Source organism: Opitutus sp. ER46, assembly GCF_003054705.1.
Taxonomy (GTDB): domain Bacteria; phylum Verrucomicrobiota; class Verrucomicrobiia; order Opitutales; family Opitutaceae; genus ER46.
This window is the reverse complement of sequence record NZ_QAYX01000023.1, coordinates 459,056-516,726: the sequence shown is the minus strand read 5'-3', so window position 1 is coordinate 516,726 and position 57,671 is coordinate 459,056. Positions and strand designations below refer to the sequence as shown.

The 57,671-nt window shown below is 66.1% G+C and carries 38 protein-coding genes (2 of these 38 running past the window's edge); 24 read left to right on the top strand and 14 right to left on the bottom strand.

Translation table 11 applies throughout. From position 1 onward, the window contains the following. The 10 genes from DB354_RS14965 to DB354_RS14920 form a co-directional block, all read right to left on the bottom strand. A protein-coding gene (locus DB354_RS14965; protein WP_107836436.1) for a hypothetical protein crosses the window boundary here: on the bottom strand, nucleotides 1-515 show its 5' end (the start). 766 nt of this gene lie to the left of the window's left edge; only the first 515 of its 1,281 coding nucleotides appear in the window; its start codon is at nucleotides 513-515; its stop codon lies beyond the left edge, outside the window. Then, nucleotides 512-1,165, bottom strand: a complete 654-nt coding sequence (locus DB354_RS14960) for a c-type cytochrome (RefSeq protein WP_107836435.1) — start codon at nucleotides 1,163-1,165, stop codon at nucleotides 512-514. The genes DB354_RS14965 and DB354_RS14960 overlap by 4 nt, the downstream gene beginning before the upstream one ends. A 27-nt stretch (nucleotides 1,166-1,192) precedes the next feature. Further along, nucleotides 1,193-1,726, bottom strand: a complete 534-nt coding sequence (locus DB354_RS14955) for a DUF3341 domain-containing protein (protein ID WP_107836434.1) — start codon at nucleotides 1,724-1,726, stop codon at nucleotides 1,193-1,195. 17 nt (nucleotides 1,727-1,743) lie between these two features. Further along, complete coding sequence (gene nrfD, locus DB354_RS14950) at nucleotides 1,744-3,225, bottom strand: NrfD/PsrC family molybdoenzyme membrane anchor subunit (protein ID WP_107836433.1); 1,482 nt, start codon at nucleotides 3,223-3,225, stop codon at nucleotides 1,744-1,746. Between the two features lie 18 nt (nucleotides 3,226-3,243). Further along, nucleotides 3,244-6,627, bottom strand: a complete 3,384-nt coding sequence (locus DB354_RS14945) for a TAT-variant-translocated molybdopterin oxidoreductase (RefSeq protein WP_107836432.1) — start codon at nucleotides 6,625-6,627, stop codon at nucleotides 3,244-3,246. Further along, nucleotides 6,624-7,283 carry a cytochrome c3 family protein gene (locus DB354_RS14940; protein ID WP_107836431.1) on the bottom strand — a complete coding sequence of 220 codons (660 nt, stop codon included), beginning with the start codon at nucleotides 7,281-7,283 and terminating at the stop codon, nucleotides 6,624-6,626. The genes DB354_RS14945 and DB354_RS14940 overlap by 4 nt, the downstream gene beginning before the upstream one ends. Before the next feature lie 576 nt (nucleotides 7,284-7,859). Then, nucleotides 7,860-8,558, bottom strand: a complete 699-nt coding sequence (locus DB354_RS14935; RefSeq protein ID WP_107836430.1) for an ABC transporter ATP-binding protein — start codon at nucleotides 8,556-8,558, stop codon at nucleotides 7,860-7,862. Nucleotides 8,559-8,584: 26 nt separating this feature from the next. Next, nucleotides 8,585-9,826: an FtsX-like permease family protein gene (locus tag DB354_RS14930; RefSeq protein ID WP_107836429.1), complete on the bottom strand. Its 1,242-nt coding sequence runs from the start codon at nucleotides 9,824-9,826 to the stop codon at nucleotides 8,585-8,587. 81 nt (nucleotides 9,827-9,907) lie between these two features. Then, on the bottom strand, nucleotides 9,908-11,053 hold the full coding sequence (locus DB354_RS14925; protein WP_107836428.1) for an efflux RND transporter periplasmic adaptor subunit: 1,146 nt from the start codon (nucleotides 11,051-11,053) through the stop codon (nucleotides 9,908-9,910). Then, a complete protein-coding gene (locus tag DB354_RS14920) occupies nucleotides 11,043-12,443 on the bottom strand; it encodes a TolC family protein (protein WP_107836427.1) in 1,401 nt (466 codons plus the stop codon). The genes DB354_RS14925 and DB354_RS14920 overlap by 11 nt, the downstream gene beginning before the upstream one ends. A gap of 151 nt (nucleotides 12,444-12,594) precedes the next feature. Between DB354_RS14920 and DB354_RS14915 the strand changes: the two genes are divergently transcribed. From DB354_RS14915 to DB354_RS14900, 4 genes are read left to right on the top strand one after another with little or no spacing between them, the layout of a single operon-like run. Beyond that, nucleotides 12,595-14,079, top strand: coding sequence for a bifunctional class I SAM-dependent methyltransferase/glycosyltransferase family 2 protein (locus tag DB354_RS14915; RefSeq protein ID WP_107836426.1), 1,485 nt, complete (start codon nucleotides 12,595-12,597; stop codon nucleotides 14,077-14,079). 5 nt (nucleotides 14,080-14,084) lie between these two features. After that, on the top strand, nucleotides 14,085-15,212 hold the full coding sequence (locus tag DB354_RS14910; RefSeq protein WP_107836425.1) for a DegT/DnrJ/EryC1/StrS family aminotransferase: 1,128 nt from the start codon (nucleotides 14,085-14,087) through the stop codon (nucleotides 15,210-15,212). Continuing rightward, the gene (locus DB354_RS14905; protein ID WP_107836424.1) at nucleotides 15,209-16,192 is read left to right on the top strand and encodes a hypothetical protein; all 984 of its coding nucleotides are present in this window, start codon (nucleotides 15,209-15,211) and stop codon (nucleotides 16,190-16,192) included. The genes DB354_RS14910 and DB354_RS14905 overlap by 4 nt, the downstream gene beginning before the upstream one ends. Nucleotides 16,193-16,222: 30 nt before the next feature. Continuing rightward, complete coding sequence (locus tag DB354_RS14900) at nucleotides 16,223-17,071, top strand: ABC transporter permease (RefSeq protein WP_107836423.1); 849 nt, start codon at nucleotides 16,223-16,225, stop codon at nucleotides 17,069-17,071. Between the two features lie 41 nt (nucleotides 17,072-17,112). On the opposite strand, the gene DB354_RS22375 is transcribed toward DB354_RS14900, so the two are convergent. Further along, the gene (locus DB354_RS22375) at nucleotides 17,113-18,450 is read right to left on the bottom strand and encodes an ABC transporter ATP-binding protein (RefSeq protein ID WP_158277551.1); all 1,338 of its coding nucleotides are present in this window, start codon (nucleotides 18,448-18,450) and stop codon (nucleotides 17,113-17,115) included. 104 nt (nucleotides 18,451-18,554) lie between these two features. Continuing rightward, the gene (locus DB354_RS14890) at nucleotides 18,555-23,150 is read right to left on the bottom strand and encodes a filamentous hemagglutinin N-terminal domain-containing protein (protein ID WP_107836422.1); all 4,596 of its coding nucleotides are present in this window, start codon (nucleotides 23,148-23,150) and stop codon (nucleotides 18,555-18,557) included. A gap of 503 nt (nucleotides 23,151-23,653) precedes the next feature. Between DB354_RS14890 and DB354_RS14885 the strand changes: the two genes are divergently transcribed. From DB354_RS14885 to DB354_RS14840, 10 genes are all read left to right on the top strand, one after another. Then, the gene (locus DB354_RS14885; protein WP_107836421.1) at nucleotides 23,654-25,285 is read left to right on the top strand and encodes a ShlB/FhaC/HecB family hemolysin secretion/activation protein; all 1,632 of its coding nucleotides are present in this window, start codon (nucleotides 23,654-23,656) and stop codon (nucleotides 25,283-25,285) included. Nucleotides 25,286-25,390: 105 nt separating this feature from the next. Next, nucleotides 25,391-26,440: a hypothetical protein gene (locus DB354_RS14880; RefSeq protein WP_233256651.1), complete on the top strand. Its 1,050-nt coding sequence runs from the start codon at nucleotides 25,391-25,393 to the stop codon at nucleotides 26,438-26,440. A gap of 111 nt (nucleotides 26,441-26,551) precedes the next feature. Beyond that, nucleotides 26,552-29,764 (top strand): hypothetical protein, encoded by a 3,213-nt coding sequence (locus DB354_RS14875; RefSeq protein ID WP_107836419.1) that lies wholly within the window; start codon nucleotides 26,552-26,554, stop codon nucleotides 29,762-29,764. Then, complete coding sequence (locus DB354_RS14870; RefSeq protein WP_107836418.1) at nucleotides 29,761-32,607, top strand: glycosyltransferase family 9 protein; 2,847 nt, start codon at nucleotides 29,761-29,763, stop codon at nucleotides 32,605-32,607. The genes DB354_RS14875 and DB354_RS14870 overlap by 4 nt, the downstream gene beginning before the upstream one ends. Before the next feature lie 53 nt (nucleotides 32,608-32,660). Next, nucleotides 32,661-33,599, top strand: coding sequence for a glycosyltransferase family 2 protein (locus DB354_RS14865; RefSeq protein WP_107836417.1), 939 nt, complete (start codon nucleotides 32,661-32,663; stop codon nucleotides 33,597-33,599). Nucleotides 33,600-33,601: 2 nt separating this feature from the next. Continuing rightward, on the top strand, nucleotides 33,602-35,758 hold the full coding sequence (locus tag DB354_RS14860; RefSeq protein WP_107836416.1) for a hypothetical protein: 2,157 nt from the start codon (nucleotides 33,602-33,604) through the stop codon (nucleotides 35,756-35,758). Between the two features lie 162 nt (nucleotides 35,759-35,920). Further along, the gene (locus tag DB354_RS14855) at nucleotides 35,921-37,420 is read left to right on the top strand and encodes a hypothetical protein (RefSeq protein WP_146180272.1); all 1,500 of its coding nucleotides are present in this window, start codon (nucleotides 35,921-35,923) and stop codon (nucleotides 37,418-37,420) included. Between the two features lie 82 nt (nucleotides 37,421-37,502). Beyond that, nucleotides 37,503-38,489: an NAD-dependent epimerase/dehydratase family protein gene (locus tag DB354_RS14850; protein ID WP_107836414.1), complete on the top strand. Its 987-nt coding sequence runs from the start codon at nucleotides 37,503-37,505 to the stop codon at nucleotides 38,487-38,489. 102 nt (nucleotides 38,490-38,591) lie between these two features. Continuing rightward, on the top strand, nucleotides 38,592-40,271 hold the full coding sequence (locus tag DB354_RS14845; protein ID WP_107836413.1) for a hypothetical protein: 1,680 nt from the start codon (nucleotides 38,592-38,594) through the stop codon (nucleotides 40,269-40,271). An 88-nt stretch (nucleotides 40,272-40,359) separates the two neighbouring features. Then, the gene (locus DB354_RS14840) at nucleotides 40,360-41,184 is read left to right on the top strand and encodes an SDR family oxidoreductase (protein ID WP_107836412.1); all 825 of its coding nucleotides are present in this window, start codon (nucleotides 40,360-40,362) and stop codon (nucleotides 41,182-41,184) included. A 52-nt stretch (nucleotides 41,185-41,236) separates the two neighbouring features. Here the strand turns inward: DB354_RS14840 and DB354_RS14835 are convergent, their stop codons facing one another. Continuing rightward, entirely contained in the window at nucleotides 41,237-41,647 is a 411-nt protein-coding gene (locus DB354_RS14835) for a GtrA family protein (protein WP_107836411.1), read from the bottom strand. 52 nt (nucleotides 41,648-41,699) lie between these two features. Continuing rightward, nucleotides 41,700-44,558, bottom strand: coding sequence for a phospholipid carrier-dependent glycosyltransferase (locus tag DB354_RS14830; protein ID WP_107836410.1), 2,859 nt, complete (start codon nucleotides 44,556-44,558; stop codon nucleotides 41,700-41,702). A gap of 206 nt (nucleotides 44,559-44,764) precedes the next feature. Between DB354_RS14830 and DB354_RS14825 the strand changes: the two genes are divergently transcribed. The 10 genes from DB354_RS14825 to DB354_RS14780 form a co-directional block, all read left to right on the top strand. Beyond that, complete coding sequence (locus DB354_RS14825; protein WP_107836409.1) at nucleotides 44,765-45,814, top strand: Gfo/Idh/MocA family oxidoreductase; 1,050 nt, start codon at nucleotides 44,765-44,767, stop codon at nucleotides 45,812-45,814. Between the two features lie 52 nt (nucleotides 45,815-45,866). Continuing rightward, on the top strand, nucleotides 45,867-46,238 hold the full coding sequence (locus tag DB354_RS14820) for a four helix bundle protein (protein WP_158277550.1): 372 nt from the start codon (nucleotides 45,867-45,869) through the stop codon (nucleotides 46,236-46,238). A 72-nt stretch (nucleotides 46,239-46,310) separates the two neighbouring features. Continuing rightward, nucleotides 46,311-47,294: a galactokinase gene (locus DB354_RS14815; RefSeq protein ID WP_107836408.1), complete on the top strand. Its 984-nt coding sequence runs from the start codon at nucleotides 46,311-46,313 to the stop codon at nucleotides 47,292-47,294. 12 nt (nucleotides 47,295-47,306) lie between these two features. Then, the gene (locus tag DB354_RS14810) at nucleotides 47,307-48,020 is read left to right on the top strand and encodes a nucleotidyltransferase family protein (RefSeq protein WP_107836407.1); all 714 of its coding nucleotides are present in this window, start codon (nucleotides 47,307-47,309) and stop codon (nucleotides 48,018-48,020) included. Between the two features lie 158 nt (nucleotides 48,021-48,178). Then, nucleotides 48,179-48,787, top strand: a complete 609-nt coding sequence (locus tag DB354_RS14805) for an SIS domain-containing protein (protein ID WP_107836406.1) — start codon at nucleotides 48,179-48,181, stop codon at nucleotides 48,785-48,787. A gap of 49 nt (nucleotides 48,788-48,836) precedes the next feature. Continuing rightward, nucleotides 48,837-49,439 (top strand): HAD-IIIA family hydrolase, encoded by a 603-nt coding sequence (locus DB354_RS14800; RefSeq protein ID WP_107836405.1) that lies wholly within the window; start codon nucleotides 48,837-48,839, stop codon nucleotides 49,437-49,439. Nucleotides 49,440-49,528: 89 nt separating this feature from the next. After that, nucleotides 49,529-50,248, top strand: coding sequence for a transaldolase (locus DB354_RS14795; protein WP_107836404.1), 720 nt, complete (start codon nucleotides 49,529-49,531; stop codon nucleotides 50,246-50,248). 25 nt (nucleotides 50,249-50,273) lie between these two features. Beyond that, complete coding sequence (locus DB354_RS14790) at nucleotides 50,274-51,635, top strand: glycosyltransferase family 2 protein (protein WP_107836403.1); 1,362 nt, start codon at nucleotides 50,274-50,276, stop codon at nucleotides 51,633-51,635. Next, nucleotides 51,632-55,597, top strand: coding sequence for a glycosyltransferase (locus DB354_RS14785; protein WP_107836402.1), 3,966 nt, complete (start codon nucleotides 51,632-51,634; stop codon nucleotides 55,595-55,597). Before DB354_RS14790 ends, DB354_RS14785 begins: the two co-directional genes overlap by 4 nt. Then, nucleotides 55,594-57,671 carry the 5' portion of a hypothetical protein gene (locus DB354_RS14780; protein ID WP_146180271.1) on the top strand. Its footprint extends 1,774 nt past the window's final position, so only the first 2,078 of its 3,852 coding nucleotides appear in the window; it begins with the start codon at nucleotides 55,594-55,596; its stop codon lies beyond the right edge, outside the window. Before DB354_RS14785 ends, DB354_RS14780 begins: the two co-directional genes overlap by 4 nt.

The window sequence follows — 57,671 nt, the reverse complement described above, 5'->3', positions numbered from 1 at the left end:
CGCAGGCGCGCCGAAAGCCACATCCACGCCGCGAAGAAGACCACATAGCCGCCGACGAACATCGGCACGTTCAGGAGCGCGGACTTCTTCAGGTACAGCGGATCATGGCCGACCGTGTGCCCGCCGTGCAGCTCGTGCGCGGCATTCATCCAGGGCCAGATCAGGTCCGACTGGTAGAAGAGACTGGCCAGTACCAGCGGTAAGAACAGCAGCGCGAGCCACTTGAAGGCGGCGAGCGCGTGCTCGAACTGGCGGCGGATGACCACCGACCAGGACGCGTCGAAGATGTGATGGATCATCACCAGCATCAGCATGCCGATCGCGATGGCGGTCCAGAAGGTCACGCCCACGAGCCACGAGAGGGCGACGACGGCGGGGCCCGAACCGGGGACGAACAGCCCGACCGCGGTAAGGGCGATGCCACCGAGGCCGACCGCGAGCGCGGTCCCGGCCGCGGGGGCGGCCGACGGAGCGGCGGGAATTGCCGTGGAGGCAGTAGCGGCGTGGGAGCTCATTTGATTCCGAGGTTCCGTTTGGCCGTGGCGTCGACGACGTCGGACGGCGCACCGTGTTGGGCGCGCTGGAGCGCGCGGACGTAGGCCACGACCGCCCAGCGTTCATCCGGCGCAAGTTTGTCCCCGTAGGGGAACATCACCTTGCTGGCCGAACCGTTGGTGATCGTGTCGAAAATCTGCCCCTCGGGCATGGCCCGCAGGCGATCGGTGTGATAGTTGCCGTTGGTCCCGAGCGTACCCATGCCATACCGCGACAGGATGCCGTCACCCGCTCCAGTCTCGCCGTGGCAGGGCGCGCAGAACGTCGCGTACTTGGTCCGCCCGCGCTCGAGCAGCGGCATGTCCACGGTGAGTCCGGAGGGGAAACCGGCAACGAACTGCCCGTTGGCGTCCTTGCCGCGGTAAAAGTGATCATCCTCATCCAAGCGTCCGCGCATCACAGTGTGCGGCGGCGGCAGGCGGTCGGCGCGGCCATCGGCGAAGAAAGCGCTGGCGGACTGCGGCCGCAGCTTCGGCTGGTACTTCATGCCGGGGAACAGCCACTCGGGGAAGACGTCCGCCGGCGGCTTGGTGAACGTGGTGCCGCGGAACCCGAGGATCGAGACCAGCAGCACGACGCCGAGGAAAGTGACGAGGTAAACGTTACGCATCGGAGTTATCCGGGGAGGGGCGCGAGCTCAGGCCTCGAGTTCCTTGATTTCCTTGCCGCCCGCCTTCTCGAGGAGGGCGCGGGTGTTCGTGAGGTTGAAGCGCGGGTCGCGCGCCTCGATCACGATGAAGAAGGTGTCGTCCATGCCCCGCCCGATCTTCTCGTACTTGAGCACCGGGTGATAGTGCATCGGCAGGCCGTTGAGGACGAACATGCCGATGATCGTCGCGAAGGCGGTGAACAGGATGGTCAGCTCATAGCTGACCGGAAACGCGAATAGCGGGCTGAAGAAGGGCTTGCCGCCCACGACGAGACGGTTGGCGTACGCGTCGGCGAACCAGATCAGCGACATGCCCGTGCAGAAGCCGGTGATGCCGCCGATGAGCGACAGCCGCGGCACGATCGAGCGACGCAGGCCCATGGCCTTGTCGAGCCCGTGCACCGGAAACGGAGTGATGCAGTCCCAATGCCGATACCCGGCATCGCGGACCTTCTCCGCCGCGTGATAGAGGTCCGCGGGGCGGTCAAATGTGGCGATCAGGCCGTAGGGAGAGTCAGCCATGGTAGGAGGTTCCCAGGTTAATCGTGCGCCTCACGGGTGACGGGATCACCGAGGCCGATGCGCTCGTCGTGGCCGGGCGTGTCGTGGCCGCCGTGGACGTCGGCCTGCGGGGTGACCGCCTTCAGTTCCGCCATCGGCATGATGGGGAGGAAGCGGATGAACAGGAGGAACAGGACGCCGAAGACGCCGAAGGTCCCGAAGAAGGTGAAGATGTCCACGATCGTCGGGCTCAGGACGCCCCAGCTGGACGGCAGAAAGTCGCGCGTCAACGAGGTGCAGATGATGACGAAGCGTTCAAACCACATGCCGACGTTCACGAAGATCGACAGGATCCAGACCAAGGCGGTGTTCTGGCGGACGGCCTTGAACCAGAAGAACTGCGGCGTGATCACGTTGCAGGAAATCATGATCCAGTACGCCCAGGCGTAGTTGCCGAACGCGCGGTTGATGAAGGTGAAGCCCTCGTATGGGTTCGCCCCGTACCACGCGATGAAGAACTCCATGCCGTACGCGTAGCCGACCATGGTGCCGGTCGCCAAAGTGATCTTACACATGCAGTCGATGTGGTACTGCGTGATCAGGTCCTCGAGGTGGTAGATCGCGCGCAACGGCAGCATGAGCGTCAGCACCATGCCGAAGCCGGAGAAAATGGCGCCCGCGACGAAGTACGGCGGGAAGATCGTGGTGTGCCAGCCCGGGATCAGCGACACGGCGAAGTCGAACGAGACGATGGTGTGCACCGAGAGCACCAGCGGCGTCGCGACGCCGGCGAGAATCAGGTACGCCATCTCGTAATTGCTCCAGTGGCGGTTCGAACCGCGCCAGCCCATCGCAAACAGGCCGTAGAGGAACGCGCGCGTCTTGTTGCCCACCGCGTAGAAGCGGTCGCGCAGTACCGCCAGGTCGGGAATCATGCCGACATACCAGAACAGCACGGACACCGTGCCGTACGTCGAGACAGCAAAGACGTCCCACTCCAGCGGCGAGCGGAAGTTCTGCCAGATCGCGTTCGAGTTCGGCACCGGCGCGAGGAACCACGCGTACCAGACGCGGCCGACATGGAACACCGGGAAGATACCGGCGCAGACGACGGCGAAGATCGTCATCGCCTCGGCCGCCCGGTTGATCGAGGTGCGCCACTTCTGCCGCAGCAGGCAGAGGATGGCGGAGATCAGCGTACCCGCGTGGCCGATACCGATCCAGAACACGAAGTTCACGATCGGCCAGCCCCAGTTCACCGGATTGCGGTGACCCCAGACACCGACGCCCGTGGAAACGAGGTAGGTGATGCCGGCGACCGTGAAGGACGCCATGAAGCAGGAGACGATGAAGCACCACCACCACCAGGCGGGGGTGCGCCCCTCGATGATGCCGCAGATCTTCTCGGTGATCCAATGGAAGCTCCGGTTGTTGCCGACCAGGACGGGTCGGGGCAGCACCGCGGGCTTGACCTCCTGGAGGATCGCGGGGGCGGAAACAGCGTTGTCAGCGTGGGCCATGGGCAGAGTCCTCGGGGCTTAGTGTTGCGGCGCCGCGGCATGGGCGTCCGCCGGCTGCGCGTGGTGCGGCGCGGTATGTCCCGCGGCGGCGCCGTGGGCGCCCGCCGCCGCCGGCTCGTTCTTGCGGCTCTGCTCGATCCGGCTGAGCGGGAGCTTGCCGTAGTCCGGCATCCGCGGGTTGGGATTGCGGATGCGGGCGGCGTACGTGGTGCGCGGCCGGATGTTGAGGTAGCCCAGGAGCGAATACTCCTGCTCGCGCGCCTTGGCCTTCACGACGGCGCTGTGCGGGTCGAGGAGATTGCCGAAGACGATGGCGTCGACCGGGCAGGTCTGCGCGCAGGCCGGAACGACGGTACCGTCGGGCACCATGACCTGCTCAGGCGTGCCGGCCTGCGCCATGCGCACCTTGTGCTGGATCTTGCCATTCTGAACCCGCTGCACGCAGTAGGTGCACTTCTCCATCACGCCGCGCATGCGGACCGAGACCTCGGGGTTCTTCACCATCTTCACCAGCTCCGGCATACCCTTCGGGCCGAGGGGTCCCAGGTACAGGCTGTCGAGCTGCCGCTGATTCCAGTCGAAGTAATTGAAGCGCCGAACCTTGTACGGGCAGTTGTTCGCGCAGTACCGCGTGCCGATGCAGCGGTTGTAGGCCATCGTGTTGAGGCCCTCGTTGTCATGCACCGTCGCGTTGACCGGGCACACCGTCTCGCACGGGGCGAGTTCACAGTGCTGGCAACCGACTGGCTGCAGCGAAATCTGGGGATCTTCGGGCAGTTGCTTGTTACCCTCCCCACCGAACGCCGCCGCGTCGATCTCGCCATCGGAGTAATAGCGGTCGATGCGGATCCAATGCATCTGCCGGCCCCGCAGCGACTGGTCGCGGCCGACGATCGGAATGTTGTTCTCAGCCTGGCAGGCGACGACGCACGCATTGCAGCCGATGCAGGTGTTGAGGTCGATCGACATGCCCCACTGGTGCACGCCGTCGAAGCCGTCGTTCTGCTTGTTCGGCGTCTGGTACAACGAGCCGCCGCGCGGGATCTCGGTCGCGCGTTCCTGCAGCGACATCTTTTCGCCAGCTTCGCCCAGGATCGAGGGCGAGTGAGCCTCGAGTCCGATCGCAGCCACGAAGCCAGGGTTGCGCTGATACTCATCCAGGTTCGCCTCGCGCACGAGGTCGCGACCTTCCATCGACCAGTGCGCCTGCGTATTCGCGAGGGCGTGACGTTCGGCCGTAACCGTCAGCGTGGCGCCATTGGCGACGTGCATCGCCGTGGACGTCCGCAGCGGATAGGCATTGTAGCCAGAGTTCGTGCCGATGTGGCCGGACTTTGTCCGCCCATACCCCAGCGTCACAACCACCGTGTGATTCGCCAGGCCGGGCTGAATGTGGATTGGCCCCCGAACCTTGCGTCCGCCGAGCACGAGTTCACCGATGCGCGCCTGCTCCCGGGCCATGGAGTCGAGCTCCCCTTCCTCCACGCGCGCAATCTGCAGCGCCGAACCCTTCGGATAAACGCCGAGCTCCCGCGCAAGCGCGGGGCTCACGAGAATCGCGTTGTCCCAGGCGATCTTGGTAATCGGGTCGGAGACTTCCTGCAGCCAGCCGTTGTTGGCAAAGCGGCCGTCGTCGACCTTGTGGTCCGCCACAAAGCGCACTTCGAGGTGCGCGGCATCGACCACCGGCGCCCGGCCCAGCCCCTGCAGGAGACTGCCGGCGCGGTCGACATCGAAGCGGACATTGGCCACCGGATAGGCGGAGTTCGCCAGCAGGCCGTCGTGCAGGAACCGACGCATTGCCTTGTCGGCATCGCCGCCCGCAAGGCCAGCGATGGTGGCGCGAACCAGCTCGTAGGGATCGGCATTCGTCTCGCCACCAAGGCGCGCGAGGACCTCGAGCTCGGTCAGGCCACCGAACAACGGGAGAATCATCGGCTGCACCGGCACGATTGTGCCATCGGCGGTGCGGGCGTCTCCCCACGACTCAAGGTAATGCGCCGCGGCAACGTGCGTCCCCGCCAAGGCGGAGGTCTCGTCCACGTAGCCACCAAAACGAACCACCTGGGGCACCGACTTTTGGAGCGCCGGCCAGTCGAGGTCTGCCGGGGCATTGTAGACAGGATTGCCGCCAAGGACCACGAGCGTCTGGACGCGCTTCTCTTGAATGGCGCGGGCCAGGTCCTGGATCGAAGCCGCCGACGACGCGGGCACCGTGACGAAGTCGACGGTGTGCCCGACATTCCCCAGCGCGAGATTGATCCCGTACGTAATGGCGTGAACGGCGGCGGGGAGGTGCGAGCCGGCGACAACCAGGCAGGAGCCAGCGTGGGCGCGAAGATCGTCAGCGCACGCCGTGATCCATTCCGGCTTCACGGTCAGCCCTTCCGTGAAGGGCTGGAGGATTTCCGCCCCCGGCATGCGGTCGTGCAGGGCCAGCGCGATGGCCGAGGCGAAGCCGAGCATGTGGCTTGAGGCCAGCCGCAGGCGATGGTCCGCCATGCTGCCGGTCAGCGTCATCGCACTTTCGGCGACGTAGAGCCGGTTCATGTCGTCCTTTGCCGAACCCAGACGGCGGCCGTCGGCGTAACCGCGGGCGTAGTAGACCGAACCGGCCTCCGCCTGGAGAAAATCACCGTCGATCGACAGGATTCGCTTCGCCTTCGCGAAGTGATACACGGGCTTCACGTTCACGCCGAACGCAGCCTGGGCCGCGGCCAGCGGCGGTTCGTCCGCCACGGGCTCATACTCCGCCCAGATCGCCTGAGGGAATCGCTCCCGCAGCCGTTGCAGCAGGCGGGCGCGCGTGGGCGATGCCGATTCCTCGGCGAGGATCGCCAGACCCGCACCCTGCCCGGCCGCGAACTTGCGGCTGATTTCGGCCAGCAGCGCGTTCACCGCATCGGTCGAGATCGTGACTCCACTCGAGGTGTGCGCCTTCGCCCGGTCAGGATCGTAAAGATCAAGCACCGAAGCCTGCGCCGTAATCGAGGTGCGACCGCCGAACGGCGCGTACGTCGGGTTGCCCTCAAGCTTGGTGGGACGCCCCTGATGCGTCTCCGCGAGGAGCGGGACGGCGGCGCGCCGCAGCGGCATCGCGGTCGCATAATACTGGGGCAGCCCGGGAATGACGCCATCGACCGACTTGCCAAACGGCAGGATGTTGCGCTCCGGCCGGCGGCAACCCGCGAGCCCCACGCCGCCAAGGGCGAAGGACGCGGCCATGATCTTCATGAACGCGCGGCGGTCCACGCCGTCGAGGGTCGAGGCTCCCTCCGGGAACTCCCGGTGCAGTTGGTCCTGGAAGCCCGGCGTCTGGGCGAGCTCGTCGAGACTGCGCCAGTACTTCGGGCCGTTCATTTCGCGCGCCGACGGAGCGGGATGGTCGATTTTGCGTTTCATCGGTGGCAGCCGGAGCAGCTTTGCGGAGGCATCACTTTCCAGTGATTCACGAGCTTCGTCGCCTGGTCGGCGCCCGCCGGGCCCTGGTCGACCAGTCGTTTCGAATCGAGGTTGAAGACATCCTTAGGGTCGCGCAGCCGCGACGCGGGGTTCTGGTGGCAATCGAGGCAGAACGACATGCTGAGCGGCTGCATGTGGGTCACCGTATCCATCTGGTTCACGGGCCCATGGCATTCCACGCAGGACACGCCGCGGTTCACGTGGGCTGCATGGTTGAAGTAGGCGTAGTCCGGCGTGGTGTGGATCCACACCCACGGCACCGGCGTGCCCTTCTCATAGCTCTCCCGCACCGGGGCGAGCAGCGGGCTGTCCTTCTTCACCACGCTGTGGCAGTTCATGCACGTCTGCGCGGTCGGCACGTTCGAGTGCCCCGACTTGTCGACGCCGTTGTGGCAGTAACGGCAGTCCATCCCGAGCTCGTTCACGTGCTTGGCGTGGCTGAACGGGACCGGCTGCACCGGCGCGTATCCGACGCGCGTGTACTTCGGCGTCATGTAATAGGTGACGGCCGCGGTCGCGATGCTCCCCAGGACGGCGAGGAAGATCACGATCTGAAGCGGCAGCTTGTTGGCCGATTTCGGGAAGAGTTTCGACATGACGGGAGGGGGTTCGTCGAACCCGGGCGGTTAGCCGCGGTGAGCGTCTCGCGCCACGGCGCGCGCGTCCTGCCGCAGGGCCCAGCCAGGCGATGCCTGCGGGCTCACGCCGGGCGCAGCCGGAGCGGAGGCCGGGCTCGACGCCTTGCCGAGCAAGCGCGGGAGCACGGTGAAAGCTGCCGCAAAGCCGATGAGCTTTGCGAAAAAAGCCTTTCGCGAAGGGTTGTGGGACACAGGTGGGACAGACCTAACTGACGGTGGGAGCCGACCGGGTGGGATCCGGCGGGAGAAAAACGGTCCGAAGCAAGGGAGCGGTTTTTACGATGTAAACCAAAATTTCGGTAGGCAACTTCCCTAGTCGAAGAATTAGTACACGCCGTGCGTGAAACGACGCACGCTAATCCTTCTTATAGGTGGGCGTGCGCGTTCGGGATGCGCTCACCTCGCCCGGATAACTGCGGCGGCTGCCCGTCGGCTAAGGCATAATCGTAGCCCGATAGGAAATTCGCTCAGCGGAAGACTGCGGCAGCGCGGTCCCCAAGAATCGAGGCATCGCCGCCCGGGGGCGACGCCGGCCTACAGGAATATGCCGTCCCGCATCGATCGGGTGACGTCGCAACGCTGGGCAATCTCCGGATTGTGCGTCACGAGCACGACCGCCTGGCCCTGCTCTTTCGCCAAGCGCGTGAGCAGATCGAACACCAGGGCTGAGTTTTTGACGTCCAAGTTGCCCGTCGGCTCGTCGGCGAGGAGGATCGTGGGCTGATTCGCAAGGGCGCGGGCAATCGCGACGCGCTGCTGCTCGCCACCAGACAGGTGGGTGCCGAGGCGGTGGGTCTTGTCGCCCAGTCCAACGGAGCCGAGGAGGGCATGGGCACGCGCTTCCATCTCGGCCGGCGCCAGCCGACCCAGCTTGCGCATCGGCATCATCACGTTCTCGAGCGCGGTGAACTCGAGCATCAGAAAGTGAAACTGGAAGACGAAGCCGATATGTTCGCCGCGCGCCGCAGTCCGCGCGACGTCGTCGGTGTTGGACATCACCCGACCGTTGATCTCGATCTGGCCGCCATCGGGCTGGTCCAGCAATCCGAGCAGGTACAGCAGGGTGCTCTTGCCACATCCGGACGGACCGACAATCGCGTAAACCTGACCGCGTTCAGCCTCAAAGGATACGCCCTTCAAGACATGGACCCGGCCCTCGTCTTGGCCGAGGTAGCGGTGCAGCCCAGTGCAACGGACGGCGATCCTGGAGGTAGAGGTTGACGCAAGGGACATGGCGCGGGGTCGAGTTGAGGGACAGACTACTGCGCAGTGCCGCGAATGATGTCACCCGGCTCAACGCGCGCCGCCCTGCGCGCCGGGATCATGCTCGCCACCATCACCATCACGACGGCCGTGAGAACCGCCAAGACGTAGTGCTGGAGTTCCCAGGTGACGATGAAGTGCTCAGTCTTGAAAATCCCCGTGATGGGCAACGGCACCTGGCTCACGCACCACGTCACGCCGGCGCCGAAGAGCGCGCCGGCGATGGAGCCAATCGTCAGTACGATGCCGGCCTGCCAGAGGAAAATCTGGGTGATGTCACGGCGCTCGTACCCCATGGAGCGGAGAATCGCGATGTCCTTGGTCTTCTCGAAGACGATCATCGCCAGGGTGTTGAACATCGCCAGGCCGGCGATGAGCGTGAACACCGTCACCGTGATGGCGGACGAGATACGCAGCGCGCGAAACACCGCGAGCCAGGTCTTCTCGCGCACCTGCCAAGGGCGGACGTTGTAACGCAACACGTCCTGCATCTGGGCGGCCACGGACGGAGCGCGGTTGGGATCCCGCAGGCTGATCTGAAGGAAACTCGCACCCGTCGCCTTCTTCAGCAGCGACTTGGCCTCGGCGAGTGGGACGTAGATTCGGAGCTTGTCGATATCCTGCACCCCGGTCTCGTAGATGGCGACGACACGCTGCCGTCGGGATTCGCCGCGCGCGCTGATCACAAAGGAATCACCAACCGAGAGCTGCAGGCGGTCCGCAATGACGCGTCCAATTGCCGCGCCACCGGTCCCCCGCTCGATCTCGCGCAAGTTGCCCGCGATGATCTGCTGATCCAGGTCGGAGACCTGCAGGTGATCCGTCAGCCTGATGCCGAACACCTGGGCGTCCTCGGTCTTGATCGGGCCGGTCACCTGCACATTGCCACGTACAACGGCCGACACGCCGCGCACGTCGTTGAACTGCCGCACCGCCCCAGTGAGGGCGTCGGGGTCCTCCACCCCTTCGATGTATTTCACGCCATCCTTTTGCCAGATCTCGAACTTCGACCCACCGCCTGCAGACATGCTGCGCATCGTATCCTGGATCTTGTCCTCAATGCGGATGGCGCCGTCGGTGCCCAGGATCGTGCGAATGAAGAACTGCTCGAACCCGCTCGTCGTGGCCTGCGTCACGATGAACAAGCCCACCCCGAGGATGGTGCACGAAAGGCTCATCAGCATCGACCGCTTCTTGGCGGTCAGAAACCGGAATGCGATCCGGAGGTTCGGGCTCATGATCCGGGCGCCGGCCGCCCGCGGTGGACCGCTGGCGGAGTGGATGATTGCGCGGAATTCATCGACGCAGGGCTCCTTGACTCACTGTTGCTCCACCCGCACCCGCTGCCCCTCGCGGAATTGGTCGATGCCATCGACAATGACCAGCTCACCCTCGTTGAGCTTGTCCGTCACCTCGGCGTAGTTCAACGCGCGGTAGCCAATCGAAAGCTGGCGTTTCTCCACCACGCCATTGCGCACGAGCAGGACCGTGTTCTCCCGGCCCTTGTCGTTGAAGAGCGCCCGCCGCGGGATGAGCGGAGCGTTCTCGCGCTCGCCCACCGTGATCGAGGCCTCGCCCGTGCTGAACGGCATCAACTGCGCCGTCTCCGCCTTGACCTTCAGGTACACGCTATAGCGCTGCGTGTCCGCATCGGCGAACGGGAGAATCGTCGTGACCTCGGCATCGAACAGCGTGTCGCCAACGTTCAGCAGCCGCACGCGGGCGCGCTGCCCGACCTTCACCCGAGCGATGTCCTCCTCGCCGATCTTCGCGATCACCACGCGTTCATTGGAGAAGAACTCGCCGACCTTCGTACCGGCTCCAATCAGGGCGCCCGGCGCGACGAAAACAGCGCGCATCACGCAGTCCATCGGCGCCCGCACGGTCATTTTGTCGATCTGGCGCTGAAACTCGGCTTGGCTCTTCTCGAAATCGATCTGGGCCTGTTTCATGTCGAAGTCCGCCAGCACCAAATCCGTTTCGACCTGGGCGTAGCGACGCTGCGCTTCCTTCCATTGCAGCGGCGGCATCTCCCCCCGGTCGAATTGCTGTTTCGCGGCAGCGAGCAGTTCCTTGGCCGTCTCAAGCGAGGAGTCATTGCGCAGCCGGATCTTCCGGCGCTCCAGCTCACGCGCATAGTTGTCGGCGGCCTGCTTCTTTGCCCGTTCAAGGTCGCTGGAATCCAGCTTCACCACCGCCTCGTCCTTGCGAAAGGGTTCGCCCAGTTGCCGGGGATCGATCCAAACGACACGCCCGCCCAGCTCGCTTTTGAGCTCCTGCACGTCCTTTTCGGCGTGCACCACGACGCTGCCGCTGACGACGTCCACGGCCTTGCCCCGCTGCACCGGCGCGACGAGGGCGACCGGTCGAAACCCGTACAACGCCACCACGACTGCGATGGCCAGGATGGCCAGCACGACCAGGATTTTCAGAACGAAACCGGATTTGGCGGGTTTAGCGGACATAACGAGAGGGAAGATTCTGGAGCGCGGGGTCATCCGTCACTCGCGACACAAAGGCGCTCCAGCTGGCCAGGAACGCCGCCCGGGCGGCAGTCGCGACGGCCTCGGCCCGGCGGAGGTCGCGTTGCGAACGCTCTAGGCGCGCTTGCGACGCCTCGCCTGCTTGCGTCCGCAGGAGTTCCTGCTCGCGCCTCATGCCGAGCTCAGCAGCGTGCCGCCGTTGCTCGGTCAGCTCCACCGCGCGCGCATCAAGCACCACGTTTCGCTGATACTGTTGTGCCTGATCCATCACCTCTTCGGTCACCCGTCGCAGTTCCGCCTCGGCATAGCGACGATCGGCCTTGGTCATCGCCTTGATGGCCCGAGTGGCAAACCCATCGAAAATGGTCCAGTTCCCTCGCAGCTCCATCGAATCCCGGGTGATAGCCGTCTGCGAGACGGCACTCTCGCTGGCCGTGGTCGATGTCTCGACGCTGTGCGAGATGCCAAAATTGAACTTGGGCAGCAGGCGCATCCGCGCCGTGCGATAATTTAGATCCGCCTCCCGAATCCGCATCTCAAGCACTTGAGCCCGAAAGGAGTGGCGACCTCCGTCGCGGAGCACTGCAGCCGTCCAAGCCGTGGCGAGCGCCGGATCGTAGCGCGGCAGCGGCAGCGCATCCGGAATCGACTCCGGTGAGAGGTCTGACACGCCCGCAAGACGCGCGAGCCGCCGACAATCAGTTGTGAAGTTGGCGGTGACCCGATCCACCTCAAGCTGGGCCTCATTTAGTTCGAGCTCCCGCCCCGCGATATCCGCGCCCGAGAGAACGCCCAACGCTTGTTTCTCCTTTGCGCTGGCTAGTTCCTGCTGCCGCAACGTCAGTGTGTAACGAATCTCCCGTAAGCGCGCCTGACTCGCCACAAGGCTGAGATACGACTGTCGAATCGCGACCGCGAGTTCTCGGTAAGCGTCGGCGTACTCCTTGGCTGCAACTGCGGCCCTGATACGGGCAATCTGCCCCGCGCGCCGGACGTCTCCCCAATGAAACACCGCCTGATCCAAACCAATATTGTAAAAGAGGCCACTGTTGTCCGAACTTGAATCGGCGTTGCCCGAGATACCTGTCTGACTGGAGTTGTAGCGAAAATCGCCGCCGAGATTCGGCCACCGCTGCCGGTCGGCCAGGCGGATTTCGGCATCGGCCCGGTCGACGAGTGCCTCCCGCCGCAACTGGTCCGGCGACTGCTTCACCGCAGCCGCCAACAGCACCTTCAATCCCGGAAGATAATCTTCCGGGAGTGTAACCACCATCGTCGCCGACTGGCCGTGCAATCCTACTGTGACGACGGTCAACGCTAACCATGAAATGGCGCGCCCGACACGCAGGCAACTGAGTCCAGACAACAGCATGTAACGTGAGAGAATGAGGTGGTCAGACCGCTGGAATTGGCCCTCGATTGCAAAGCTTTTTAGGGGAGGAAATCAGATTGCGCTTTCGCGTTACAGGTTCCGCCGCAATGTCAGTCACTATCTTCGTATGCTTTCGCGTGTCGCCGCATCCATGAATCCCAGTTCATCAACATCCGACCTTCCCTCAGCCAACGTCACTGAAGCTCAGCCGGACCCGGTCGTATCGACGTCCCAGCTCGTGCAACGGCACCTTAATCGGGTACGGGAGTTCTATGATTGCGCCCCGGTCCGTCCACAATGGGCTGCCCGCCAATACCGACGGCTGCTCTCCCACTACTACAATCTGTTGATCGCGCCGTCCGCCTCCGTGCTCGAGATCGGATGTGGTGGGGGAGATCTGCTGGCGTTGATTCGAGCCGGCCGCCGCGTGGGCGTCGATCTCTCGGCCAAGCGGATCGAGGCCGCACGTCAGCAGGTTCCCGATGCCGAGTTCTATGTCCAGGCCGGCGAGGAGTTGAGCCTCGAGGGCAAGTTCGACGTCATCATCATCTCGGACACGCTCAACCTCGCGGCGGACGTGCAGCAACTGCTCGAACGGCTCCATGGCGTCGCGACGCCTGACACGCGGCTGCTGATCAATTTTCAGAACACACTCTGGCGTCCGTTCCTCTCGCTCGCACAGGCGCTGGGCCTCAAAGCCGCCCAGCCGCAGAACAGCTGGCTCGCGAGCGCCGACGTCCGCAACCTGCTGCGGCTGGCGGATTGGGAGGTGGTCCTCGACCAGAATCGGATTCTAGTGCCGTCGCCGGTCCTGGGGCTCGGCTCGCTTGTCAACCGCTGGCTGGCCCCGCTGCTCCAGTGGTTCTGCCTCACCATCTTCTTCGTCGCACGGCCGCAACCTCGCACACCCCGCCGGGCACGGACGGTTTCCGTCGTCATCCCCGCGCGCAACGAAGCCGGCAACATCGAGGCCGCCGTTCAGCGCACACCCGAGCTGGGTGCGGGCACGGAGCTGATTTTTGTCGAGGGCAACTCCACCGATCATACCTGGGCCGAGATTCAGCGCGTGGCGGCCGCGTATCCGCAGCGCAACATCCGAATCCTTCAGCAGCCCGGCCGCGGCAAAGGCGATGCGGTCCGTGCCGGCTTCGCCGTCGCCAGCGGGGACATCCTCATGATCCTCGACGCCGATCTCACGATGCCGCCGGAGGAGCTACCCAAGTTTTACGCGGTGCTCGCGAGCGGGCGGGCGGAGTTTGCGAACGGTGTGCGCCTGGTCTATCCGATGGAACAGGAGGCCATGCAGTTCGCAAACCTCTGCGCCAACAAGGCGTTCGGCCTGATCTTCTCCTGGCTGCTCGGCCAGCCCGTGAAGGACACGCTCTGCGGGACCAAGGTGCTTGCACGGGCGCACTACGAGCGCGTCGCCGCCAATCGCACCTACTTCGGCGACTTCGATCCTTTTGGCGACTTCGACCTGCTCTTCGGCGCCGCCAAGCTGAACCTCAAGATCGCCGACGTGCCGATCCGGTATCAGGACCGCACCTATGGCACGACCAACATCCAGCGCTGGCGTCACGGCTGGCTGCTCCTGCGCATGGTGATGTTCGCCGCGCGCAAGCTGAAGTTCGTGTAGCCCTCATGATTCCCGTGCTCGATCTCAAGCCGGCCGTCGACGAGCTCCGCCCAGCGCTCGACGCCGCGTACCAGCGGGTGATGGAATCCGGCCGTTTTCTCCTGGGCCGGGAACTCGAGGCCTTCGAACAGGAATATGCCGCCTTCGTCGGCGCACGGCACTGTATCGGCGTGGCCAATGGCCTCGAGGCCCTGCAACTCGTGCTGCTGGCGCGCGGCATCGGCCCAGGCGACGAGGTGATCGTGCCGTCAAACGGCTACATCGCGACCTGGCTCGCGGTCACGCACGTCGGTGCGCGACCAGTACCGTGCGAGCCCGATCCCCGCACGCACAATCTCGATCCCGAGCGGCTGGCCAGCGTCGTTTCCCCTCGGACGCGCGCGATCCTGCCGATTCATCTCTATGGACAGCCGGCAGATCTCCCGGCGATCGCCTCCTTCGCACGCACCCACGGGCTGTTCGTGCTGGAGGACGCCGCGCAGTCGCACGGCGCCCGCTGCCGCCAGGGCGCGGGCGGCCCGTGGCGGCAGACCGGCGCCTTGGGCGATGCGGCCGGCATCAGCTTCTATCCAAGCAAGAACCTCGGCGCGTTGGCCGACGCCGGCGCGATCACCACGGACGACCGAGAGCTGGCGGACAAACTGCGCCACCTCCGCAACTACGGTTCGAAGGTGCGCTACGTGAACGAATACGTCGGCCTGAACTCCCGCCTCGACGAGCTGCAGGCGGCGTTCCTCCGGGCGAAACTACCGCTGCTAAATGCCTGGAACCAGCGCCGCTCCGCCCTTGCGGCCCGCTACGCGGCGGCGCTGGCGGGCGTCGGCGACCTCATCCTGCCGTACGTGCCCGGGTGGGCCGAGCCGGTGTGGCACCTTTACGTCGTGCGCACCCGTCAGCGCGCCGCGTTGCAGGCGCATCTGGAGGCCGCCGGCATCGGCACACAGATCCATTACCCCACCCCGCCGCACCTTGCGCCGGCGTATGCCGGGGCCGGATGGAAACGGGGCGACTTTCCCATCGCCGAGCAGCTCGCCGCCGAGGTGCTCAGCCTGCCGATCGGGCCGCATCACACCGCGGACCAGATTGAAGCCGTTGGCGCAAGCATCCGCCAATTTTTTGGCCAAAGCCGATGATCGTGTTGTTCGACAACGCTGAGCTGCTGCCGGCGGCGTGGCGTGATGAAGCGCGCGGCCAGGCGGTGCGTGTCTTCAATGCGGGACTGCTGCGCGAACGCGCGGGATGGCTACTCGCGTACCGCGTGGTCATCGAGCCGGCCGCAAAGCGGCGCATCGCCATCTGCCGGCTCACGGAACGCTTCGCCGTGGTTCCCGGCTCACCGGTAGCCCTGAGCGACCAGGTGCGGTTCGGCGCGTTGGCGGACGCAGTTGGTCAGACGACGACCTGGTTCGCCGATCCGCGACTGTATCGGCTGAGCGGCCGTCTATTCGTGTACTGGAACTCCGGCTGGCATGAGCCGCAGAACCATCAATTTTTGCAGGAACTCGACGCGGTGACGCTCCAACCGGTAAGCCGGGCGCGGGAACTGGCGCTCGCGGGACGGCGCCAGAAACTGGAGAAGAACTGGGCGCTCTTCGAAGCGGACGGATTGTTCGCCGTGTACTCGGTGCATCCCCACCGCGTGCTGCGGTTCTCATTGGCGGGCAACGGACCGATCGAGTTTTCCGAGGTCGGTCCGGCAACGCCCAACCCGGGTGGCTACGCGCAGGCGCACGGTGGATTGCGGGGAGGAGCGCCGCCGCAGCGTTGCGGAGATCATTTCTATTCGTTCTGCCACTCGATCGAAAACGGGGACGACGGTTACCACTACACGGCCGGTGTCTATCGTTTCGCGGCGCGCGCTCCGTTCGCGCCCACCGACATGCCGCGCATTCCGGTGGCGATCCCGTTGCCCGCAGCGGCACGACGCTCGCTGCCAAAGCTGAACGCGGCGATCGGCGGTGTCGTCTATCCGGCGGGCGCAGCCTATGCGAATGGCCACTGGGTGGTGAGTCTCGGCGTGGACGATGAACGCTGCGCCCTCGCGATCCTCGACCACCAAGCCATCCTCGCGACGCTCGAACCAGTCGCGACGAACGCTGGTGTTGCGCTTTGAACACGAGCGCGGGAGAACAGGCGCCGAACCGTGGCATCCTTCGACTCCTCGTCCGTCTTTGCCCTCCTGAATCCCTGGTGCATCGGCCGCAATCTCTGGCGGCATCGTGAGCTCGCTTGGCAGTTTGCCGTGCGCGAGATCGAAGTGCGGCACCGCGGCAGCCGGCTTGGGGCGATCTGGGCCCTGGTCAACCCGCTCTCGATGCTGGTGCTGTACTGGTTCGTGTTCGGCGCAATCTTCGGGGGCCGTTTCAACGTGCTTCCCGGCGAAACGGAGTTCGACTTCGTCCTGGCGCTGTTTTTCGGGCTCGCGATGTACCACGTGTTTGCCGAGACGCTCGGCTGGGGCCCGCTCCTGATCGCCGGCAACCCGAACTTCGTGAAAAAGGTCGTGTTCCCACTCGAGGTGCTCCCGGTGGCAAAGGTTGGCGACGCCGCGTACCACCTCGGTGTAAGTCTCGCGTTGGTGCTGGTGGGCAGCCTGTTCGGCACGGCGGGCGTCTCCTGGAGTGTGCTATGGCTGCCGGTGCTGATCCTTCCGCTCCTCATGCTGGCCCTGGGCATTGGCTGGGCGCTATCCGCGATCGGGGTGTTCATTCGTGACGTCGCCCAACTCACGCCGTTCATCGGCACCGCCCTGCAATTCGGCAGCGCCGTGATGTTCGCACCCACCAAGATGACGGCGCTGCCGTACGCGTGGGAGATCCTGCGCTTCAATCCACTCCTGCAGATTCTCGACCTCGGCCGGCGGGTCGTGCTCTGGCACCAGCCCATGCCGTGGACCAACCTCGCCTACGTGTACGCGGTTGCGCTGGTCACCCTGGCACTCGGGCACGCCTGCTTCATGCTGCTCCGGCGCTCGTTCGCGGAGGTAATCTAGGGGCCGCGAAGGATCGTGCCTGGCGCCGGGCTCTTCCGGGGCTAGCCCGCGACGCGGGAAACGCCGATCTCGTATGGCAGCCGCACAAGTCCGTGCACGACTTCTTGCTCGGATGCCGCTGAGACCTCGATCACCGCGACGTTGAGCACGCGGTCCCAGGTGTTGTCGGCGTCGACTCCCGCCCCGCAGCCGAGGTCGAGGGTGTATTGCCCCGGCTGCAGTTCGAGGCGGAACCGGATTGAGACAAGACACGCCTTGCCGGCGGGAATCTCGGCAATGAGGCGCCGCGCCACGCGCAGCCCGGTGGCGAACATCACCTGGCCATGGCGGTTGCGCAGTTCGCAACCCGCGCTGACGCCTCGGACGTGACGGGACGCCCGAATCAGGACGACAGCGACGGCCCAGTCGCCAAGCCGGAACGTCGAGCCTGCCCCTCCGTCGGCGTGCAACAGCCAAGCGCGCGCAATGCGCACGCCGCCATCCCCCAGGCGCTCCTTCTCGGCGAGCGCCAGTTCCGGAGCGGTCGGCAGCGGAACAGTTGCGAGCGCGTTGAAATCGTCGGTGGGCGCTGGCGCGTTGCCTGAAAGCGCGGCCATGGCGGTCACGTACTCCCGCACGCAGGCCCCCGCCTCCCCCAGGTAGCGCATGCGTCCCTGATCGAGCCAGAGCGCCCTCTGGCACATGTTGAGGACAAAGGCCGTGTCGTGGGTTACGACGAGGAGGGTGACGCCGGCGTTGACCAGCTCCCGCATCCGGGCGCTGCATTTCTGTTGGAACAGGATGTCGCCGACGCTCAGGGCCTCATCGATGATCAAGACGTCCGGCTCGACCGAGATCGCGACGGCAAACGCCACGCGCATCATCATGCCGGTGGAATAGGTCTTAACCGGTTGATCGATGAAGTCGCCGATATCGGCGAATGCGACAATGCGCTCGTAGCGCGTCTCCATTTCGGCCCGGGAGATGCCGAGGATCGCGCCGGCCAGGTAGATGTTTTCGCGTCCGGTGAACTCGGGGTTGAAGCCGGACCCCAGTTCCAGCAGCGCGGTGATACGGCCGTTGACGCGGCACGCGCCCGAGGACGCCTGCAAGGTGCCTGCGACGATCTGCAGCAGCGTGCTCTTGCCGGCGCCGTTTCGGCCGATGATGCCGAATGCCTCACCTCGCTGCACGGTAAAGGATACGTGATCGAGCGCGGCGACGGCGCCGTTCGACGCGCGATCGAGACGGGAGCCGAAACCGAGTCCCCGCGCGAAGGAGCTGCGAAGCGAGACGTTGCGGTGATAGAGCTTCGTCAGCTCACGGATTTCGATTGCCGGAGCAGCGTTGGAATCAGCGCCGAGAGGCGATTCCACTGCCGCCGGTGAATTGGCCACCATGGCGTTCTGTTAAGCGCGCAGGAGCGGGATTAACCAAGACAAAAAAAGGGCGACCGGTTACCCGGTCGCCCTTTGCGGCGTTACCTTTTAGTCAACAACTAGAATCAGAGGTCCTGCGTCGGGGCCTTGTACTCACCGGTGCCCTGGTTGACCGGATCCTTGCCGGCCAGGTTACCAGACTTGTTCAGGGCGCTCAGATCCTTGAGGGAGTCCGACTTGACCGTGAACGTGCCAGTGACGAGGAGCGAACCAGCGCCGGGGATGATCGTGCCCGTGGCGTTGATCGTGAGGTTGTTCGTGATGCTGCTGCCACCCGTGCCGGAGGTGAGGAAGTCACCGCCCGTGTTGATGGTAACCGCACCCGTCGAGATGCTGCCCGCGCGGAGGTTGAAGCTGGTGGCCTCGTTGATGAGGGTGCCACCCGTGCCCGCCGTGAAGCGGAAGGCGCCGAACGCATTGGCCGTGTTGTTCAGGATCAGCGAGCTCCCGGCGGCTGACGCGATGAAGGTAGAGTTACCACCAATCGTAAGCGCACCCAGCTGGCTAATGTTGCCGAGGGTGTTCTCAACATAGAGGGCCCCCGTAACGCTCGACGTATCGAGCTGCAGATTGCCGATACTGTCGATAATCTGAGCATCACCAGCAGCGCTGAGCTTAACAACCGCGTAATCGCTGCCGACCTTGTCCAACGTGATGCTACCGATCGTCGCGGCAAATGACGCCACGCCGCCCACGGTCACAACACCGGTATCGATGATATCGCCACCTTCGGAAGTAACGGTCAGGTTACCAGCACCGGTGGTCACAGCCGCCAAGTTGAGCGTAGTGAGCTCTGTCACCGCAATATCGCCGCCATTGCTCGCCAGAGTCAGGCCACCGAACTGATTGCCAGAGTTCGTAAGCGTGATCGCCGCAGCGTTCGTCTTAAGCGTCGTCGCACCATACGTATAGATCGCGGTGCCAGTCTTCTGCGTCAGCGCGATACCCGCGGTACCGGAGAGATCAACGGTGAGACCGCCCGCCGCCACCGTCACAGCACCAAGCTTGGTCGCGAGAGTGTTCCTGAACTTCGAAGTGTTCAACGCGGTCAACGAAACGTTGCCCGTGATGACATTCGCCGAGGTATCGAGCGTAACGGCGCCGTTGCTGGCCTTAAACGTAGCGTCCTTGTTCGCAGTGATCACACCCGACTGGATGACATCGCCGTAGGTGCTGGTCGCGACCAGATTTCCGCCCGTCACGCTGGCGGCTTTCAGGCGAAGGGTCCCCGCCTCTACGATCGAGGCGCCACCAGCAGTCGTGGTGATCGAGACCTGACCGAAGTTGTGGCCTGCGTTGGTGATGCTCAGCGACTTCCCAGTGAAGGTGGTGTCACCGAAGATCGAGATGCCCGCGGACGAGTCGATAACGGCGTTCGCGCCAGCGAAGGTCGTCACGCCGGTCGAGGTGCTCACATACTGACCGATGGTCAGATTGCCACCGGAGGAAGTATACGTAACCGCGCCGGTGCCCGAGATATTCCCGTTAACCGTAAGCGCACCCGCCGTAGTAAGGTTGACCGCGCCGCCGGCGTTAACCGTGACGCTGGTGTACTTGCTCGAGCCGCCAGTGATCGCACCGGTGCCAGAAGTCAAGGTGACCGAACCGGTCGTGTTCAACGCGGTAAAGTTGAGAGCATTGGTCCCCAATGTCGTCAGATTGACGTTGACCTTGGCGTTGGTGTCGGCCGTCCCAATCGAAACCAAGCTCGCCGAAGCGGCGTTGTTCACGATGGTCAGGTTCTTCGCGAGGTAGTTGCCAACCAGCGTGGAGCCCAGAAGGCCGAGATCGTCGTACAGGGAGACCGTACCGGTGATGGCGTTACCATCCTTGAAATCCAAGGCGATGTCGCCCGGATTAGTAGCCGTGCCCGCGCCAACCTTAACGTTAACGGCGGTGATGACACCCGAGTTGACGATACCGGTCGCGCTATAGGCAGTCAGGTCTGCGCCGCCCAAGTTGATCGTACCGAGGTTCAGGGTCTGAGCTTCGAAGACCTTCGCCGCGCCACCAACGGTCGTGATCTTGACCGCACCGTAGCTGCTGTTCAGCCCCACCGCGTTGCCAGTGGCACCATCGAGGGTAACCACGGCCGCGCCAGTCGACGTAATCGTGAGGTTGCCGCCAACCTTCGCGTTGTTGGTTGCGTCGGTCACAGCAGTGGCGCCGGCGCTGACAGTAAGGTCGAGTTTCTTGTCGACCGAGACCGTGCCAGCCGCAGTGTTGCCGAGGGCAACGCTGCCGGCCGTGATCGTCACATTACCCGTCGCAGCAGTGCCATCGCCAAGGATCACGGCATTGGCATCGGTGAACGTCGCCGTGCCAGGCGTCTCTTTGACCACCAAAGTGGCAAAGTCGCTGGAGCCGGTGAGATTGATCGAACTGGTCGACGAGAAGGTCGCATTGCCCGACGAGGTGATGACGCCCGCGCCCGAGATGTAGGCGCCCGAGGCATTGAGATCAGTTGCACCGATCGTCGAGCCAACGACGATGTTTCCGGTGGCGGTCAGGTTGGCGGTCTTGCTCGCCGAGATGGCCGCCGTCTGGTTCAGGTACGCTCCGGAAGCGCTAACGTTACCCGTCGTGGCAGTGACGGCGGCAGCAACCGCGAGGTTCCCCGTCGCAGTCAGCGTCGCATCCTTATTGGCGCTGATCGCGGCGCCCTGATTCACATAAGCGCCGGACAGGCTGACATTGCCAGCAGTCGAGGTGATCGTACCACCGGCAGCGAGGGTCGCGTTACCGGTCGCGGTGATCGAAGTGTCTCCCGACGTGCTGATCGCAGCAGCCTGGTTGTAAGTCGTCGCGGCGGTAGCGGTAACCTTGGTCGCCGTAATCGCGGCGCCAATGTCGATGAGCTTGCCGGACGTGATGGTGATGTTCGCGGCGGGAGTGGCTCCGCCGATAATGCCGGCCGCCGTGCTCGTGATACTGCCAGAGGTGCTGGTCAGCGAAATATCGCCGGTACCGGCCGCCGTGGAATTCAGGGCGGCGGCGACACTCAGGTCGGTACCCGCTTTGGCATTGATGTTCGTCGCGATGATGGCGCCACCGAGCGTAACCCCCTTGTTGGCGTCAACCTTGACGAGACTCGGGGCGGTTCCCGCACCGATCGTCGAAGTCAAGTTGATCAAGCCGCCGGTCGAAACGAGGCTGACGTTGCCAACTCCAGCAGCAGCGGCGTTGATCGCAGCGGTCTGCGTGATGTTGCCGCTCGCAGTAACCGTGAGGTTGCCAGTATTGATAGCCGACCCGATCGCGACGTCCTTACCCTTATAGGTCGCGAGCGTCGCAACGGTCTGCACCCCGCCAAAGCTGATATTACCGGCGGTTGCCGTAAAGGTAACGTTGCCTGCGGTGATGGCAGGGATAACGATATCGCCAGTAGCTTGGGTGTAGCTGACCGACCCGAACGTAACGCCAGCGAGCGTGACCGACGAAGGAGCAGCCTTGACGGAAATCGCAACGTCCTTGCCCGCGATTGTGGTCAGTGAGACCGCGCCACCGCGAACGTCGATCTGGCCACCCGAAAGGATGGAGCCGGAACTGCTGGTCGCCGTGAGTGCGGAAACGTTACCGGCGTTGAGCGTCAGGTCGCCAGTCGAGGTAACCGTAAGTGCGCCAGATGAAACCGCACCGACCGCGATGCGCCCAGCGCCCGACGTGATCGACATGGCCCCACCGGTAGCGCCGACGGTCAGGAGCCCGGAACCATAAGCCTGCACATCCACGAAGGTCTGGGCGCCGGTACCAGTGCTCGTAGTAAGCGTCGCGTTACCGGCGAGACTGTCGCCAATCGCGAGGACCGAGCCTGCCGTCTGATTGATGATGGCATTGCCTCCGGTCGTAAGCGAGAGCGTCGAGCCCAGTACGACGACGTCATTGGACACGTCGATCTGGCTCGCTGCCGTAGTAACGTTCATGCTCGCATTGCGCAGCGTCGCATTACCGACCGTGAGGTCGCCGGCATCGCCGAGGCTAACGACACCCGTGCGGACGCCCGCAACTGTGACGTTGCCGGCGTCGATTGTGCCGGCCAGCGCAATGCCATTACCCGAAATCCAAACGTTACCGCTGCCTGAGGCAGCAGTCAGCTTCGCCCCCGAGAGGACGCTGACTCCCGTTGTCGTGGTGATACCATCACCCTGGTTCTCGACGCCAGCAAGCGCACCAGTGGTGAGAAACGCATATTCCGTTTCAGGAACCGTGCTCAGGCCAACGCCAGCGGCGTTGATCACACCCGTAGCTCCAATGGTCACGCCGTTCGGATTCAGGATCCAAACGCTGCCGTTCGAACTCAGCGTTCCGTTGACCGTTGTGCCCGTCGTCCCGGTCACCCGGTTAAGAATCGAGGACGTCGAGGACGGGAGCGCAAAATTAACGGTATCACCGGCAATGATGTTGTTGTGAGCAGCATCGGCACCACCGAAGTTATTCCAGTTGATGACCGAATACTGACTCGTCGAAGTCACGTCGACCTGAGTCGAGCTCGTGGACGTGACCGTGACGCCGGACGACTTATTCGCAATCTGTGAATTCAGATCGGACTGGTTCGCAGGCAGCGCCCACAACGGAGTGGGGAGGGTAGCCAGAGGAGCTGCCACAAGAGCGGAGAGCAACAGCTTCCGCAGCGACACGCTCGCGTTTGTTTTATTCTTCATGGGTGAGACTGAGTGTTGTTGAACAAGACGGATATAACGCCAATTCAGGGCCGAAGAAGCCGCTCCGCGCCAGCATTGGCAAGCACTTTCTAGACGCAGCCAGTCATCGGTTTGCGACCGAAACGGACCCCGTAGAGAAGGTGGCTAATGTAACCCGGGAAACTTCGTAGCCGGATCCTAAGGCAGACCCCGTGCCAACCGACTGGACTTACGCAAGCCACTTTGGAGCAGCAAACTGCGATACATGTATCGTACTTCCGCGCACACGTTGGTACGCAAAGGAACCCATTTTACATGCAATTGGTGGGTAAATTTACCCAGCAGATCAACTCCTTTGGGACGCGATCACCGATTCCCGGCCGCCAATGCATCCACACCGCCGGTGGCGCCCGAAGGGAAAGTCCCGGAGGCCGGACCCGCAGTTTTCTATATGAAGTATTGCGGCGGCCTGAACAATTCCTGACTCGCCCAGTCCCAGCCAACCCGTTCACATCGCCAAACCCATGCTCTTTCGCGTCGTCACTTTTCTAGCGCTGCTCCTTTCAGCGCATGCGGCCATCGGTCAGGATGTATATATCTTCAAGCGGCTGATCACCGCCGACACTGCGGAGGCCGCGCTCGCCTACAAGGTTGATCCCGCCAATCCGGCGACCGTAGTCGTCCAGAACGTCCCGGTCCTTGATGATCCGACTTTCAAGGCGATCATCGCTCCACTCATCGGCAGGCCGATCGACGCTCCCTTGGTCAACGAAGTGCGCGCGCACATCAGCCGATATGTGCAGAGCCACGACCGCATGATCACGAAGGTCGACATTCCCACCCAGACGATCGCGGACGGGTCCCTGCGCATGGTCGTCGTTCTCGGCCGTTTCAAGGACGTCGCCTTCGTCGGCAACAAGTGGTTCAGCAGCAAACTGCTCGAAGAGCGGCTCGGGATCAAACCGGGCGACGAAGTCCGTCTCTCTGTCCTTGAGGAAGCCGTCAACTGGACTAACACGAATCCGTTCCGTCAGGTAAAGGTGATCGTCAATCCTATCGGCGATCACCCGACCCAGGCCAACCTCATCGTCGGGGTGCAGGAGCGGATGCCTTGGCGCTTCGCCACCTCCATCGACAACTACGGCAACGAGGTTCTCGGAAAACGTCACTACACCGCGATCGTGCAGTTTGGAAATCTCTGGGGACGCGATCATCAGGGGTCCTATCAGTTTGTCACGACCGACCAGCCGTCGACCTATCAGGTTCACGCCTTCAACTACCGCATACCCACCACATGGCGCCACTTCCTCGAGTTCAACGCCAGCTACTCCCGCGTGAATCCGAGGTTTGGCGCCTCCGGCGAGATCGTCCAACTCGGCATCAGCAAGTCCGCCGAGGTTCGTTATGCGATTCCACTCCGCGGCGGGGAGAAGCCCGTCGAAGTCTGGTTCGGCACCGAATTCAAGCGTAGCAACAACGACTACGACTTCGCTTGGGGGCTGATCCGGGACCGGAAAGAGGCCGACGTGATCCAATTCAACGCGGGCATCAGCCACATGCGCCGTGACAAACGCGGGAGCTGGGGCTTTGGCGCAACCGTCCACTACAGCCCCGGCGGCATCGGTGCGCTCAACAACAACACCACGTACGATAACACCCGCCTCCTTTCCTCACCGCGGTATGTCTACGGCACCGTCTCCATCCAGCGGCAGCTGACCCTCGACACATGGTTGCTATCCACCCGGCTGATCGGCCAACTCGCCAGCACCAATCTTCTCGGTAGTGAACAACTCGCTATCGGCGGGCCTACTAGCGTCCGGGGGTTCGCGAGCATCATCCACGCCGCCGACGAGGGGTTCCTCTTCAGCACTGAACTGCTTACCCCGAGCTTCACCACGAAGCTCGAAAAGCTCCGCAAGACCCTGCCACCGCTCAATACCCGCTTCGCCGTCTTCTACGATGCAGGCCAGGTGTTCTACAAGATGCCCATCGGCTCGGATCCCAAGCTCACCGCCCTTGCCTCGGTCGGCACTGGCGTCCGGCTGAGTATCGCGAGCAACTTCAGCCTGAACTTCGACTACGGCTGGCAGCTCACCGAGCTTCCCTACCGCGGCCCCCACAGCGCCGGCCACATCAAGGCCGCGCTCGCCTTCTGATCCTTCCGCCCCTTTCGCCGGACACCCGGCACGCCGACGGCGGGCCCGCGACCAAACGCGGGGCCCGCCGTTTTTGCTTCGCCTCCTCTCCGGTTCGGTTTTTGCGTGACCGCAACCTTGAGGATCCATCTCGGCCACCACTTCTACGGCGCCGGCAACTTGGGCGACGATTTCATGCTCGCCGGCTTCCTGGGCGCCATGCGCACGCTCGCGCCCGATGCCACTTTGACGTGCTGCGTCCCGTTTCCCCTCGAGCCGCTTCGCCGGCGGTTTCCCTCCGTGACGTGGCATCCATACGAGGAGGCGCTCCGCACCCGCTGCATTGCCGAATCCGATGTCTGGCTCGGTCTCGGCGGCTCTCCGTTTCAATCCGCCCAATCCCGTTGGTTCATCGACCATCTCAACGCTGACGCCGCGCTCTGCCGCACCGCCCGCAAACGCATGTTCTTTCTCGGCGTCGGCGCCCAAACCGAGGCCGAACTCCTCGTACCCGATGTCCGTACGCTTTGCGGCGAGGCATCGGGCATCTGGACGCGTGATTTCGCCTCCGCGCAACGCCTCTCCGCCCTCGATCCGGGCATCCGCGCCACTCCTGGCAGCGATCTCGCCCACCTGTTCTTCCGCGAACACCGGCCGCCCCCTCCCGCGCCGCGGCGCCTTACCTTCGTCGCCAATTTCGATTACGCCTCTTGGGACGCCGCCCCCGCCTTCCTCCAGGCCGTCGCCTGCCTAGCACCCTCGGAACGCGTCTGGCTCGCGCAGGAGTCCCGCGACCTCCCGGGCGCTGAACGTGCCATCTTCTCCTCGTTGGCCACGCCCCTGCGCGCCGGCTGGGCATTGATCTCTCCAGAGCTGCCCGGCGCTCCGCTCGCTGACGTCCTCGCACGGTGGCCGACCGGCGAGTGGCTCCTCACGTCCCGCTTTCACGCGGCGATTGCAGCCGCCTGGGCCGGCTCACGCATCGTCGTGATTGCCACCAACGAGAAGCTTCGCGCGATCGGCCGCGAACTCGGTTGTCCCGTCGTGCCCCCCGACGCCGATACCACCACCGTCAGCCACGCGCTCGCCTCCGCGCTCCCCGTTCGTCCTCCGCTCACCTCCGCCGAACGCGCGTACGCAGCGTGCCGCGAGTTTGTGTCGGCCGCCGGCACCTGAGCCCCCTGCCCTCCGGCTCGCCAGTGCCGCTTCGCCTCTCCCCACGAATCGAGGGGAATCGGGAAAAACAGGCTCGTCGGATATGACGAATCCGTGCGACTTTGCCCCTCCATGCTAGCGCTGGCGTATTCGTTCCTCCTCTTCGCATTCTGGGTTCTGGTCGGGCGTGCGGTCATCGCCGTCGTCTTCCCGCGACTCGGCGTCCTCCTTTCCTGGCTGCTCTCACCCGCCCTCGGCCTGAGCGTGCTCCTCCTCGGGCTCATGGTCTTCAACCAACTGGGCCTCCGGCTCGGCATCGTCGTCACCCCGCTCACGCTCGGACTCGCGGGCGTTTCCCTCGCCATCCTTTTCCAGCGGCGGCCAATCGTTCCGTGGCGCCAGATCGCGCCGTTCGCCTTGGCCGTCGTCGCAGCCCTGCTCTGGGCCGGGTGGCCAGCCCTCCTCACCGGTTTCGACTGGGTCAGCTACGCCAACGACGATATGGCGAACTACTGCCTGGCCGCCCAGCGGTTCCTTGACCGGGGATTCTACGAGGCCCCGACGATGGCGGAACTCGCCGGTCGCGACTACTCCAGCTATTACTTCTTCATGCACGTCGCCGACATGATGCGGTTCGGCGCCGAGCATCTGGTCGCCTGGAGTGCCGCCCTTGGGCACGTTAAGGCCACCCAGGGCTTCATGCCGGCCATCATGGCGCTGGCCCTCGTCCAACTCGCTTCCGCCGGCGCCCTCGTGCTTCACCTTGGCCGGTGGCGCCGCCAGGCCGCCGTCGCGGTTTGGGTCCTGGCGGGCAGTCCTCTGTTTATGCTCGGCGCGCTCTACCAACTGATCGCCCAGGTCGGGGGCGTCGCGCTGCTCATCGCTACCATCGCGCTGCTGCTGCGGCCCTGGGCCACACCGCGCCGCCGGGTGATGATCCAGTACGCCATTCTGCCCGCGATCACCGCCTCCGCTCTCTGCATCTTCTACCCCGAAGTCACCCCGTTCGCCGGTCTGGTCTTCGTCGGGTTCGCGCTCATCTGGTCACTCCGCAATCGCGCCTGGCCCTCGGCCCTCCTCGGCCTCGCCGCCTACACGCTCCTGGGCGTCGTAATCCTGCTGCGTCACAACCTGATTTCCTACGTCAGCATCCTCGTGGTGCAGTTCAACGGGGCGATGGATGCTTCCAACCTCCTGCTCTCGCTGTTCCCGTATTTCATGCTGCCCACGGGATTCTCGAACTTCCTGGGTTGGATGCCGATCGCCCACGACTTTCCCGAGCCCGTCGTCTCCCTCTCGATCGCCGCAGGCATGCTCGTCGTGGCGCTCGTTCTCCTGCGCGCACTGCGCGACAGCTGGCGCCTCGCGCCCGCCGCCCTCCTGCTTCTGATCCAGTTTGCATTCGCCGCCCGGCTTTTCAGCGGCGCAAACGACTTCGGCCTCTACAAGCTCGCAATGTGGATGCAGCCCGCCCTCGCGGCTTGCCTCGCGGCCTGGATCGTCAGCCTCACCGGCCGACGCGTGGTCGCAGCCGGCGCGATCGTGGCCCTCTATCTCGTGAGTGCGGCTCCGACCGGCCTCTATTACACGCAGGCGTCCTGCGGCGTGAACGCCGGCGGGCTCACCGAACTGCGGCTCGCGTCCCGCCTCGGCCTGACCATCCCGCCGCCGGCGGACCACAACGCGCAGCTGACGAGCACCATCGAGAACGTCGTCGCGGCGAAGTTTGCCGGCACCGAACTGCGCGGCTATCCCCTCGCCCTCGTCTCCCGCGACTTTTTCTGGCCCACCACGCGGACCGATTTCAAGGACCCGACCTGGTCCGTCCGCCTGCACCCGTACTTTGAAGAGATGAGCCGGGCCGCGCCGCTGATCACCGAGCGCAATCGCGATCTCATCACCAACGGCGTGCTCTGGGGCACCCAGCTCACCCAGCCGGTCGTGAATCAAGCCACCGCCAGCTACGTGTCGATCGAGCCACAGCTGTCGCTGTTCAATAAGTTTCACTTCCCGACCGCCATCGGGGACCGCGACGGGTTGTTCGTCGTCGAGCCGGCCGCGACGGTGAAGAACCGGTTGCTCTTTGTGCACTCCGGGCTCGGCAACCACTACTACCTGGGCGACCGCCGGAAAATCTCGTTCTTCCAGCAAGAGCCGGACCTCTACGAGGTCAGCCAGAACTTCAACGCCATCGGCCGCTTTCTCCTCCTGCGGATCGAGAACCCTTCGCCGAAGGTCTACCTCCGGATCGCCGCGACCCGCACGTTCATCACGGGTCACACCGCATGGGACCCCCGCGCCGTGGTCCACGGGCGCGAGGATATTCCCCTCGACGGCCTCGGCGACGGCGCGTTCAACCGTTTCGTCGGCCCGCTTGCGCCGCAGGTTTTTGAGGGTGCGAACTACCTGGCCATCGATTTCAAGGAGTTCCCGCGGTACATCAAGGACCGGCGGCCCGGCCTGAAGCGTCTCTACAACGAGATGGTCCCGCTCGATTACCGCCGGCTCATCGGCTGGGCGCGCGACATCTCCGCCATCGGCGAGGATGAGTACCTGGCCCTGGAGCGTCCGCGCGAAATCTCCAACTTCCCGCGCGATTTTGCCATGGCGCGAGGACTTGAGTTCTCGGGCATGTTCGAGGACGGATGGATTTCCGCCCACGCCACGTTCGTGATCGGCGGCGCCAAGTCCGGCGAGATGGTGCGGCTGCGCGGCGTGGTTCCCCAGATCAAGGGCTCGAAGGTCGGCACCGGCACGGTCAAAATCTCGATCAACGGCCAACCCGTGGGCGAGCTCACGGCTGCCTTGGGTTCGTTCGACTGGCTGCTACCGATTCCGAACCCGCGCAGCACCACCGCCATCGACCTCAGGTTCTCCGTCTCCGGGATCCTTGAAGCGCCCGACGAACGCCCCGTCTCCGCCCTGCTCGAGTACCTCGGCGTAGTCGCCCCCAGTGCCACGTTGGAATCCGACTTCACCCACATCGGCGCCCCGCGGCTCGCCGCGCCCGGCATCGATCCTGACGGTTGGATGCTCCCCCAGGCCGGCCTCATGATCCCGGCCGCCGCCCAGCCGCGCGAGATCCTGCTCACCTTCGAGTATCCGGATTGGGGTGGCGCCAAACCCGCCCACCTACAGGCAATCCTCGACGGCACCACACCGGTCGCCCCGCTGGCCCTCGTCCCCGGCACCCGGCCGGAACTGCGCCTCCGTGTCCCCGCCTCGGCTTCGCCCGTACGGCTGCAGCTCGAAGCCACGTCCGAACTCACCCTCCCCGCGCCCGACTCCCGCCGCCGCGCCCTGCGTCTCCTGCGCGCGACCGTCGCTCCCGCCGCCAAGTCATGACCGGCTCTTCTGCCCAACCCGCCGCCGCCCGCCCGCGCACCGTGGTGTGCGTCAAGGTGGATACCCTCGGCGACCTCGTGCTGTTCATACCCGCCCTGGCCGCGCTGCGGGGCGCCTGGCCCGACACCCGCATCGCCGTCGTGATCCGGCAGGCCTACCTCGACCTGGCTCCGCAACTCGTGGCCGGCGTGGAATGGATCGGCACTTCCTTGGATCCCTTTGCCCGCGGTCCGGCCGCCGACCCGGCCGAATTGACGCGCCTGCGCCACGTCGTGGCCGCGCTGCAGCCCGACGTCATTGCCGCCGCCACCTCGCGCCAGAATTGGCTGGAAACGGTGCTGGCCGCGACGCCGGGCGCCAGCCATCGGGTGGCACTCGGCACGGCGACGGACGACGAGTTCTTCGCCACGCAGCTTCGCGTACACCTCGGCATCGACGCGCGGCAGGCCTTCACCAGCCACGCCGAGTTCGCCGCCGACGACTCCGACTGGGTGCGCGGCCTGCGGCTGGCCGACGCCCTCCTGGGCCGAGCCGTGCCCCGGTCCCGACCGAGCCTCTCGCTGCCCGCCGAGGTGGTGAGCCGCCCCGCCGCGTTCCTGCAGCAGCATCGCCTTTCACCTGGACGCTACGTGGTCTGCGCCGCCGCCGGCTTCGCCAACGTCGCGCTCAAGACCTGGCCGGCCGAACGCTTCGCCGCCGTCCTGCGCCACATTCAGGAACGTCACGGCCGGCCGACACTGCTCGTGGGCCAGGAGAGCGAGCGCCCCCACCTCGAGCCCCTTGCCGCCGCCGCGGGTGGCGATACCACGCTTTGGCTCGGACGTGACGGTTCCTTGCCCGAACTCGCCGCCCTCATTGGCCAAGCTGGACTCTTCCTCGGCAATGACACCGGGGCGATGCACCTCGCGGCAGCCCTCGACGTGCCCGTGGTCGCCGTATTCGGTGGCGGCACCTGGCCTCGTTTCGTCCCGGCCGCCCGCCGCCACGTGAGCGTCGTGCAACCGCTCCCCTGCTTTGGTTGCGGCTGGGATTGCGCCTTCGGCGACGCGCCCTGCATCGACGGCATCTCCGTCGCCGACGTGACCGCCGCGGTGGACCTGGCGTTTGCCCGCGGCCGCACGGACTTCGCCGAGATTCGCGCGGTCGAGCCGCTCCCCGCCACCACGCGTGAGATCATGGGGAAGGCCGCGATCCGCTACCGGCAGGCGCGCACCGACCACCTCGCTCGCCAACATAAGCTCGAGGAGCTGACCGACCTCGACCGCGAAAAGGACGCCGCCATCGCCGAGAAGGAGGCTTCGATAGCCGAAAAGGAAGCGGCGATCGCCGAGAAGGAGGCCGCCATCAACGGAAAGGAGGAGGCGATCCTCAAGACCGAGGCGGAGCTGCGACAGAAGGAGGCGTCGATTTTCGAGAAAGAAGCGGAGATCCACTCGAAGGATCACGAGATCGCGGCGCTCAAACAGGTCTGCGACGAGCGTGAAAAGTTGATCTTCGAACTCGACCGCAACTCCCGTGCGTTCGAGGCGAAGGCGGTCACCATCGCCGCCGACAAGGAACTGCTGGTGAAGACGCTGCGCGAGCTCCCGGAGGACCGCGCGTACGCCGTTGAAACGATCGCCGGCCAGGCCGCGCATATCCGCAATCTCGAGTCCATCCGCCTCCTGCGCGACGGGGAGATCGCCGACCTCAAAGCCTCGCTCGCCAACATGACGAACGGACGCCAGGACCTCGAACAGGCCCGGCACTACGGCCGCCTGCTCGCGGAGAAGGAGGCGGTCATCCAGGATCTCCATCGCAACTGCCAGGCGCGCGAAGCCGTCATCCGCCAGCTCATGGCCGAGACCACCTCCGTGACCGGCAAGCTGTGGCACGCCTGGCGCGCCACGCGCGTCTGGGCGTACGAACGCTTCGGTCGGCCGCTTTCCCGCTGGTGGAACGAACGCCTCGTCGAACGCTGCTGGATGCAGATTGGCGAGCTCCGGCAATACCCGCCGCGCCCGCTCCGCTGGGACCGCCGCCTGCCGCGCCGGCGCCCGACCGCCGCCCTGCCCCAGATCGGCATCGTCACGCCGAGCTACGGCCAGGCCCGCTTTCTCGAACGCACGCTGCGCAGCGTCCTCGACCAGCAGTATCCAAAGCTCCGCTACGCCGTGCAGGACGGCGGCTCCAAGGACGCGAGCCCCGCCATCATCGCCGGCTACGCTGCCCGTCTCGCCGCCTGGGAGTCGGTGCCGGACGCCGGCCAGGCCGACGCCATCGCCCGCGGCTTTGCCAAGATCCAGGACGCCCTCGGTGCCGAGGACGTGATGGCCTGGCTGAACTCGGATGACCTGCTCGCCCCCGGCGTCCTGGCCTACGTGGGCGATTACTTTGCCCGGCATCCCGAGGTCGACGTGCTGTACGGCCACCGCATCATCATCGACGAGGAGGATCGCGAAATCGGACGTTGGATCATGCCACGGCACGACGCCGCCTCGCTCGAGTGGGTCGACTACATTCCGCAGGAGACGCTCTTCTGGCGGAAGCAGGCCTGGCAGCGCGTCGGCGGCATCGATCCGGCGTTCCAGTTCGCCCTCGACTGGGACCTGCTCGCGCGTTTCCAGCAGGCGGGCTGCCGGATGGTGCGCGTCCCCTACTTCCTCGCGGCGTTCCGCGTGCACGGCGAACAGAAGACCAGCTCCGTCATTCACACCACCGGCGCCGAGGAGATGCGGCGGATCCGCGCCCGTTTTCATGGTGACCAGCAGGACAACACCGCGCGAATCGAGGAACAGGTGCAGCGCGTGCGGCGCAGGGGCGCGATCGCCACGCGCCTCCTCGAACTCGGTATCCGCTGGTAACCTTTCCGCTTGCAGCAACAACCGTAATCTAGGTTCCTGCGCAGCTGAACCTCATGCTCCTCAGCATCGTTGTCCCGGTCTACAAGGAAGAGAAAAACATCCCCGAGTTCCTGCGGCGGTTGCGGCCAATTTTGTCGGAGATCACCGAGGACTATGAGCTGATTTTCGCGCTGGATCCTTCGCCGGACCGCACCGAGGACGTCGTGCTGGAGCACCGTGCCGCCGATGCGCGGATCAAGTTGCTGAAATTCTCGCGCCGCTTCGGCCAGCCCATGGCCACGCTTGCCGGTCTGCAGTATTCGAGTGGCGACGCGGTGGTCGTGATGGACGTCGACCTGCAGGATCCACCGGAGCTGTTGCACGCCATGGTCGCCAAGTGGCGCGAGGGCTACGACGTCGTGCTGCCGCAGCGCCGGCACCGCACGGGCGAGCCGTGGATCAAGAAGCTTGTCGCGGAGACCGGCTACAAGGTGATCAACAAGATCGCCGACGTTCGCATCCCGCCCAACACCGGCGATTTTCGCCTCATGGCGCGCCGCGTCGTGGCGGAGGTCGTGCGGCTCAAGGAGTCGCACGGTTTTCTCCGCGGCATGGTCGCGGTCGTCGGCTTCAAGCAGGCGATCATCCCCTTCGACCGCCCGCCGCGCTTCGCGGGCGAGACCAATTACAACCGGTTCTTCGGTTCGCTGCGCATCGGGTTCAACGGGATCTTCTGTTTCTCCACCTACGCGCTCACGCTCAGCACCCTGTTCGGCTTCACGCTCGCCATCGGCTCCTTCGTCTTCGCCCTGCTCTACGCCGTCGCCAAGATCATGGGCTGGCTGCCGTTCGCCTCGGGTAACCCGACGATCGTCATCCTGATCCTCTTCATGGGCGGCATTCAGCTCATCAGCGTCGGCATCCTCGGCGAGTACATCGGCCGCATCTACGAGGAGGTCCGCAGCCGGCCCAAGTACATCGTCGACCGCGCCGAAGGTTTCACTACGCGTTGACAATGCAGATTTCTCGTTCCGCCGCCGAAACGCCGCGCCCCGTGGGCTCGCCGCCTTCGTTCCGCCGTTTCAGCCTCGCCGCCGCCGCCTTGTTTGGTCTCGCGCTGGCCTCCATCGTCGCGCTCCGGACTTGGCCTCCGATGCCAGCGGTGCTGGCCCTCGAGGTGGCGTTCCCGCCGGCCGAGAACGGCCGGATCGAGCCGATCATCGCCACCGGCGAGTTTGCCAATGCCGATTTTCTTTCCGTCAAGTACGAGACCGGGAATCGTGTCGTCATTGCCTACGACGCCTGGGGCGTCGGCGGACCGGTTTCTGAGCCTATCCCGTACATCCCGGGTGAACGCCTCCGGCTCGTCGTAGAAATGCCTTCGTTCACGGAGCTCAATGGCGTCTCCACCCGCCCCACGGCGCCCCTTCGGGTCAGCGTCGCCGGTCGCGAAATTCTCCGCGGTGAGGTCAGTTTCCATCGGCGGAAGTCGCACGAGATTTTTTTCGGCCTGAATCCGCTTGGCGGCACTCCGGCCGGCGCCTTTCGCGGCACGCTCTGGATCGACCACCGGCCAGTCAAGGGCGGCCCCGAGTCCTACTTTTCCCTGCCGCGCCGGCTCGCCGCGTTCGCCCTGCAGTTCGAACGCATCGCGGCCGTGGTGCTTCTGGGCGCGGCCTTCGGCTTCTTCCTTCCCGCCTGCCAGCGCTGGCTGCGCGCCCGGCCCCAGCAGGCCGTCGCCGACGCCCCCCATCGCCCGCCGCACCGCTGGTTCATCTGCGCCACGGTACTCGCGACGCTGGTATTCACCCACGTCATCACCGCCGGAACCTACCAGCTATTCTACCCGGAGTCCTTCGGCACGTTCTACGACTATCAGGCATTGAGCCTGATTCACGGCCGCCTCGATGTTGCCGGCGAGGCACTCAGCGGCGAAGCCTTCATCTACAATGGCAAATGCTACGGATACTTTGGTCCCACGCCCGCGCTGCTGCGGATCCCATTTGCCCTGCTCGGAGTAGGCTTTGGCCTGCTCAGCCGACCCATGATGGTCCTGCAGTTCGTCGCCTGCCTTGCCGCCGTCTATGCCATCTTGTGCCAGGCGGTGCGCCTGCGCAGCGGTGCCGCCGCATGGCCCTCACGCTTCGCCACTCTGGCCTTCGTTCTCACCGCCGGCTTGGGCAGCACGCTCTTCTTTCTCAGCAGCCGCGCGTATATCTACCACGAGGCGATCCTCTGCGGCGCCGCGTTCGGCCTATGGGCCTGCTACGGCGCGCTCCGCTATCTCGACGCCCCCGCGAGCCGCTGGTGGATCACCGCTCTCATCTGCGGCGTTCTCGCCGTACACGCGCGCCCGCCGCTCGGTCTGTACGCCCTCGTCTTGATCGGCGTCGTCGCCGCCATGCATCTCTGCTTCCGCCGCACCAAGGATGCCGCGAGTGCGCGGCAGCCCCTGAAGCACCTGACCGTCGGCGCCCTCGCCGTGGCCGGCGTACTCAGTTTCAATGGACTGAGCTACCTGAAGTTTCACACCATCGAGGGCTGCCCCCTGCGGTACAACGTCCAGTACAACGCCACGCGTCTGGCCCGCATCGACGGAAAGCAATTCCACCTGGGCAATGTCCCGTTCGGCTTCGACGCCTATCTGGGGAAGCTGACGCTCAAGACGACGAAACACTTTCCGTACTTCGCCACCCACGGATTGGATTCCAGCACCTACCCCAGCGCCAAGATCGACATGACCGAGAGCATGGCCGGCATTCCCTGGGCCATGCCCGGCCTGTCTGCCCTCGCACTTCTCGGCCTCTTCGCGTGGTCGCGGCGCAGTGGCGCCCTGCGCTTTGAAGTCGCCGCAATCTGGGTCGCCGTGCTTCCGACGGCTTTCGCGATGTTCGCGGCGATCGCCGTTTCTCACCGTTACACGGGTGATTTCGTTCCCTTCCTGCTCTGCGCCGCCGCCCTCGGAATGGCGGTCGTCGACCGCTGGGCAGGCATCACGGGCCGGCTGACCCACTGGATCCTTCTGCTGCTGTGCACGGTCTCCATCGCGATCACCGCCGCGCTGACGCTCAGCTATCAGGGCGAGGGGGTCTGGGGCGTACCAGCTGAGACTCAACAGCAGTACCAGCGGCTGCGCGAGCGCGTCGACGGCTTCTTTGGGAACAGATCGTAAGCGGGACCGCCAACGGCAGCCCCAAAACGCCGCGGAAAAACATGCGGATGCCCGCCCCTTGGACACCGAACCGACTGGGTCGCCGGATTCGCACAACGTGGGACCCTAACCGGTCCGACCTCCGCCGAAAGGCCAGCGCCACGGAGCCCGGGTGACCCTGCCATGCCGTCGCAACCCTCGTCCTCCGCCTGCCCGGTCCAGGGGCGGCATCGACCGGCCCCCTCCGCGATTGCGATCCTCGTGATCGCCGCCAGCGCCCTGGGGTTTGTCGTGGCCGTCACGTTTGGCACGTTCGACCTATGGGCGTACGAGAACGTCGGGGTATTCTACGATTACCAGGCGCAAAGCCTGCTGGCCGGGCGGCTTGACGTCCCGGACGAGGCAATTCGCGACGAGGCTTTCGTTGTGGGCGGAAGGTACTACGGATACTTCGGTCCCACCCCGGCGATCCTGCGGCTGCCGTTTGCGTGGGCGGGCGTTCCGCCGGGGCATCTCACGAAGGTGTTCATGCTCGGCTACTTTGTCGGTTTGCTCTGGGTGAGCTACCAATTGCTGGCGATGGCCACGAGCGCACTGCGTCGGGACCCCCAGGCGCTGCCGTCAGTATGGGCGATCACCGTCCTGCTCGGCAGCGCCGGGCTCGGCAGCACTGCCTTCTTTCTCGGCGCGCGCCCCATGATGTACCACGAAGCCGTGGCCTGCGGACTCACGTTCGCGCTTGTGTCGGCCTGGTGCTCGCTGCGCCAGCTATCCTCGCCCGCCCCTCGCTGGTGGTTGCTTGCGCTGCTGTGCGGCGTGCTCGCCGCCCATGCCCGCGCCACTTGCGGCCTTTTCGCCCTCACCCTGCTCGGGCTGGTCGCCGGCTGGCAATGGGTGCGTGGGGTGCACCCGCACGGCGGGCCCGCCGCAGTCGGCTGGCTCGACCGCCCGCGGCGTCTGGCGTTAGCCATCGGGCTGCTGGCGGTCGGCGGAGCGCTCAGCCTGAGCGGTCTGGCGTACCTGAAATTTGGCACCTTCGACACCGCGCCGTTCCAGTACAGCCGCCCCTATGCGGATCCGGCGCGCTATGCCCGCGTCGACGGCCGCAAGTTCCACCTCGTGAACGTGCCCTGGGGAACGTATTCGTATTTTGGACGCCTCAACTGCCGGCTCGAACCCCGTTTCCCCTATTTCTTCGCCGGTGGCCGCGAGCCCCCGCGCACGTTTTCCAGAGCCAAGATCGACCTCGCCGACTGGCTCGTGCCGGTGCCCTACGCCATGCCCGGCCTATTCGCACTCGCAACCGCCGGCGCGCTGATCGCGCTTTTGCGATTTCGAGCCGCGCGCCTGCCCTTGCTGCTCGTGTGGCTCGCGGCGGCCCCAATGACACTGCTGCTCGTCGCCTTCATCGCAATCGCGCAGCGTTATTCTGGCGACCTGTGCCCGTGGCTCATCGCGAGCGCCATTTTTGGCGTCGCGGCATTGGACTCGTTGTCCGGGGTTGGCGGGCGGCTCCTGCGCGTCGCGTTCTCGATCTTGGCGCTCGTCGGAATCCTGATCACCAGCGCTCTCGTGTTCGAATATCAGGCATTCTGGGGGCCCGCCATGCCGGAATCGATCCACCGCCACCACGAAGCCCTTCGCCAACGCATCGACGGCTTCCTTTGTCCACCATCGCCCTAGTCCGTCGCCTTGGCCCGCCGAGTCGCAGGTGTCTGCTTTCTTGCGGTCGGCCAGGTAATGCGCCATTTCCCGACCTCATCTCATGCAACACGCGTTCGTCACCGGCGCCGCCGGCTTCATTGGCTCCAACCTTGTCGATCGGCTCCTCGCCGAGGGTGTCCGCGTCACCGGCTGGGACAACCTCTCCACCGGCCAGGAGCGCTTCCTCGCCGGCGCGCTCCAGCACCCGCAGTTCCGCCTCATCCGCGGCGACAACCTTGACCTTCCCGCCCTCAAGACCGCCATGCAGGGCGCCGACTTCGTGTTCCATCTCGCCGCCAATGCCGACATCCGCGACGGCTGGAACCACCCCGAGAAGGACCTGCAGCAAAACACGATTGCCACGTTCAACGTGCTCGAGGCGATGCGCGCCAACGGGGTGAAGCGGATCGGCTTCTCCTCCACCGGCTCCGTCTACGGCGAGGCCCTCGTCACGCCCGACCGCCCCACCCCGGAGACCGACGCCTTCCCCGTCCAGACTTCCCTCTACGGTGCCTCCAAGCTCGCCGGCGAAGGCCTGCTCGCTGCCTACGCCGAGAGCGGCCAGATCGCCGAGGCCTACATCTTCCGTTTCGTCTCGATCCTCGGTGAGCGCTACACGCACGGCCACGTCTTCGACTTCTACCAGCAGCTTGTCGAACACCCCGACCACCTCCGCGTCCTGGGCAACGGCACCCAGCGCAAGAGCTACCTCTACGTCCAGGATTGTATCAACGCCATCCTCCACGTGACCCGCCAGGGCACGGCGCGCGACGCCAAGCATCACACCCAGATCTACAACCTGGGCACGCCCGAGTTCGTGCAGGTCAACGACAGCATCCGCTTCATTTGCGGCGCGCTCGGGCTCAAGCCCCGCCTGGACTACACCGGCGGCGACCGCGGCTGGATCGGCGACAATCCGTTCATCTTCCTCGATACGAAAAAAATCCAGGCCACCGGCTGGAAGCCCAAGCTCACCATCGAACAGGGCATCATCCAGACCCTCCGCTGGCTCGAGGCCAACCGCTGGGTGTACGACGCGCGGCACTGAGCGCCCCGACCGCGGAACTCAGCGGGTTCCGCGCCGCCTCCCCCACCGGGACTCTGCTCTTGCGACAACTTTGTTGTCTGGGATCAATGGCCGCTTTCCACCATGCGACCGTCCCGTCGTCTCCTCGGCTTCGCCGTCCTCGGCCTTCTGCTGCTCGTCGCGCTCGAGTTCGTCCTCTTCGACCAGTTCGGCTCCCGGCGGGTCACGTCAATCTACCCGCGGTGGAATGACCAGATCCTCTATTTATCCGAGGCATACTCCGGCTATGAGCTCTCCCGCACAGACGGGTTAGCGCCCGCGCTCTGGCACACACTCACCAACCTGTCCGCCCAAGGCACGCTGCACGACTTCTTCGCGGTGCTCGCCTTCCAGGTCGTCGGTCCGTCACGGAGCGCCGCGCTCGCCCTCAACTTTCTCGCCCTCGCCCTCTGGCAGGCCGCCCTCTTCTACGCGATCTATCGCCGTAGCGGCACGCCCGCGCTGGCGTTCCTGTTCGCCATGCTCCCGCTGGCGCTCCACGGGCCTTGGGAAAACATCCCGGGCTCAGCTTACGATTTCCGCCTCGATCACCTCGGCATGTGCGGGTTCGGCATCAGCGCCGCCCTCGGGCTGCTTACCGAGGGGCTGCGCGTGCGGCGCTGGTGCGTGGCCTTCGGCGTCGCCGTCGGGCTCACCCTCCTTACCCGGTTCATCACCGGCACGTATTTCGTCCTGATCTTCACCGCCCTCTTCATCTGGGCCGCCCTCGCCGGCGACCGGCGCCAGCGCCTGGTCAACGTCCTCCTCGCCGCCGGCACCGCTGCCGTCATCGCCGTCCCCATCTTCTGGCTCAACCGTGAATGGGTCTGGAACTACTACTACGTGGGCCACTACGTCGGACCCGAAAGCGCCATCCGCAATCAGAACTTTGGCCTGCAGCGCTCCCTCGAGTTCATCCTCAACGCGCTGTCGCAACGCCACCTTGGGTCCTTCTTCGCCAAGCTCGCCGCGGTCATCGTGTTCGTCCTGCCCGTTCTCCGGCTCTTTGCGGGCAAGACCGCCGCCAACTCCGCCCCCGCCTCCGCCCACGACACCCCCGATCCGTTCCGGCGCGTCGTCGATATCTTCGTTCTCGGCCTCGTCTTCCTGCTTTCACCCCTGCTCGTCCTCACGCTCCACCCGCAGAAGTCCGACGTCGTCCTCGGGGTCCTCGTCCCCGGACTCATTCTCCTCCTCGCCGGCATCGCCGTCGCCGTCGGCTCCGAGGTCGAGCGCTGGCGCCCCGGCGCCCGCCGCGCGCTCGCGCTCGTCGCCGCCCTCGGCGTCTTTTCCACCCTGGGTTACTTCGCCCAACGCCAGCTTCGCGCGATCGAGCAGCCGGCCACCACCGCGAACGCCCGCGAGGTCAACGCGATCGCCGATTACATCATCACCACAGGCGACGCCGCGAAACTCCCGACGATCCGCGTGGCGGTGGACAACATCACCGACGCCTTCGATGCCCAGGTCCTCCGCGTCATCTGCTACGAGCGGCGCCACGTGTGGCGAAACTTCGACATGCGCCTCCCCACCGGCATCGCCGCGCCCGAAGACGCCCTCGTCCGGCAGCGCGTCGCCGACAGCGACTTCGTCTTCCTGACCGACGACGCCGTCCCGCCCGGCCCCTACCCCTTCGACCACAAACTTGCCTCACTCCGGCCGGAACTGCGCGCCTGGTGCGAAGCCCACCTGCGCCGCGTGAAGACCCTCACCTTCAACGGTGCGACCGTGACGCTCTACGAACGCCCCGACCTCCGCAAATAGCGCCCCCACTCTTGCGCCCCACGCGCCCTCGGGCTCACCTCGCAATCCCCTCACTCCCGACTCCCTTAATCCCTCACTCCCTTCCTCCATGCATCTGATTCTCACCGGCTCGAGCACCGGCATCGGACGCGCTCTCGCCGTCCACCTCCTCGCCCGCGGCCACCTCGTCTGGGGCCTCGCCCGCTCCGACCAGTCCGACTTTGCGGAGGAGCACCCGGGAAAGTTCTTCGCGTCGCGCTGCGACGTCGCCGACTGGGCCCAGGTCGCCCGCGCCGCCTCTGAGATTACCGCCACCTGGCCCCACGCCGACGGGCTCATCGCCTGCGCCGGCATCCAGGGTGAAGTGGGTCGCGCCTTGACCGCCGATCCCGCCCGCTGGAGCGCCACCGTCCGCGCCAACCTCGACGGCACTTACTACGCCCTGCGCGCCTGCGACTCCCTCCTGGCCCGCACTCCGCGCCGAGCCAAGGTCATCTGCTTCTCGGGCGGCGGCGCCACCAAATCCCGCCCTCGTTTCTCCGCCTACGGAGTCGCCAAGACCGGCGTCGTCCGGCTGGTCGAGACCATCGCCGACGAAGAGCGCGGACGCCCGTACGATATCAACGCGATCGCGCCCGGCGCCATCAACACGCGCCTCACCGAGGAGGTGCTCGCCCTCGGACCCGACGTCGTCGGCGCCGCTGAGTTTGCCGCCGCGCAAAAACAGAAGGCCACGGGCGGCGCTTCGCTGGACAAGGCGCTCGGCCTCGTCGAGTGGCTCCTTTCCCCGGCCAGCGATGGAATCACCGGCCGGCTGATCAGCGCGCCCTGGGATCCGTGGTCCTCGCTCGACACCAAGGCCGCCGCACTTGCCACGTCGGACATTTATACGCTCCGCCGCATCGTGCCGGAAGAACGGGGCCAGAAATGGTGAGGCCCGTGTGCTGATCGGGCCGGCGTCGTCCGGCCCGCTTCAGCCGGTTCCCTCACCGCTTCTCTTTCGCGCGAAAGACCCGGAAGTTCAGGATCAGGAAAACCAGCACCGTCGACGGCGGCACGGCGATCGCCGTCGCCCACATGGGCCCGAGTTTGAAGCCGTCGATGCAGAGGCGGAACAGCGCGAAATTGACCACGAAGCTCAACGCCGCCGTCGCCAGGTACTCCCGGAACTGCCGCCACGTGTCCTGCCGCAGGCTCGGCAGCGCCCAGAACCGGTTCAGCGTGTAATGCGTCGACGTCGAGCAGATGAAGCCCGCCGTAAAGGCGAGGTTCGTCGGCATCCACCAGGTGAATACCTTGGTCGTGACCCATTGCACGACGTAGGCCGTCCCGCCCACCACCAGAAAGCGGATGAAGCGCGAGACGTTGGAGCCACCGGCGGACGCGATTGCGGTCATGCGCGTACTGGAATGCCGCCGGCCAATCCCGCGGCAACCCGAATTCCCGCGCTCAGCGCGCCCCCGCTTCGGCACGATCGCGAGCCGTCCACGTTACCTCGGTGATTTCGCCCGAGAACCGCTCGCTGCACGCCGTGCCGCCCACGGGGTTTGTCCCGATAAACACATCCGCGGCGTCCGCCCGATAGAACCGCGCTGGCGCGCTCCACATCGGCCGTCCGTTCACGCTGACCTCAACCCTCCCCGCTCCGGGATCCGCTCCCGGGAACGAACCAAGCCGGATCGCGAGTTGCCGGGGCTCTGCATCCGCCCACGCCAGCGGCGCGCCGTAGATCGGTGATTTGCCCCAGTGCTCGAGGCCAAAACGAATGCGCGCTGCGTCCAGGTACTCCACGAACAGGAAGTCCGCCCCGCCCGTCACCCCCGTTGTCGCCAGCGGTTCTCGCGCCCCGATCGTCCGTCGCGTCGGCAGTGTCACCCGCAGACTCACCTGGTCGAACCGCTCGACAGCCCCGGCCGCCGCCCCCCGCGCTTCCACTTCTAGGATCCGCCCCGCAAACCGCCCCAGCCCCGCGGGCGCGATTCCGATGCTGATCACATCGCCGCGCCGGAAACTGCGCCCCGCCACCGTCCAAACCGGCACGCCGTCGAGCACCAGCCAGGTGCGCCGCTCTCCGCCAACCTCGCGACACCGGAACTCCAGGCGATGCAGCCGCGACCGTTCCGCCGTGATCTGGGCGCTCTCGCGCACACCGTCCGCCGTCACGCGTCCGAAGACCAACGCCCCGCCCGCGCTGCGCACGCACCACGTCTCAGGCCCGCCGGCCGTGTTCACGCTCAGCAGCGGTTGCGCAATGTCGGCGCCCACCTCGGCCAGCGCGAACTGCAGGACGCATGGACTCGAGTCGGCGCCAACGAGCGTATCGATCCGGCCATCCCGCGCGACGGCCCGCAGCTCCCCGCTGAAGCGCGCGGGATCTTTCGCCCCCTTCGGATCTCGGCCGACGAGAATCTGGTCGGACGTGGCCGCTTCCGAGCGCTGATACCCGTCGAGCAAAACTTCGCCAGCCAACTCGACGCGCACACCGCGCGTCAAACGCTGCACCGCGTCCACCGACCGACCCCGCAGGACGGGATGCGTCTCCGGCGGCAGCAGTGAACCAAACTCGACTCGCATCCGGTACGTTCGCGCGGGATCGATCGCCACCCACCGGCTCGCCTGGGTCGCGCCGCCGTCGTGCGCAAAGACGAATCGGATCCGCCGGCCCTCGCCGTACTCCAATCCCAGGTGGTCGGCCTTCCCGTACCAGCCCGAGTGCAGTAGCGGCTCGCGCTCACCCGCCGGCCGGATGGGAAAACGCACCTCGAGTTCCAACGGTCCGAACGAGGCGCCGCGCCAGCGTTCATACCAACTCGCCGGGAGATTTCCGATCAGGGCCAGCCGGGCGTAGGCGCGTGGATTCGACCGCGCGAAATTTCCGTACACCTGCAGGCTGAACAGCGCGCCAAAGCCCGCGGCCGCCAGCACCACCAACGCGAGCAGCGATTGCCCCAGTGCGTGCACCACCCTGCCCGCACGCTCCTGCAACCAGCGCTCGACGGTCAGCCCGCCGACCAGCCCGAGCAGCACAAACGCCGGCATGAATTCCGTCTCATACCGGCCGATCGCGGCATAGAACCCGCTTAGGATCAGCAGCGTGCCGACGCCCATCGCCGCCACCGCGCCCAACCAGATCATAAAACGTCGTCGATCCGCTGCGCCCCGGGCCGCACCGAAGGGTGCCAGCACCGCCAGCCACAGCAGCGGCACGTAACGCAGCGTTGCACAGACTTCCTCCGTGCCGAAAAAGCCCGCCGGCGTCCGCGGCAGCTGCGTCGGATGCAGGTACGGGAAATAGCGCGACCACTCGAACGGCGCGAAGCCGTACAACCAGAGATTGTACGGGTAATACGCCCAACTGAAGTGTCGCGCCTTCACTTCGTAGAGACCGCTGAACTGATACGAGATGCCGAACTCGGTCACGCTCCCGAATCGCGCCAGGTTGTACCAAGCCATCGCCAGCCCGATCCCTCCGAGCGGAACCAGCGCGGCGCCCGCATAGCGCAGCAGCGCCGCCCGCTGCTCGCGCCACGTCCCTCGCGCCGCCCAGATCCGCACCGCCAGCGGCACCAGGATCAGGCCAACCGCAAACAGGTGCGTGGGCTTTGACGCCACTGCCAGCCCAAGGCTCAGGCTCGCCATCGCCAGCCAGGCCAACGGTCGCCGCTCCGCGTGCAGGGAACGAAACAGCGCATACACCGCCAACGCGCCAAACGCGTACATCGAGCTCAGCGGCAGCTCCCAGATGTTCGCGCGCCGCACCAGCACCGGAACCATCGTCGCCAGTCCCAGCGCCAGCAGCCCGAGTGTCCAGAGCAGCAGTCCTCCGTTCGGAAAATACCGCCGTCGCAACTCCCGCCAGGTGAGTCCCGACGCCAGGAAACCCAGCCAGCTGAAGATCACCACCGCCGCCGGCAGCGGCAGCGCGACGCCCGTGATCACCCGAAAGGGTAGCATCAGCGTCACCGCCGGCGTCGCGCCAAAGTAGAGGTAGTACTTGCCGCGGTACAGGGACGCGTCGTGTAGCCCAAGTCCGGGCGGGCGCTTCGCCGGATCATACGGATCGTCCACCGCCAACAGCTCCGGGGGAACATTCACCTTCAATGACAATTGTCCGTCCAGAAACCCGTCCACGAGGAGGTTGTAGTAATCCGTCTGCGGCTGTCCCCAGCGCCACGACGCGTCCTCCGTCCGCGCCGACCAAAGGTAAAACCAGCCCACGAGCAACGCCACGCCCGCGAACACAATCCACTCTCCACGGCGGGTCGTGGACGCGTCGCGCGAGGCAGGTTTACCTGGAGGAGGGTTCATGGACACCTGGGTAGCAGGCTGGCCGGGCGCATCATCCTACGACTCGGCCGCCTCCCGACGGAAGAAGCGGAGCCGGCCTCCTTCAACCCATTACTGCAGGCAAGTCGTCACTCCACTGCGCCACGCCCATCGCCGGCCGCCCCCGGCAAAACGTCACTTGCCACCGTTTGGGCATTCGCATGCGCTGCTTGCATATTCATCACGGAATGAGCGCCATCACCACGGAGCCAACCCTTAATTTTGCCGTCGTCGGCTGCGGCCTGATTGGCCGCAAGCGCATCGCGGCGCTCGCCAAGGTGCCGGGTGCGGCCGTACGCGTCGCCTGCGACCTCAATGCCCAGCGTGCTGCCGATGCCGCCCGGGGCGTCGCCGGTTGCGCCGCCAGCACCGATTTCCAGGCCGTCGTCCGCGATCCGAGCGTCGAGGTCGTCATCGTCGCCACGCTGAACGGCTCGCTCGCCCCGATCACCCTCGCCGCCGTCCAAGCCGGCAAGCACGTGCTCGTCGAAAAACCCGGCGCGCTCAATGCCGCCGAGCTCCGCACCGTCGCCGCGGCCGCCGCGAAGACCGGCGCCCTCGTCCGGATCGGTTTCAACCATCGCTACCACCCGGCGCTGCAAAAGGCGCGGGCGTTGATCGACGCCGGCGCGCTCGGACCGCTGATGTTCCTGCGCGCCCGCTACGGCCATGGCGGCCGCAAGGGCTACGACCGTGAGTGGCGCGCCGATCCCGCCCAGTCCGGCGGCGGCGAATTGATCGACCAGGGCGTCCACCTGATCGACCTCGCCGGCTGGTTCCTCGGCGACTTCACCCGCGTGGAAGGGCACGCCGCCACGTATTTCTGGGACATGAAGGTCGACGACAACGCGTTCCTGTCCCTGCGCACCGCCTCCGGCCAGACCGCCTGGCTGCACGCCAGCTGCACGGAGTGGAAAAACCTGTTCTCCCTCGAGATCTATGGGCGCGACGCGAAACTCGCCATCGACGGCCTCGGCGGCAGCTACGGCCTCGAACGCCTCGCGCACTACCAGATGCTCCCGGAGATGGGCCCGCCCGAAACCACGATCTACGAATACCCCCGCGGTGACGACTCCTGGGCCCTGGAACTCTCCGAGTTCGTCACCGACATCCGCACCCGCCGCGTCCCCCACCCCGGCCTCCCCGAAGGCATCCGCACCCTCGAAATCGTCGAAGAGATCTACCGCGCCAGCGGCTTCACCGTCGCTGCGGCGCCGGCGACGCCGCTGGCGGAGTGAAAGTGAAAGTGAAAGTGAGAGTGAGAGTGAAAGCCCACTTGTTCAGGTGACGATGGCAGCCGACTCACACCTCTCGTCATTTGGTGCTTACCGGAAGGCGCTGGAGCTGTTTGACCTCACGGCTGCCGACTTGATGCCCCTCACGAAGTCCGCAGCGCTCGCCCGGCTCATTGGCCAGCAGTTGGCCAGCGCCGACTCCATCGCGGCGAACATTGAGGAAGGCTATGGCCGCGGCAGTCCCAAGGAGTACGCCCACTTCCTTGTCATTGCCCGAGGTTCGGCCCAAGAAACCGCCGGCCGCTATGAGCGGTTGAAACATTGGCTCCCCGCGGAAACCGTCGATGCCCGCGTCGTCCTCTGCCGTGAGATCATCGCGATCCTGACCAAGTCTATCAGCACGCTGCGAAGCCAGCCCTCGCCGTAACTCTCCCCGGCCCCATTTTCACTTTCGGGCTCCGTCCCACTCTCACTCTCACTTTCACTCTCACTTTTTTTCATGATCATCACCCGTTCTCCTCTACGCGTCTCCCTCGGCGGCGGCGGCACGGATCTGCCGTCCTATTACCGCGAGTACGGCGGCTTCCTCGTCGCGGCGGCGATCGACAAGTACGTCTACATCACGAAGCACCGGACGTTTCAGCAGGAGATTATCGTCAAGTACTCCAAGCTCGAACGCGTGGCGTCCGTTGACGCCATCGAGCACCCGATCGTGCGCGAGGCCCTCAAGCTGACCGGCGTGACCGACCCGCACATTGAGCTCACCTCGATGGCCGACATCCCCGGTGGCACGGGCCTCGGCTCCAGCGGCAGTTTCACGACCGCGCTCCTCAAGGCGCTCCACACCTACCGCAAAAACCTGATCTCCCCGGCCGAACTCGCCGAGCAGGCCTGCGACATCGAGCTGAACAAGCTCGGCGAGCCCATCGGCAAACAGGACCAGTACATCGCGGCCATCGGCGGCATCACCGCCTTCACGTTCCACAAGGACGGCCGTGTCGAGTACCGCCCATGCAACATCTCCGAGGAGACGCACTTCAACCTCGAGGACAACCTCCTCCTCTTCTTCACCGGCTACTCCCGCAGCGCGTCGGCCATCCTCAAGGACCAGAATGACCGCTCGAAGCAGAACGACTCCGCGATGCTGGACAACCTGCACTTTACGAAGGAGCTCGGGTACCAGTCCCTCGCTGCACTCGAGGGCGGCAACCTGGAGGAGTTCGCCCGCCTGATGGACGTGCACTGGCAGCGCAAGAAGGCCCGGAGTTCCGGCATGAGCAACGCCCACATCAACGAGTGGTACGACTTCGCCATGGCCAACGGCGCCCTCGGCGGGAAACTCATCGGCGCCGGCGGCGGCGGCTTCCTCATGTTCTACGCCCAGGACAAGCAGAAGCTCCGCCACGCCATGCGCCAGAAGGGACTTCAGGAGGTCCGCTTCCGCTTCGACTTCGAGGGCACCAAGGTCGTCGCCCAGAACTAGCTCGCGCCCCGGATGACCGCCTCCGACCTGCCCGTCGCCATCCTCGCCGGTGGCCTCGCCACCCGCCTCCGGCCCATCACCGAGAAGGTGCCGAAGCTCCTCGTCGAGGTGGCCGGCGAGCCGTTCTTCTCCCATCAGATCCGGCTCCTCAAGGCCGCCGGGCTCACGCGGCTCGTGCTGTGCGTCGGCTACCTCGGCGAGAAGATCGTCGAGCAGTACGGCGATGGCTCCACCTGGGGCGTGAAGATCGAGTACGCCTTCGACGGCCCCAAGCTCCTCGGCACCGGCGGCGCCCTCATCGCCGCCCTGCCCAAGCTCGGCGACGCGTTTTACGTCCTCTACGGCGACAGCTACCTGCCGGTCGATTACCAGGCCGTCGGCAACTTCTTCCTCCAGTCGGGCCAGCTCGGGCTCATGACCGTGTACGAAAACCACGGCCGCTACGACACGAGCAACGTCTGGTTCGAGGGCGGCGCGATCAAGGTCTACGACAAGAAGAACCGCCTGCCGCAGATGCACCACATCGACTACGGTCTCGGCGTCTTCCGCGCGGCGGCGTTCGACGGCTTCGCCCGCGATGCCGTCGTCGATCTCGCCGAAGTCCAGAAGTCCCTCGTCCCCCGCCGGCAGCTCGCGGGTTACGAGATCCGCCAGCGGTTCTACGAAATCGGCTCTCACGACGGACTCCAGGAACTCGACGTGCTCTTGCGGCAACGCGCGCCGTAACCGGCGCACCCGGCGGGTTTCGACCGCTGGGTTGTCCAAGGGGTTGCCGTCACGCCTGCGCACCCCGGCGCGGATGCGCACAAATATTCGTCGCTTGCCCTCGTTCGCGCAGAACGCTCAATCCCGTCACCCCGACCCATCACTCTGTCTCTTCTTCCATGAGCTACTCCGTCCAACACCTGAAGGAAACCGCCGAGATCATCGGTAAACTGAACCCGGACGATTGCGAAAAATGCGTCCGCGAGCTCCGCGCCGTTCGCGAGCGCGGCGGCCGGCTCTTCATCCTGGGTGTCGGCGGCAGTGCGGCCAACGCCTCGCACGCCGTGAACGACTTCCGCAAGATCGGCGGCCTCGAGTGCTATGCGCCGACCGACAACGTTTCCGAACTCACCGCCCGCACCAATGACGAGGGCTGGGCCAGCGTGTTCGTCGAGTGGCTCCGCGGCTCGCGCCTCAACGCCAAGGACGCCCTCTTCGTCCTCTCCGTCGGCGGCGGCAACCTCGAGAAGAACGTCTCGCCCAATCTCGTCACCGCCCTCCAGTTCGCCAAGGAGATCGGCGCCCGCGTGATCGGCATCGTCGGCAAGGACGGCGGCTACACCGCCAAGGTCGCCGACGCCTGCGTGGTCGTGCCGGTCGTCAACCCGAACAACATCACCCCGCACAGCGAGGCCTTCCAGGGCGTGCTGTGGCACCTCTTTGTCTCCCATCCCGACCTGAAGGTGAACCAGACCAAGTGGGAGAGCGTCGCTCCCGCGAAGAAGTAATCTTCGCCTCGCCTCCCGGCGCGGGCCTTCCCGCGCCGGCGTCCCGCCGATGCCGTCCGCCCTTCCTTCCTCTCCTGCCGGCGCTCGGCCGGAGCTCCTTCCCGCCGTCTTCCTCGACCGCGACGGCACGCTCAACCGTCAGGTCGTCCGCGAGGGCAAACCCTACCCGCCGCAGACGCTCGCCCAGTTCGAACTTTTTCCCGGCGTTCCCGACGCCTGCGCGCAACTCGCCGCCGCCGGATTCGTGCTCGTGGTGGCCACCAACCAGCCTGACGTCGGCCGCGGCACCCAGTCGCAGGCCGTCGTCGAGTCCATGCACGCCCGCCTCCGGCAACTCGTCCCAGCCATTTCCCGCGTCGAAGTTTGCTACGCCCCCGGTCTCGACAAAACCGCCCCGCCCGATCGGCGGCGCAAACCCCTGCCCGGCATGCTGCACGACGCCGCCGGCGCGTTGAATCTCGACCTGACGCGGTCCTGGATGGTCGGCGACCGCTGGCGCGACATCGACTGCGGGCAGCGCGCGGGAGTGCGCACCGTCTTCATCGATTTTGGCTATGCCGAGGAGTTGCGCGCGGCACCCGACTTCATCGTCAAATCCTTCTCCGCAGCCGCCGCCGTGATCCTACGCGAGACCGCCGCCAGCCGGGGCTGACGGCGCCAGCGCCACGCCTAAACTTTCACCTTGCCGCACGCTCGGCGGCACTCTCCCCTTTTTTGCAAAAGTCGACGTAATCCACACCCATGAAATCGCTGAGCGACCTCAAAATCCAGATCTACGCCGATGGCGCAGACAAGGCCGGCATTCTCGACCTCTACGCCAAGCCCTACATTAAGGGCCTGACCACCAACCCGACGCTGATGAAGAAGGCCGGGATCAAGGACTACGAGGCGTTCGCCAAGGACATCCTCCAGACGGTCACCGCCAAGCCGATCTCCCTCGAGGTCTTCACCGACGATCTCTCCGAGATGCGGCGCCAGGCGCTCAAGATCAAGGGCTGGGCCAACAACGTCTACACCAAGATCCCGATCACCAACTCGCGCGGCGAGTCCTGCCTCCCCCTGATCAAGGAGCTCGGCCAGGAAGGCGTTAAGCTCAACGTCACCGCCATCCTCACGCTCAAGCAGGTCGCCGGCGTCGCCGAGTCGCTCAACCCCGCGGTGCCTTCCGTCGTCTCCGTCTTTGCCGGCCGCATCGCCGACGCCGGCGTCGATCCGCAACCGATCATGCGCGCGTCCCGCGCCCTCCTCCACGCCCAGCCCAAGGCCGAACTGCTGTGGGCCAGCGTGCGCGAGGTCCTCAATCTTCTCCAGGCGGAGGAGTCCGGCTGCGACATCGTCACCGTCCCGCACGACATTCTCGCCAAGGCCTCCAAGATGCTTGGCATGGACCTGACCGCGCTGTCCCTCGACACCGTCAAGATGTTTGCCAAGGACGCGAGCGACGCCGGCTTCAAGCTGTGATGCTTCGCCGGCCGCCGGCCTTGCGGTGAACGCGATCAATGCCACGGCGGCCGGTGAGCACGCCGCCTTTCGCAGCTGGGTTGATCATCCGACCACGCAGACCCTCGTCCACGCGCACGTGGTCCTGCGCGGTTGGTGCTACCATCTCGATGGCATGCCGATCCGTGCCATCCGCGCGCGCGTCGGCGATCGCACCTTCCCAGGCCTGCACGGTGATCCCCGCCCCGACGTCTTCGCCGCCGTGGGCGGCGTTCCCACCAGCGAGCGCTCGGGCTACGAGCTCGCGCTGACGCTGTCCGGCGGCGCCAACCTGTGCGTCCTCGAGGTGCAGCTCGCGAACGGCGCGTGGCACGAGTTCAAACGCTTCACCCTGCACGCAGAACCGCCCCCCGCCGGCGACCGCTGGCGCTGGTTCAACTTCTGGGCGCGCGCCTGGCTGGGACGCCCTTCCGCCTGGGACCGCCTCACGCCGGACGAACGCGATTTCGTCGTCGCCTGGGTCCGGCACCAGGGCTGGCTCAATCTTCAGCTTCTGCCGCAGTACGCACCGCGGCCCGTCACGCCCGAGGTGTTTCCGACGTCCGGCGCCCGGCCTGAACACCTGCCCCGGCTCAGCGTGGTCACTCCGTCGTACCAGCAGGCCCGCTTCCTCGAGACGACCATGCTCAGCGTGCTCGATCAGCCGGGCATCCGGCTCGAATACGTGGTCCAGGACGGCGGATCCACCGACGGCAGCGCCGAGATTATCCGCCGCCATGCCGCTCGCCTCGCCCATGGCGAATCAGTCCGCGATGCCGGCCAGGCCGATGCCGTCTGCCGCGGCTTCGCCCACACCACCGGCGGCCCCGAGGACGTGATGATGTACCTGAACTCGGACGACGCCCTGATGCCCGGCGCCGCCCGCTACGTGCTCGAGTACTTCGCCCGCCATCCGGACGTCGACGCCGTGTACGGTCATCGCGTCCTCATTGATGAGAACAACCAGGAGGTCGGCCGCTGGTTCTCGCCGCGCCAAGCCTGCGATGATTTGCGGCTGCACGACCTCGTTCCGCAGGAAACATTGTTCTGGCGGCGGCGCATGTGGGACCGCGTGGGTGGGATCAACCCCAGCTTTCAATTCGCCCTGGATTGGGACCTCCTGCTACGTTTTGCCGCTGCCGGGGCGAAGATCGTCCGGCTGCCCCGCTTCCTTGGCATGTTCCGCCTCCACTCGCTGCAGAAGTCCCAGGCCCGACTCGAAGAGAACGGCATCCCCGAGATGAACGTCCTCCGGCGGCGCACGCTCGGGCGTGAGCCAACGGACGACGAGATGCACCGCAGCATGCGCCGCGCGCAGGTCGACAGCGCCCTCCTTTTGGCTCTCTCTCGGCGAGGACTGCGCCTATGAGCCGGATTTGCCTTCTCGTTGACCAATTCCTGCCTCCGACCGAGCCCGCCCGCGCGGCGGCCGCCGCCGATCCGTGGGCGCTCGCCTCGGCGTTCGCGAGCGGTGGGGAGGACGTCACGATCATCGACGCCAATTTTGCGTTGGAAGGCACGCCCGCCGGTCTGCCGGCAGCCGCCCGTTCCCGTGACTTGGGCTACGTGGCGCTGCGCGAAACGCCGCCGGCGTTCGCGGTTCCCCTTTTTCCCCAGGCCGAGAGCCACACCCGCGCCCACCACGCCGCCCGCCTGCTCGGCGAACTGACGCCCGAGGTGTGCATCGTGCTCGGCTCGCCCGCCCTCGCGGCGATCGCGCTCCTGCGTCGCCAGACCGGCGGCGCCCTCGCGTCGACCCGCTTTGTCGTCCTCGTGTCCAACCTGCCGCGCGAGCTCGCAAGGCTCGCCCAGGACGACCTGCCCCTCGGCGGACGCGAGGAGATCGTCCATGACTATCTCGAGCGACGGGCCCTCAGCGCCGCCGACGCGGTAATCTTCTCCGACCGGGCGGTGCTCGCCCGCGTGGTCGACGCCGGCCTCGTCTCGGCCGCATCGGCCCGCCAGCTCGAAACACTCTCGGACTCCACGGCGTGGCGACCCTACCTGGTCCCCGCCCCCGCGCATCCCGCGCCGCGGCCATTGCCGCGCGTCAGCGTCTGCCTGCCCTATTACGAGCAACCCGACTTCCTCGCGGACGCGCTCGCCTCGCTCGCTGCGCAGACTCTGCCGCCGCACGAGGTGATTCTGATGGACGACGGCTCGAAGTCGCCCGCCGCCCTGCGCGCCTACGCGGAGGCGGAGAAGCGCTACGCGACCCTGGGCTGGCGCTTCCTGCATCAGCCGAACGCCGGCCCCGCCGCCGCCCGCAACCGCCTCGTCGAACACGCCACCGGCGACGCCGTCCTGTTCTGCGACACCGACAACCGGTTCCGGCCCGAAATGGTCGCCACCCTGGCGCGCGCCCTGGCCATGACCGGGGCTGATTGCGTGACGTGCGCGTTCGCCACGTTCTCCGATCCGGTCGACCCGGCTGATCCCGGCTACGTGCTTTCGCCGCTGGGCGGCTGCGTCGAACTTGGGCTCATCGAGAACGTCCTCGGCGACACCAACTTTCTCGTCCGCCGCTCCGTGTTTCTGGAGCAGGGCGGCTTCTCCGCCGAACGACTTGCCGACGAGGACTGGCAGTTTCTCCTGCAACTGCTCCGCCATGGCGGACGCGTCGAGACGGTCCCCGACGTGCTCTTTGACTACCGCCGCCTGGCCACCAGCCGCGCGCGACGCCAAGGCGAGTTCGCCAGCGCCGTCATCACGCTTGCGCCCGTGCTGGCGCAGACCGATCCGGCGTGGCGCCGCCTGTGGCCCCACCTCGTGGCTTCGGTGCGCAACCCGCGCGTTCCCCAACTCGAGCATCAGCTCCGCGCCAACCAGCTGAAGCATCAGGCTGAACTGGCGACACTGCAGCAGGCCTACGACAGCCGCGAACACCAACATCGCGCCGAGATCGCTGCCCGCGAGCAACAGCATCGTGCCGACCTCGACCGGGAACGGCATCTCCTCGCGCTCGCCCGCGCTGACCTGCGCCGCCGTCATTGGGAGATCGTCGTACAGAAGTCCGCCGTCGAACAGGCCCGCGCCGCCACCGCCGCCGCCGAGGGCCGTCACGCGGATGAGATCCGCGAAGCGGCGGTCCGCGAGCAGGCCCTGGCTGGCGATGTTGCCGATCGCGAGCAGCGCATCCGCACGCTCGAGGACAAACTGCGCCGCATGCAGGCCTCCTGGTCCTGGCAGGCCACCGCTCCCGCCCGCGCCCTGCGCCGTCAGTTGGTCGATCCGTTCCGCCGCGCGCCCAAGGAGGACGCCTCCGCCGCCGCGCCCGCGCCAGAGTTTCGCCTCGCGGTGGACCGCCCCGCCTTCTGGGACGCCGCTCCTGCCTCGGGCGTTATCTCCGGCTGGTGCCTCGGCGCCGGCCAACGGCCCACTCCAAACATCCGCGTGCTGCTCGACGGCACGCCGCTCCCCGGCACCACCGGCCAGAGCCGGGAGGATGTCGCCCAGGCCCACGGGCTCGCCGCCTCCGCCGCGGGCTGCGGGTTCGAATTTCACTACCGGCTCGCCGCCGACACCGACCACGCGCTCCGCGTCGAGGTGCAGGCCGACGACGGCTCCTGGCAGGTTGCGCGCGAAGGCACCCTCCACACCACGAGCCGGCCGCGCGCCGTGCACGACTACGCCTCGTGGGTCGAGTGCTTCAGCACCGTCACGCCGGACAAGGCCGCCGCGCTGCGGGAACGCCTCGCGGCGCTGCCCGCGACCGCGCGGCCGCTCCTCTCGGTCCTCATGCCGGTCCACAACGCGCCCGAGCGCTGGCTCGAGCGCGCCGTCGAGTCCGTCCGCGCCCAGGTGTACGAGAACTGGGAGCTCTGCATCGCCGACGACGCCTCCACCGCCGCCCACGTGCGGCCGCTCCTCGAGCGGCTCCAGGCCGCGGATTCCCGCATCCGCGTCACGTTCCGCCCGAGGAACGGCCATATCTCCGCCGCGTCCAACTCCGCCTTGGAACTCGTCCGCGGTGAATTCGTCGCCCTGCTCGACCACGACGACGAACTGCCGTCCGACGCCCTGGCCGAGGTCGCACTCCTCCTCGCCGCCCAGCCGGAAACCGACCTTGTCTTCTCCGACGAGGACAAGATCGACGAGGACGGCCGGCGCCGGGATCCGTATTTCAAACCCGACTTCCTGCCCGACCTGCTCCTCGGCCAGAACTGTCTGTCGCACCTTTCCGTCTACCGCACCGCGCTCGTCCGCGAGGTCGGCGGCTTCCGCGTCGGCTACGAGGGCAGCCAGGACTGGGATCTCGCCCTGCGCGTCGTCGACCGCACCACGCCCGAGCGCGTCCGCCACCTGCCCAAGGTGCTCTACCACTGGCGCGCGATCAGCGGCTCCACCGCCGTCACGGTCAGCGCAAAGAACTACTCCGTTGACGCCGCCCGGCGCGCCCTCTGCGACCACTTTGCCCGCCGCGGCATCGCCGCCGAGGTCCGCCCCGTCCCGGGCGATCACTGGCAGATCGTCTACCCGCTGCCCCATCCCGCCCCGCTCGTCTCGATCATCATCCCGACGCGCAACGCCTGCGCGCTGCTCCGGACGTGCGTCGGCTCCATCCTCGCGCGCACCGAGTATCCAAACTTCGAGGTCATCGTGGTGAACAACCGTTCCGACGACCCCGAGACGCTTGCGTTCTTCGAGGAACTCCGGCGCGAGGACAACGTCCGGACCGTCGACTTCGACGCCCCGTTCAACTTCTCGGCCATCAACAACCACGCCGTCCGCGCGGCCCGCGGCGAGGTCCTGTGCTTCCTCAACAACGATATCGAGGTCATTACGGGGCGCTGGCTCGACGAGCTGGCCAGCCACGCCCTGCGCCCGGAGATCGGGGCCGTGGGCGCGATGCTCTACTACCCCAACAACACCATCCAGCACGCCGGCGTCGTCCTGGGCCTCGGGGGCGTCGCGAACCACGCGTTCCTGCACTACCGGCACGGCACTGACGGCTACATGAACCGCGCGCGACTCGCCCAGAACTACAGCGCGGTCACCGCCGCGTGCCTCGCCGTGCGTCGCGAGGTTTTCGCCCGCGTCGGCGGGTTCGACGCCGAGCACCTCGCGGTGGCCTTCAACGACATCGACCTTTGTCTGCGCATCCGCGCCGCCGGGTACCGCAATCTCTGGACGCCCTTCGCCGAGTTGTACCACCACGAATCCGCGTCGCGCGGCAGTGACCACGACCCCGCCAAGCAGGCCCGCTTCACCGCGGAGATCGAACACATGCGCCGCACCTGGGGCCCCCAGCTCGATCGCGACCCCGCGTACAATCCGAACCTCACCCTCGACCTTCTCGGCTGGGCCCTCGCCTGGCCGCCGCGCGCGTGAGCCGTCCCCGCCCTTCCCGCCTTCTCCGGGGCACGTTGGTCGGCGCGCTCCTGGCCATCATCCTCGGACTCAACTGGGCCGCCTACGACCGCTACGGTTCCGACATGCCCAATTGGGACCAGTGGGACGCCGAGGGCGTCCACGCGATCGGCCCCTGGTTCTCCGGCGATCACTTCGTCCGCAACCTCTTCGCGGCTCATAACGAACACCGCGTGATTCTGACCAAGGCCCAGAATCTTGCCCTCACCTTGGTCAATGGACAGTGGGACGCGCGTCTCCAATCCGTCGTCAACGCCCTCCTTCACGCCGGCATCGCCGTCGGCCTTTGGCTGCTCGCCCGCCGTGCCATTGCCCCGCGCCTGCAACCTTTCGCCTTTGCCGGCCTCGCGCTGCTCTTCGGCCTGCCGCTTTCCGACCAGAACCTGCTCAGCGGTTTTCATTCCCAGCAGTACTGGCTCATTGGCCTTTCGCTGATCGCGATCGCGCTCCTGCCGTTTTCCCGTCCGGCCAGCCGCCGTTGGTGGGCCGGTCTCGCCGCCGCGATCCTTGTCCTCGGTTCGATGGGCTCCGGCTACCTCGCCGCGACCACCGTGTTCGGCGTCGTCCTGTGGCGCGCACTCTGCCGCGAGACCTCCTTCCGTTCGGCATGGCCAACCCTGCTCGTCACCGGGCTCATCACTGCCTTCGGCGAGGCCACACGGATCACGGTCGATTATCACGCGTCGCTCGTGGCCACGAATGCCCGGGACTTCGTCGTCACGCTCCTGCGCAATCTCGAGTGGCCGCTGCACGAGCAAGACTGGGCCGGGCCGTTCCTCTGGACCCCGTGGCTGGTTCTCACGCTTCTGACCCTCGTCCGCTCGCTCCGCGTCCGCGCCGGCCGGCCGGCGCCAGCGGCGATCACCTGGGCCATCGTCGCACTCGGCGGCTGGGCCTTTGGCCAAGTCCTCGCCACCGCCTACGCCCGCGGCGCCGGCGGCGCCTATCCCGCCTCCCGCTATGCCGGCACGCTAATCTTCGGGCTCGGCGTCAACGTCCTCGCCGCGCTGCACCTGGTGTGGCCGCGCCCGGCCGGCCCCGCACTCGCCACCTCGCCGGCAGCCCACGTCGGCGCCTGGCGGTCCGCGCTGCGGATCACCGTCGTGGTCCTCTGGGCACTCCTGCTCGCCGCGGGCCTGCAGTGGCGGCTCACCTACAATCTCGCGGATCCCCTGCCCCACGCGAAGCAGTACTACGCCGGCGGCGAGGCGCACCTGCGTTCGTATCTGGTTACCGGTGACGCCGCCCAGCTCAGCGACCCGATCCCGTACATCACCGCGGAGGCCTTGGTTGAGCGCTTGGCCGTGCCGGGCGTCCGCCCCCTCCTCCCGGCGAGCGTGCGTCCCGCCGTGCCGCTCGAACCCGCCAGGGCCGAGGGCTTCACCCGCAACTGGGTCACACCGCGCACGCCCGCTCCACGGCCCGGCCACGGCTTGGCCCCGGACACGCCTCCGCTGCCTGCGCGCGTCACGTGGGGTTCCTTCTCCACTGCCGGCCTCGCCGGGATCGGCGAGTGGCGCAGCCAGCCGATCGCACCGTCCGCCCACGCCTGGTTGCGGTTCGACATCGCCGGCCAGCTCGGCGAGCCGGGCGTAAGTCTCGAGCTCCTCGATGCCGCCAGCGGCAAGCTCCTCGCGACGGTTGGTCCCGCGTCCGGCACGGGTCCCTGGCGCGCCGCCTACGTCCGCGTGCCGGCGCAACCATTCGTCATCGTCGCCCACGACCGCGACGCCCATCGGTGGCTCGCCTTCAGCGCGCCGGTGGAGGTTGCGACGCTTTCTTACCTCGCGGTTCTCGTGGTCCGGCACGCGCTCTGGCTCACCGTCATCGGCGTGCTCGCCGCGATCGCCGCGTTCATTCGCTTGGCCCGGTTGCACCGGTCCGACGCCGCCCCGCGCATGGTCGGGCGGGACGACGATGTACCCCCGGCCATCTCCGGTCCGGCGCGCCGCCGCCGCACGTTTCTCGTTGTGGCCGTTTTCTTCTGCGTGTGGTGCACCAAGCTCGCGGTAATCGGGCGCTATGGCACCGACCT

Bases quoted from the DNA above. Each gene is read 5' to 3' on its own strand.
- DB354_RS14890 (WP_107836422.1), bottom strand. From the start codon at position 23,150: ATGAAGAATAAAACAAACGCGAGCGTGTCGCTGCGGAAGCTGTTGCTC.
- DB354_RS14955 (WP_107836434.1), bottom strand. From the start codon at position 1,726: ATGGCTGACTCTCCCTACGGCCTGATCGCCACATTTGACCGCCCCGCG.
- DB354_RS14850 (WP_107836414.1), top strand. From the start codon at position 37,503: ATGCAACACGCGTTCGTCACCGGCGCCGCCGGCTTCATTGGCTCCAAC.
- DB354_RS14930 (WP_107836429.1), bottom strand. From the start codon at position 9,826: ATGAGCCCGAACCTCCGGATCGCATTCCGGTTTCTGACCGCCAAGAAG.
- DB354_RS14815 (WP_107836408.1), top strand. From the start codon at position 46,311: ATGATCATCACCCGTTCTCCTCTACGCGTCTCCCTCGGCGGCGGCGGC.
- DB354_RS14870 (WP_107836418.1), top strand. From the start codon at position 29,761: ATGACCGGCTCTTCTGCCCAACCCGCCGCCGCCCGCCCGCGCACCGTG.
- DB354_RS14905 (WP_107836424.1), top strand. From the start codon at position 15,209: ATGATCGTGTTGTTCGACAACGCTGAGCTGCTGCCGGCGGCGTGGCGT.
- DB354_RS14920 (WP_107836427.1), bottom strand. From the start codon at position 12,443: ATGCTGTTGTCTGGACTCAGTTGCCTGCGTGTCGGGCGCGCCATTTCA.
- DB354_RS14795 (WP_107836404.1), top strand. From the start codon at position 49,529: ATGAAATCGCTGAGCGACCTCAAAATCCAGATCTACGCCGATGGCGCA.
- DB354_RS14830 (WP_107836410.1), bottom strand. From the start codon at position 44,558: ATGAACCCTCCTCCAGGTAAACCTGCCTCGCGCGACGCGTCCACGACC.
- DB354_RS14925 (WP_107836428.1), bottom strand. From the start codon at position 11,053: ATGTCCGCTAAACCCGCCAAATCCGGTTTCGTTCTGAAAATCCTGGTC.
- DB354_RS14945 (WP_107836432.1), bottom strand. From the start codon at position 6,627: ATGAAACGCAAAATCGACCATCCCGCTCCGTCGGCGCGCGAAATGAAC.
- DB354_RS14960 (WP_107836435.1), bottom strand. From the start codon at position 1,165: ATGCGTAACGTTTACCTCGTCACTTTCCTCGGCGTCGTGCTGCTGGTC.
- nrfD (WP_107836433.1), bottom strand. From the start codon at position 3,225: ATGGCCCACGCTGACAACGCTGTTTCCGCCCCCGCGATCCTCCAGGAG.
- DB354_RS22375 (WP_158277551.1), bottom strand. From the start codon at position 18,450: ATGGTGGCCAATTCACCGGCGGCAGTGGAATCGCCTCTCGGCGCTGAT.
- DB354_RS14835 (WP_107836411.1), bottom strand. From the start codon at position 41,647: ATGACCGCAATCGCGTCCGCCGGTGGCTCCAACGTCTCGCGCTTCATC.
- DB354_RS14845 (WP_107836413.1), top strand. From the start codon at position 38,592: ATGCGACCGTCCCGTCGTCTCCTCGGCTTCGCCGTCCTCGGCCTTCTG.
- DB354_RS14935 (WP_107836430.1), bottom strand. From the start codon at position 8,558: ATGTCCCTTGCGTCAACCTCTACCTCCAGGATCGCCGTCCGTTGCACT.
- DB354_RS14865 (WP_107836417.1), top strand. From the start codon at position 32,661: ATGCTCCTCAGCATCGTTGTCCCGGTCTACAAGGAAGAGAAAAACATC.
- DB354_RS14940 (WP_107836431.1), bottom strand. From the start codon at position 7,283: ATGTCGAAACTCTTCCCGAAATCGGCCAACAAGCTGCCGCTTCAGATC.
- DB354_RS14800 (WP_107836405.1), top strand. From the start codon at position 48,837: ATGCCGTCCGCCCTTCCTTCCTCTCCTGCCGGCGCTCGGCCGGAGCTC.
- DB354_RS14805 (WP_107836406.1), top strand. From the start codon at position 48,179: ATGAGCTACTCCGTCCAACACCTGAAGGAAACCGCCGAGATCATCGGT.
- DB354_RS14820 (WP_158277550.1), top strand. From the start codon at position 45,867: ATGGCAGCCGACTCACACCTCTCGTCATTTGGTGCTTACCGGAAGGCG.
- DB354_RS14785 (WP_107836402.1), top strand. From the start codon at position 51,632: ATGAGCCGGATTTGCCTTCTCGTTGACCAATTCCTGCCTCCGACCGAG.
- DB354_RS14860 (WP_107836416.1), top strand. From the start codon at position 33,602: ATGCAGATTTCTCGTTCCGCCGCCGAAACGCCGCGCCCCGTGGGCTCG.
- DB354_RS14825 (WP_107836409.1), top strand. From the start codon at position 44,765: ATGAGCGCCATCACCACGGAGCCAACCCTTAATTTTGCCGTCGTCGGC.
- DB354_RS14875 (WP_107836419.1), top strand. From the start codon at position 26,552: ATGCTAGCGCTGGCGTATTCGTTCCTCCTCTTCGCATTCTGGGTTCTG.
- DB354_RS14840 (WP_107836412.1), top strand. From the start codon at position 40,360: ATGCATCTGATTCTCACCGGCTCGAGCACCGGCATCGGACGCGCTCTC.
- DB354_RS14855 (WP_146180272.1), top strand. From the start codon at position 35,921: ATGCCGTCGCAACCCTCGTCCTCCGCCTGCCCGGTCCAGGGGCGGCAT.
- DB354_RS14910 (WP_107836425.1), top strand. From the start codon at position 14,085: ATGATTCCCGTGCTCGATCTCAAGCCGGCCGTCGACGAGCTCCGCCCA.
- DB354_RS14810 (WP_107836407.1), top strand. From the start codon at position 47,307: ATGACCGCCTCCGACCTGCCCGTCGCCATCCTCGCCGGTGGCCTCGCC.
- DB354_RS14885 (WP_107836421.1), top strand. From the start codon at position 23,654: ATGCTCTTTCGCGTCGTCACTTTTCTAGCGCTGCTCCTTTCAGCGCAT.
- DB354_RS14915 (WP_107836426.1), top strand. From the start codon at position 12,595: ATGAATCCCAGTTCATCAACATCCGACCTTCCCTCAGCCAACGTCACT.